This window comes from Clostridium beijerinckii HUN142, assembly GCF_000621745.1.
In the GTDB taxonomy this organism is placed as follows: Bacteria; Bacillota; Clostridia; order Clostridiales; family Clostridiaceae; genus Clostridium; species Clostridium beijerinckii_A.
Map to the genome: position 1 here is coordinate 1 of NZ_JHXK01000005.1, position 57671 is coordinate 57671.

Annotated in this window: 62 protein-coding genes and 3 pseudogenes (1 of these 65 running past the window's edge); 10 read left to right on the forward strand and 55 right to left on the reverse strand. The window is 29.5% G+C overall.

The features are described 5' to 3' along the window. The 17 genes from T483_RS0100005 to T483_RS0100085 all read right to left on the reverse strand — a co-directional run. Nucleotides 1-320, reverse strand: a 320-nt coding sequence (locus tag T483_RS0100005) for an AAA family ATPase (RefSeq protein ID WP_026884954.1), incomplete at its 3' end; no start/stop codon positions are given. Between the two features lie 180 nt (nt 321-500). Next, the gene (locus T483_RS0100010) at nt 501-1127 is read right to left on the reverse strand and encodes a hypothetical protein (protein WP_026884955.1); all 627 of its coding nucleotides are present in this window, start codon (nt 1125-1127) and stop codon (nt 501-503) included. A 257-nt stretch (nt 1128-1384) separates the two neighbouring features. Then, nucleotides 1385-2050 (reverse strand): AraC family transcriptional regulator, encoded by a 666-nt coding sequence (locus tag T483_RS28540; RefSeq protein WP_347460289.1) that lies wholly within the window; start codon nt 2048-2050, stop codon nt 1385-1387. Between the two features lie 114 nt (nt 2051-2164). After that, on the reverse strand, nt 2165-3328 hold the full coding sequence (locus T483_RS0100020) for a MerR family transcriptional regulator (protein ID WP_026884956.1): 1164 nt from the start codon (nt 3326-3328) through the stop codon (nt 2165-2167). Nucleotides 3329-3568: 240 nt separating this feature from the next. Next, complete coding sequence (locus T483_RS0100025) at nt 3569-3775, reverse strand: helix-turn-helix transcriptional regulator (protein ID WP_026884957.1); 207 nt, start codon at nt 3773-3775, stop codon at nt 3569-3571. Between the two features lie 24 nt (nt 3776-3799). After that, nucleotides 3800-4246, reverse strand: coding sequence for a DUF6442 family protein (locus T483_RS0100030; RefSeq protein ID WP_026884958.1), 447 nt, complete (start codon nt 4244-4246; stop codon nt 3800-3802). A 303-nt stretch (nt 4247-4549) separates the two neighbouring features. Next, nucleotides 4550-5182: a CatB-related O-acetyltransferase gene (locus T483_RS0100035; protein ID WP_026884959.1), complete on the reverse strand. Its 633-nt coding sequence runs from the start codon at nt 5180-5182 to the stop codon at nt 4550-4552. 111 nt (nt 5183-5293) lie between these two features. After that, entirely contained in the window at nt 5294-5791 is a 498-nt protein-coding gene (locus T483_RS0100040) for a DUF5673 domain-containing protein (protein WP_026884960.1), read from the reverse strand. 224 nt (nt 5792-6015) lie between these two features. Next, complete coding sequence (locus T483_RS0100045) at nt 6016-6912, reverse strand: GNAT family N-acetyltransferase (protein ID WP_026884961.1); 897 nt, start codon at nt 6910-6912, stop codon at nt 6016-6018. A gap of 82 nt (nt 6913-6994) precedes the next feature. Then, nucleotides 6995-7825 carry a 4Fe-4S binding protein gene (locus T483_RS0100050; RefSeq protein ID WP_026884962.1) on the reverse strand — a complete coding sequence of 277 codons (831 nt, stop codon included), beginning with the start codon at nt 7823-7825 and terminating at the stop codon, nt 6995-6997. Between the two features lie 57 nt (nt 7826-7882). Next, entirely contained in the window at nt 7883-8629 is a 747-nt protein-coding gene (locus T483_RS0100055) for an AAA family ATPase (protein WP_012059635.1), read from the reverse strand. A gap of 52 nt (nt 8630-8681) precedes the next feature. After that, nucleotides 8682-9113 carry a hypothetical protein gene (locus T483_RS0100060; protein ID WP_026884963.1) on the reverse strand — a complete coding sequence of 144 codons (432 nt, stop codon included), beginning with the start codon at nt 9111-9113 and terminating at the stop codon, nt 8682-8684. Between the two features lie 172 nt (nt 9114-9285). Further along, the gene (locus T483_RS0100065) at nt 9286-9897 is read right to left on the reverse strand and encodes a hypothetical protein (RefSeq protein ID WP_026884964.1); all 612 of its coding nucleotides are present in this window, start codon (nt 9895-9897) and stop codon (nt 9286-9288) included. 224 nt (nt 9898-10121) lie between these two features. Beyond that, nucleotides 10122-10928 carry a CPBP family intramembrane glutamic endopeptidase gene (locus T483_RS28545; RefSeq protein WP_155268438.1) on the reverse strand — a complete coding sequence of 269 codons (807 nt, stop codon included), beginning with the start codon at nt 10926-10928 and terminating at the stop codon, nt 10122-10124. Nucleotides 10929-11145: 217 nt separating this feature from the next. Then, the gene (locus T483_RS0100075; protein ID WP_026884965.1) at nt 11146-11718 is read right to left on the reverse strand and encodes a class I SAM-dependent methyltransferase; all 573 of its coding nucleotides are present in this window, start codon (nt 11716-11718) and stop codon (nt 11146-11148) included. Between the two features lie 321 nt (nt 11719-12039). Further along, on the reverse strand, nt 12040-13200 hold the full coding sequence (locus T483_RS0100080) for a hypothetical protein (protein ID WP_026884966.1): 1161 nt from the start codon (nt 13198-13200) through the stop codon (nt 12040-12042). Between the two features lie 211 nt (nt 13201-13411). Beyond that, nucleotides 13412-13960 carry a DUF4865 family protein gene (locus T483_RS0100085; protein ID WP_026884967.1) on the reverse strand — a complete coding sequence of 183 codons (549 nt, stop codon included), beginning with the start codon at nt 13958-13960 and terminating at the stop codon, nt 13412-13414. A gap of 170 nt (nt 13961-14130) precedes the next feature. On the opposite strand from T483_RS0100085, the gene T483_RS0100090 reads away from it, so the two are divergent. Further along, nucleotides 14131-15006, forward strand: coding sequence for a LysR family transcriptional regulator (locus tag T483_RS0100090; protein WP_242841774.1), 876 nt, complete (start codon nt 14131-14133; stop codon nt 15004-15006). Between the two features lie 134 nt (nt 15007-15140). On the opposite strand, the pseudogene T483_RS28550 reads toward T483_RS0100090, so the two are convergent. The 18 genes and pseudogenes from T483_RS28550 to T483_RS0100185 form a co-directional block, all read right to left on the reverse strand. Further along, nucleotides 15141-16185 (reverse strand): annotated as a pseudogene (locus T483_RS28550) (IS3 family transposase); the annotation flags it as partial. A 148-nt stretch (nt 16186-16333) separates the two neighbouring features. Next, nucleotides 16334-17080: a MerR family transcriptional regulator gene (locus T483_RS0100105; protein WP_026884969.1), complete on the reverse strand. Its 747-nt coding sequence runs from the start codon at nt 17078-17080 to the stop codon at nt 16334-16336. A gap of 220 nt (nt 17081-17300) precedes the next feature. Beyond that, complete coding sequence (locus T483_RS0100110; protein ID WP_026884970.1) at nt 17301-17768, reverse strand: flavodoxin; 468 nt, start codon at nt 17766-17768, stop codon at nt 17301-17303. A gap of 295 nt (nt 17769-18063) precedes the next feature. Further along, entirely contained in the window at nt 18064-19332 is a 1269-nt protein-coding gene (locus T483_RS0100115; RefSeq protein ID WP_026884971.1) for a ferredoxin reductase family protein, read from the reverse strand. A gap of 29 nt (nt 19333-19361) precedes the next feature. After that, nucleotides 19362-19934 carry a CDP-alcohol phosphatidyltransferase family protein gene (locus T483_RS0100120; RefSeq protein ID WP_026884972.1) on the reverse strand — a complete coding sequence of 191 codons (573 nt, stop codon included), beginning with the start codon at nt 19932-19934 and terminating at the stop codon, nt 19362-19364. 262 nt (nt 19935-20196) lie between these two features. Next, complete coding sequence (locus T483_RS0100125; protein ID WP_026884973.1) at nt 20197-20976, reverse strand: polysaccharide deacetylase family protein; 780 nt, start codon at nt 20974-20976, stop codon at nt 20197-20199. A 422-nt stretch (nt 20977-21398) separates the two neighbouring features. Further along, nucleotides 21399-23276: a MutS family DNA mismatch repair protein gene (locus T483_RS0100130; RefSeq protein WP_026884974.1), complete on the reverse strand. Its 1878-nt coding sequence runs from the start codon at nt 23274-23276 to the stop codon at nt 21399-21401. A 79-nt stretch (nt 23277-23355) separates the two neighbouring features. Next, on the reverse strand, nt 23356-24336 hold the full coding sequence (locus tag T483_RS0100135; RefSeq protein WP_026884975.1) for a ketopantoate reductase family protein: 981 nt from the start codon (nt 24334-24336) through the stop codon (nt 23356-23358). A 227-nt stretch (nt 24337-24563) separates the two neighbouring features. After that, nucleotides 24564-24920, reverse strand: coding sequence for an MmcQ/YjbR family DNA-binding protein (locus tag T483_RS0100140; protein WP_026884976.1), 357 nt, complete (start codon nt 24918-24920; stop codon nt 24564-24566). A 24-nt stretch (nt 24921-24944) separates the two neighbouring features. Further along, nucleotides 24945-25289, reverse strand: a complete 345-nt coding sequence (locus T483_RS0100145) for a DUF6483 family protein (RefSeq protein ID WP_026884977.1) — start codon at nt 25287-25289, stop codon at nt 24945-24947. 84 nt (nt 25290-25373) lie between these two features. Then, the gene (locus T483_RS0100150; RefSeq protein ID WP_026884978.1) at nt 25374-25817 is read right to left on the reverse strand and encodes a DUF6773 family protein; all 444 of its coding nucleotides are present in this window, start codon (nt 25815-25817) and stop codon (nt 25374-25376) included. Nucleotides 25818-25820: 3 nt separating this feature from the next. Then, nucleotides 25821-26027, reverse strand: coding sequence for a helix-turn-helix transcriptional regulator (locus tag T483_RS0100155; RefSeq protein ID WP_026884979.1), 207 nt, complete (start codon nt 26025-26027; stop codon nt 25821-25823). Nucleotides 26028-26427: 400 nt separating this feature from the next. Next, nucleotides 26428-26772, reverse strand: coding sequence for a DUF6054 family protein (locus T483_RS0100160; protein WP_026884980.1), 345 nt, complete (start codon nt 26770-26772; stop codon nt 26428-26430). A gap of 157 nt (nt 26773-26929) precedes the next feature. Continuing rightward, entirely contained in the window at nt 26930-27379 is a 450-nt protein-coding gene (locus T483_RS0100165; RefSeq protein WP_026884981.1) for a MarR family winged helix-turn-helix transcriptional regulator, read from the reverse strand. Between the two features lie 24 nt (nt 27380-27403). Next, nucleotides 27404-28033, reverse strand: a complete 630-nt coding sequence (locus T483_RS0100170) for a class I SAM-dependent methyltransferase (protein WP_026884982.1) — start codon at nt 28031-28033, stop codon at nt 27404-27406. 436 nt (nt 28034-28469) lie between these two features. Then, complete coding sequence (gene def, locus T483_RS0100175) at nt 28470-28922, reverse strand: peptide deformylase (protein ID WP_026884983.1); 453 nt, start codon at nt 28920-28922, stop codon at nt 28470-28472. After that, on the reverse strand, nt 28923-29159 hold the full coding sequence (locus T483_RS0100180) for a helix-turn-helix transcriptional regulator (RefSeq protein WP_026884984.1): 237 nt from the start codon (nt 29157-29159) through the stop codon (nt 28923-28925). Between the two features lie 157 nt (nt 29160-29316). Continuing rightward, nucleotides 29317-29451 (reverse strand): annotated as a pseudogene (locus tag T483_RS0100185) (flavodoxin family protein); the annotation flags it as partial. On the opposite strand from T483_RS0100185, the gene T483_RS28560 reads away from it, so the two are divergent. After that, entirely contained in the window at nt 29433-29720 is a 288-nt protein-coding gene (locus T483_RS28560) for a winged helix-turn-helix transcriptional regulator (protein ID WP_035789907.1), read from the forward strand. The pseudogene T483_RS0100185 and the gene T483_RS28560 overlap by 19 nt on opposite strands. 283 nt (nt 29721-30003) lie before the next feature. Here T483_RS28560 and T483_RS0100195 read toward each other — a convergent pair whose 3' ends face one another. From T483_RS0100195 to T483_RS0100230, 8 genes and pseudogenes are all read right to left on the reverse strand, one after another. Further along, on the reverse strand, nt 30004-30825 hold the full coding sequence (locus T483_RS0100195; protein ID WP_026884986.1) for a methyl-accepting chemotaxis protein: 822 nt from the start codon (nt 30823-30825) through the stop codon (nt 30004-30006). Nucleotides 30826-31052: 227 nt separating this feature from the next. Next, on the reverse strand, nt 31053-31916 hold the full coding sequence (locus tag T483_RS0100200; protein WP_026884987.1) for an immunoglobulin-like domain-containing protein: 864 nt from the start codon (nt 31914-31916) through the stop codon (nt 31053-31055). A gap of 208 nt (nt 31917-32124) precedes the next feature. Further along, nucleotides 32125-32343, reverse strand: a pseudogene (locus T483_RS0100205) (flavin reductase family protein); the annotation flags it as partial. Beyond that, the gene (locus T483_RS0100210; RefSeq protein WP_026884989.1) at nt 32344-32847 is read right to left on the reverse strand and encodes an HTH domain-containing protein; all 504 of its coding nucleotides are present in this window, start codon (nt 32845-32847) and stop codon (nt 32344-32346) included. Nucleotides 32848-32935: 88 nt separating this feature from the next. Next, entirely contained in the window at nt 32936-33241 is a 306-nt protein-coding gene (locus tag T483_RS0100215) for a hypothetical protein (protein ID WP_026884990.1), read from the reverse strand. 163 nt (nt 33242-33404) lie between these two features. Continuing rightward, complete coding sequence (locus tag T483_RS0100220; RefSeq protein WP_026884991.1) at nt 33405-34205, reverse strand: SDR family oxidoreductase; 801 nt, start codon at nt 34203-34205, stop codon at nt 33405-33407. Between the two features lie 64 nt (nt 34206-34269). Next, complete coding sequence (locus tag T483_RS0100225; protein ID WP_026884992.1) at nt 34270-34869, reverse strand: Crp/Fnr family transcriptional regulator; 600 nt, start codon at nt 34867-34869, stop codon at nt 34270-34272. Nucleotides 34870-34937: 68 nt separating this feature from the next. Next, entirely contained in the window at nt 34938-35849 is a 912-nt protein-coding gene (locus T483_RS0100230; RefSeq protein WP_026884993.1) for a PhzF family isomerase, read from the reverse strand. Nucleotides 35850-36135: 286 nt separating this feature from the next. Between T483_RS0100230 and T483_RS30035 the strand changes: the two genes are divergently transcribed. Then, nucleotides 36136-37209: an acyltransferase family protein gene (locus T483_RS30035; RefSeq protein ID WP_051560252.1), complete on the forward strand. Its 1074-nt coding sequence runs from the start codon at nt 36136-36138 to the stop codon at nt 37207-37209. A 130-nt stretch (nt 37210-37339) separates the two neighbouring features. After that, on the forward strand, nt 37340-38653 hold the full coding sequence (locus T483_RS0100240) for an FAD-dependent oxidoreductase (RefSeq protein ID WP_026884994.1): 1314 nt from the start codon (nt 37340-37342) through the stop codon (nt 38651-38653). Nucleotides 38654-38882: 229 nt separating this feature from the next. On the opposite strand, the gene T483_RS0100245 is transcribed toward T483_RS0100240, so the two are convergent. Beyond that, complete coding sequence (locus T483_RS0100245) at nt 38883-40112, reverse strand: MFS transporter (protein ID WP_035789910.1); 1230 nt, start codon at nt 40110-40112, stop codon at nt 38883-38885. A gap of 180 nt (nt 40113-40292) precedes the next feature. Further along, on the reverse strand, nt 40293-40718 hold the full coding sequence (locus tag T483_RS28570) for a MarR family winged helix-turn-helix transcriptional regulator (protein ID WP_035789912.1): 426 nt from the start codon (nt 40716-40718) through the stop codon (nt 40293-40295). Nucleotides 40719-41165: 447 nt separating this feature from the next. Between T483_RS28570 and T483_RS0100255 the strand changes: the two genes are divergently transcribed. The 3 genes from T483_RS0100255 (at nt 41166) to T483_RS0100265 (ending at nt 42686) form a co-directional block, all read left to right on the forward strand. Continuing rightward, nucleotides 41166-41624 carry a LytTR family DNA-binding domain-containing protein gene (locus tag T483_RS0100255; protein ID WP_026884996.1) on the forward strand — a complete coding sequence of 153 codons (459 nt, stop codon included), beginning with the start codon at nt 41166-41168 and terminating at the stop codon, nt 41622-41624. Further along, nucleotides 41621-42031: a hypothetical protein gene (locus T483_RS0100260; protein WP_026884997.1), complete on the forward strand. Its 411-nt coding sequence runs from the start codon at nt 41621-41623 to the stop codon at nt 42029-42031. The genes T483_RS0100255 and T483_RS0100260 overlap by 4 nt, the downstream gene beginning before the upstream one ends. A gap of 139 nt (nt 42032-42170) precedes the next feature. Then, entirely contained in the window at nt 42171-42686 is a 516-nt protein-coding gene (locus T483_RS0100265) for a hypothetical protein (RefSeq protein ID WP_026884998.1), read from the forward strand. 300 nt (nt 42687-42986) lie between these two features. On the opposite strand, the gene T483_RS0100270 is transcribed toward T483_RS0100265, so the two are convergent. Next, entirely contained in the window at nt 42987-43745 is a 759-nt protein-coding gene (locus T483_RS0100270; RefSeq protein ID WP_026884999.1) for an EFR1 family ferrodoxin, read from the reverse strand. A 116-nt stretch (nt 43746-43861) separates the two neighbouring features. Between T483_RS0100270 and T483_RS0100275 the strand changes: the two genes are divergently transcribed. Next, nucleotides 43862-44422, forward strand: coding sequence for a TetR/AcrR family transcriptional regulator (locus tag T483_RS0100275; protein WP_026885000.1), 561 nt, complete (start codon nt 43862-43864; stop codon nt 44420-44422). A 294-nt stretch (nt 44423-44716) separates the two neighbouring features. On the opposite strand, the gene T483_RS0100280 is transcribed toward T483_RS0100275, so the two are convergent. The 3 genes from T483_RS0100280 to T483_RS0100290 all read right to left on the reverse strand — a co-directional run bounded on the left by T483_RS0100280 (nt 44717) and on the right by T483_RS0100290 (nt 46235). Then, entirely contained in the window at nt 44717-45025 is a 309-nt protein-coding gene (locus T483_RS0100280; RefSeq protein ID WP_026885001.1) for an MGMT family protein, read from the reverse strand. An 82-nt stretch (nt 45026-45107) separates the two neighbouring features. Next, the gene (locus tag T483_RS0100285; protein ID WP_026885002.1) at nt 45108-45641 is read right to left on the reverse strand and encodes an RBBP9/YdeN family alpha/beta hydrolase; all 534 of its coding nucleotides are present in this window, start codon (nt 45639-45641) and stop codon (nt 45108-45110) included. A 183-nt stretch (nt 45642-45824) separates the two neighbouring features. Beyond that, a complete protein-coding gene (locus T483_RS0100290; protein ID WP_026885003.1) occupies nt 45825-46235 on the reverse strand; it encodes a peptide deformylase in 411 nt (136 codons plus the stop codon). A 1075-nt stretch (nt 46236-47310) separates the two neighbouring features. Between T483_RS0100290 and T483_RS31980 the strand changes: the two genes are divergently transcribed. Both T483_RS31980 and T483_RS31985 read left to right on the forward strand, forming a co-directional pair. Then, complete coding sequence (locus tag T483_RS31980) at nt 47311-47607, forward strand: hypothetical protein (RefSeq protein ID WP_242841777.1); 297 nt, start codon at nt 47311-47313, stop codon at nt 47605-47607. A 21-nt stretch (nt 47608-47628) separates the two neighbouring features. After that, complete coding sequence (locus tag T483_RS31985) at nt 47629-48069, forward strand: peptidase MA family metallohydrolase (protein ID WP_278247390.1); 441 nt, start codon at nt 47629-47631, stop codon at nt 48067-48069. 103 nt (nt 48070-48172) lie between these two features. On the opposite strand, the gene T483_RS0100300 is transcribed toward T483_RS31985, so the two are convergent. The 6 genes from T483_RS0100300 to tkt all read right to left on the reverse strand — a co-directional run. Then, nucleotides 48173-49039: a sialate O-acetylesterase gene (locus tag T483_RS0100300; protein ID WP_026885004.1), complete on the reverse strand. Its 867-nt coding sequence runs from the start codon at nt 49037-49039 to the stop codon at nt 48173-48175. Nucleotides 49040-49454: 415 nt separating this feature from the next. Then, nucleotides 49455-49712, reverse strand: coding sequence for a CD3324 family protein (locus tag T483_RS0100305; protein WP_026885005.1), 258 nt, complete (start codon nt 49710-49712; stop codon nt 49455-49457). 384 nt (nt 49713-50096) lie between these two features. After that, nucleotides 50097-50732: a Vat family streptogramin A O-acetyltransferase gene (locus T483_RS0100310; RefSeq protein ID WP_026885006.1), complete on the reverse strand. Its 636-nt coding sequence runs from the start codon at nt 50730-50732 to the stop codon at nt 50097-50099. Between the two features lie 151 nt (nt 50733-50883). After that, nucleotides 50884-53496, reverse strand: a complete 2613-nt coding sequence (gene ppsA / locus T483_RS0100320) for a phosphoenolpyruvate synthase (protein WP_026885007.1) — start codon at nt 53494-53496, stop codon at nt 50884-50886. A 930-nt stretch (nt 53497-54426) separates the two neighbouring features. Next, nucleotides 54427-55425 carry a LacI family DNA-binding transcriptional regulator gene (locus T483_RS0100330; protein WP_026885008.1) on the reverse strand — a complete coding sequence of 333 codons (999 nt, stop codon included), beginning with the start codon at nt 55423-55425 and terminating at the stop codon, nt 54427-54429. Between the two features lie 276 nt (nt 55426-55701). Next, a protein-coding gene (gene tkt / locus T483_RS0100335) for a transketolase (RefSeq protein ID WP_026885009.1) crosses the window boundary here: on the reverse strand, nt 55702-57671 show its 3' portion. The gene runs 22 nt beyond the window's last position; 1970 of the gene's 1992 nt are visible here — the last part of the coding sequence; the start codon falls outside the window, past its right edge; it ends in the stop codon at nt 55702-55704.

Below are 57671 nucleotides of genomic sequence, written 5' to 3' on the forward strand. Positions count from 1 at the left end.
TCTCTCTTATGAATTCGGGCAATTCTAGTATTAACAGATGCAGTAATATGTATAGCTAAATCAAATAATGGAACAAAGGGCTGATTAAAACTATCCATTGAACCTGCCATCACAAAATGAGTTCTTTTTGATATATCTGTCATTAATCTGTTAATCTTTTCTTCATGCGTATGCATAACAGTAAAAGGTTTATCTGTATCTTTTCTCCAAATATAATCATCTATATCAAAATACGGAAAGCCAAGCTTTTTTGCAGCCAATTTTCCTAATGTCGTTTTTCCAGAACCGGCTGAACCAAAAATAATAATTCCTCTTGACATTTCTTTTAACCTCCATAACTCAAATTTATTATTTGCATTTTAGTTAATTACAGGATATTTTGTAAATATTGCATTATTAAATTTTCAAAGAATACTACTATTAGTTAATTCGTTAAATCTACTTATTGTGCATAAAGAAATATGTAAATTTAACCTCCTTAATAAGGCGATTTTAGCATACTATCTAATATATATTTCTTCACTAACGCTACTATTTCTTATAGAAGCACATTTGCCACTTAATGTATCTTGATTACCAATCTTTAAAATAACTATTTCATACTCAAAATTTATTCCACCATATGCTAAAAACATATGTCTATCATATTTCATACCAATTCCTTGTAATTGAACTTCATTGTTTACAGACCAACTTAAGTCATACAAATCATCACTTTTCTCTTTCTTTATAATTTTTAGATCAAAAACAGGAGATTCATATTCTTTTATAAAGTACCTAACCTTATAATTACCTTCAAAACTTTCGCTTGTTTCATTCCTTAATGCAATCCCAGAACCTAATGTATCGAAATTCTGTGTTGAAGCCCAAAGAGCTGAATTTGACCGTAAATCACCGATTTGTTTATACATACCGATTCCAGCCATTGGAACCTGCTTTAAATATCTTGATACGATTAGCTTATCATCAAGTAACATTCCGATTCCAGAATACTCATAATTGGAATTTTCTTTATCGCTACTCCAAGTGCACTTATAGGTTTCACCTATCTTTTCAACACTAAGTTTTCCTTTTCCACCATTAGATTTCCATTCACCTAAAATACATTTTTCTTTATAACAGTTCATTATTTTTCCCTCACCATAATCATATTCACCATATCAATAGCAATTTAATACCATTATAGTAAATTATAGCATAGTATACATCAACTTATGGAACAACTTATAAAATTCATAGTTTATTAACTATTGTTAAATAGTTCTTCTATAAAATATAAATATCACACCATTCAATTTTCAAATTTCGGTATAATTAATCAGAAATGATAAGATTTGTAACCTATCTATAAATTGAGATTTGATGAACTTTTGTTGCATGTTCGTTATTGTATAGGGAAATAAATTTCAATCTGTGATTCTTCATCTTCAACTCCTAAAAATTTCTCTGTATAGCATTCTAAATCATCTCTGTCATCAGGTTGAAAACTACTATTAGGAAACCAGACACCCCAAATATAATGATATGTAGAAATCAAGTTTTTCACTGCGCCTTTGTGTATGAATTTAGCATACTTTCCACCACTAATTTCTTTTAATTCCATTCCTTCTGGAATATTATTGTCACCCGATGTTTCAATTCCTATAAATAAAGTGGTTTCACTATTTTTATTAAATGTATTTTGCAGGCATGTACCACTTGTTTCATAAATACTATATCTATTATTATTCATTGGAATATACTTTTGCTTCTCTAATTGAGCGTTCAACTTTTCCCACATTTCAATACTGTTATTTTTCCCAATACTCATGTAATATCTAAATCCAACAACACATTTAGGTTGAAATGTTACTATTTCTGGTTGAAGATTTGCATAATTGGATTCAGTGATTTTATCAATTTGCATTGGATTATGATTTCCAATCAACACATCAATACCATTTTTTCTATATTCCATCGGCGTAATTCCATATCTCTTCTTAAAGGCTCTTGTAAAACTTTCAGCAGACTCAAAATACAGTGAAATTGCTATATCTAAACTCCTAAGTATGTCTTTGTCTTTTTCATAAGAAACACCTCATCTTTCAAAAGAATTATAAGCTAAGATAAGGTAACATACTTGATATTTTCTGCGGATTTTTTATATAATCTTTTATCCAAATTACTATTTACTGTTTTCAGAGTAAAATTTCAAAGCTTCCCCAATAAATTTAGATGCTCCATTTCCATATTTCTCATCAATGACTTTTATATACGTAGCATTTGATAAATAAAGTTCTGCAGTATACCCCCAGTAATTTTCTCCATTATCTACTTTTAAATCTTGATGCTGCTTTTTTGTCTCATCTGCTATTTCATGTACAATTTCTTGAACTTCTTTTGAATAATGGTTTTTACTTAAATCGGATGTAAGCTTATTATATAGCTGTTCTATTTTAGGCAGCTTAGTACCAGGACATTTTTTTAGAACTTCTCCTATAAATTTAGATGCACCACTGCCATATTTCTTATCAACTACTTCTATCCAACCAGGATACATCGAGTAGAGATTCGCCATGTAATACCAATAATCATCTCCCCTATCACTTTTGAAAAATTCATAATCTTTTTTAGCTGTATTTACTATTTCTTTAGCAATTTCTTGAATCTCATTTGAAGAAGTGTTTTTACTCAAATCAGTTGTAAGCTTTTTAAATAATTCTTTTAATTTAGGATGTTTATCTTCTATACAATCTTTTTTAAACTTATCAAATTGCTCTTCTAAAGATGATGTAGTAATATTATTAAGATTATTTTTTACAGCTTTTGCATATCTCTCAATACTTCCATATTGCTTTATAGCAGCCTTAGCAATCTCATCTTCCTTCAGCTTGCATTTTTCAATAAATTCATTATATTTATCTATGCTTCCATATGTTTTAATTACTTTATCTTCATGCTCTGTTTTAAATTCTTCCAACACATTATAGTATTCACTCATATCAAATTCTCTAAAATCCATAGTTCCTTCTCCTTTTAATGTTTTATTTATAAGGTCTATTAAGCCATTCAATCTTTTTCGCTTTAAAATAAGCAGCTTTTTTTGGTTTTCTAGTGCCTGCATTTTATTAAAGTATGGACTTGACATTATATCTTTAATTTCCTTCAAAGGTATATCAAGCTCTTTAAAAAACAAAATCTGCTGTAAAGTTTTAAGAGCTTCATCATCATAAAGTCTGTAACCTGTTTCTGTTATTTCACTAGGCTTCAATAAGCCTATTTCATCATAATAATGCAGTGCGCGTATACTTATTCCTGTCAAATCTGAAACTTGTTTTACTGTTCTCATTGCTACACCTCAGAATTCAATTTTAGAGCCTTAAATATTATTTAGTAATCTGCCGGCAAAAAGTTTAAGTAATATATCTAATCTCTATTTTTATATTACACTATGACGCAGTGTTAGGGTCAATACTGTAAAAAAATATCGCAAATTCATTCTTATTTATGAATAATGCGATATCCTAATTTACTATTGAATTTTCATATATAATAACATCTATAATCAAATCTTCTAAATTAAACTTTATCAATCAAAATAAAATAATTCTTCAAATTTTTTATCTAACGCGACGCAAAGAACAAGCGCTAATTTTGCAGTAGGATTAAATTGCCCTGTCTCAATAGAGCTAATTGTATTTCTTGATACACCAACCATTTCTGCCAATTGAGATTGAGATAATTTTTGTTCTGTTCTGACTTTCTTTAAATTATTATGTAATACCAGTTCTTCCATCTGTCCCTTTTTAAATGCTGACAATTAAAACCACCCCATGCCACTTCCAACAATTGAAGCCATACCAGCAATTGCCCCAATAATTCCTAAAATAGTACATACTAAATACACTTTCTTATCTCTATTATAATAATAAACTGTTCCGCTTTGCCCAATCATTGCGATCAACAAAGCTAACGAAAACACTCTGTAATCTGCAAAAGCTCCGCCTGTTATAAGTTTTTGTATAAAAAGAATTATTGAGAAAATAGCAAATATAATAATCACTGCAAAATAAGAATTCTGATTTGCTGATTTTTGAATACATCGCTCACGTTCATCATTTAATAAGTTTTCTTTTTTGCTTCTTGCTAAAATTTCATCTCTATTCATATATATTCCACCTTTCAGTTCCTTGACAAGTACACTTGGTATTTTTATTATATCATGCCAAGTTTTATTGTCAATATTTTTACCAAGTTTTCTTTGCATTATATAGGCTCTCTAGATTACTCTACACTTACAAATTTCACATAAAAAAACGCAAATTCAAACTCTCGAATAATGCCATTTTAAAATTGTTTATTTATTTTTTTATTGATTCGTGATATAGGAAAGTTGTGTATCTCGAACTACAATATCTATGCTCTTACCATATAAACGGAAATAAGCAATAAGTATTCTCACAGTAATTCTTAAATTTTTGTTTGAACTTTTCTATTTATATAATTTACTGTGTAAAAAAAGACATATCAACCGTTGATATGTCTTTTAAGAATTTTTAGCCACAACATGTTACATTAATTTATCAATATCCCCTGACTGAATGTATTTAATATTTGCTTTGATCTTTTCATATGGCCAATCCCACCACTTAATTTTCAGCAACTTTAAAATTATGTCATCTCTAAATCTTTTCTTTATAACTTTTGCAGGTATGCCTCCAACAATAGTATAAGGCGGAACATCATTAGTAACTATTGCTCTAGTACCAATAATTGCACCATCACCTATTTTCACACCTGACATAATTATAGCGTCATAACCTATCCATACATCATTTCCAATTACAATATCGCCTTTATTATCCCAAGCATTTGTTATAAGGCTGACATCTAAACCCCATTCCTCATAAAATATTGGAAATGTATAAGTAGATAGTGATATCATTGTGTGATTCCCACTAGTCATGAGAAACTTTGCTTTACATGCAATTGAACAAAACTTGCCAATTATTAATTTATCATTGTTTATAGGATACTGATATAGTACATTATTCTTTTCAAACTCTCTTGGATCATTATAAAAATCATTATATATTGTATAATCTCCAACTTTTATATTAGACCTTGTAATTACATTTTTAAGATATATGGTTTGGTAATCATTACTTCTTGGATATATTTTATTTGCATTTGGAATAGTCATTTTTAGTTCTCTCCTTTATATTAAGTTGCTTTTGACTATTCCATTACTACAATGCATTTCCTCATTAAACCACTCCCAGTACGATAATCTTCATTTTTTATTTATGATTAATTATAACGCGATATTTCTTTGGATTACTTCGTCCACTTTGGGCTTAGCTTCTTCATCTATAGTAAATTCAAATCTCGAGTTACCTTTAAAAAAAGTGCTAATTTTAAATTCGATTGTATTTGGTGATGTCCAATTATAACTTTTAATTTTATCCCATTTATAAAAATATCCAGATTTATAAATTCCATTTTCTCTTATTCCTAAACTTCTTAATGATCGTATTATATTAGATATTGAAATCTCTATACTAAGTATACTAGTAAAGATGTTATTAATTATATTATTCCTATAGCTAAGATAAAGTTTTATATTAACCCATGATAATATACACCAGAATATTAATGATATTCCCCAGAAAATGATTGATCCTGTATCTTTTTTTGCTTTTACAATATTTCTTCCATGGGTATATGATGTATATATATCCTTTAGAAAAATCCATATTCCAAGAATAATCATTACTATATTAATAAATGAAAATACTGAAAATTTATTCAAGTTATACACCCCATCATTTCAAATTAAACATTATTAATCTATTATAGCATAAATTGTAAATATATATTTCTGGAGTTCTATCATTCGCTTTATGGTATAATTTCATAAAAAGAACTTTCATACGTATACTTGTCCAATATTAATATAATTTTTGAAATGCTTATAAATGTATTTTCTATTTTCCTAAGTTTAATCACTTGTATATTACACTCATCCTTTATATATTAAGTATGAGATAACTCTGAAAACATAAACTGATTATTTTTAAGTAATATTGTATCTTTTCCAAGGGCAAATAAGGTATCTTCTCCTTCTAATGGCGTTTTTATATACGAATCTGTTTCTTTGGGCGTAAAATAAAGTTTTACTCTTTTTATATTTTCATTAGCTAAATAATTAAGTATTTCATCTATAGAAACATTCTCTTCACAAAAAACATCTAATAATTCTATTGTATCATCAATAAAATTTGCAATTACAACAGCGTCATGATCTTTTATGTAATAAACACTATCACTCATAAACAAATTACAATAAAACATAATTAATTCTGCATTACTACGCATAGAAATTTTAGAAAATGAAGATATAACATTTGCTTTATCATAGACTAAGGATCTATCACGTTCATCAGACATATCCAATTTTTCCGCCAATTTTCCTTTACCCTTTTTACTTATTAATTTTGTGTACTGGTATTGATTTAATTTAGCAAAACCAAATTTAGGATAGAAATCAAGAACAGAGTTATTGGCAAATAAATAAAGTAAATCTCCTTTATCCGTCCAGTCCATAATGACTTTTTCCATAATCGCCCGAAGCAGTCCCTGGTTTCTATAACCAACATCAGTCATAACCGTTCCTAACTGAATATATCGTCTAACCTTTCCAAAAACCTCAAAATTCATTATATTAACTGATACATTGGAAACAACCACATCTCCATCCATGAGCGAATATGGTATGTATTGGTTCTTCCAGTATCCGTCTTGATACCATTTTTCAAAATTAAATCCAAATGTTTTCTCAGTTAAAGCATTAAAACTCGTTCTATATGCACCATCATCACCAGCTCCAATAATGAATCTATAATCTTTGCCATTAACATTTATATATTCCATAATCTTATTTCCTCTCATTTTATAAACTATACTTGTTTCTCAAAATAAGAAAGATGCGCACTAATTAATATAAATATAATATTCATTTTACATTATGCTTTTTAGGCATTCTAGATTCACAAGGTACATCTATCTGACACTTTCCACAGCCATATCTAGGCTTATGTTTTTCCATTGTTTTGTCCAAAAATTCAGAGCATATAATATGATTCTTCCCATTTTCTATGGATATTGCATTAGCTGGACAATTTTTTACGCATTTACCACACATTGAACAGTACTCATATATATTTTCGTATTCTCTCTTATCAGGTGATAAGTATAATTCTGTGATGATGCTGCCAAGTCTTCCAGATATGCCTTTCTTTGTTATAAGTCCTTTAGAAAGTCCGAATGTTCCAAGTCCGCATACAAAAGCAGCATGTCTTTCAGACCAGTTGCTTGTAAATTTTTCTTCATGCTTTGGATGATTAGCATTTGACCAGAATCTTTCATCTAAAGTAGGTACGACACTGTTATATCCTGCATTAATCAATTCAGACTTTAAATGCATACACAACTTATTTAACAAACTCTGACCTTCAATACGTCCATGAAGCCATTCTTCAGAAGGCCATGACATATTACTTCTATTTCCCCTTTTAACCGCTTCGCTAAATGGTAAGAAAAATGATATCACAGTTTTTGATTGCGGTAACCACTCTTTTGGAAGCATGAAGTGTTTCCCAATTGCTGATGGTTGTTTCAATGATGTAAAGTACTCATCATCCACAGAACCAAATGCCAAAATTGGAGCATCAAAAATTCTCATCCCTACAACATTTTCCGAAATAGCTATTTCCTTTGTTATATAGTTATCTTGTGAATTCTCAACAAAGTCCTCTGCAGTTTTTATAAAATATTGTTTATCCATCTTTCCTATCCCCCTAATTTATATTACCAATACGCGATTTAGTTTTACTATAATAATCTATTCAAATAAATAACCCATCATCTTTTCAGGATTTTCTAAAAACTTTCTTGTTATCATATAGTTATCAGTCTTTTTATAAGGAGTTTTCGTAATTCCATCATCATCAATAACAAATATATCTGCACCTGGGTATGCCATTAATATTGGTGAATGAGTTGCTATGATAAACTGTGATCTTTTCTTTACTAGCTCATTAATAATAGTAAGCATAGCCATTTGTTTTAGAGGTGATAATGCCGCTTCTGGTTCATCCAAGATATATAATCCATTTCCACTAAAACGATTGGTCATTAGTGTAATAAAACTTTCACCATGTGACATCTTATGTAATGATGTACCTCCATAACTCTTTATGACAGGAACTCCCCCAGAGCTTTCTAAATCAAGTTTCTCTATTTCTGTAGCTACATTATAAAAACTTTCTGCCCTTAGAAAGAAACCATCGCGAGGCCTCTGCACACCTTTAACTACAGTAATATATTTATATAAATCTGAATGTGTTTCTCTTGATGAAAAACAAAAGTTTTTAGTTCCTCCTTCTGCATTAAATCCACTATTAACAGCAATAGCTTCTAATAATGTTGATTTTCCGCTACCATTTTCACCAACAAAAAATGTTACATTTCTTGATATGTCTAAGCTGGTTAAGTTATTAACTACAGGTAACTCTTTAATATAGCTATCATCTTTATGAATTTCTTTCTTGAGACGTATTTCCTTTATATACATATTATCATATAGCACTCATATATCACCTCATTGTTCCTTTTTCCATTGAAACTTATTTCTTATCCCATTAATTCATAAGTTTTTTTAGAGTAATATAGTGAAGAAATTCTTCCTTTTTATCTGAATAAGGATTACTTTCATTAAACTCAAATTCAATTGAAGTCTTTTGCTCCTTGTCAATATATGTAACATCATATCCATCACCGCTACCCATAAAATCTGAATAAGTTTTTTTGACATAATTATCACCATAAGCATTTAATACATCTGAAAATGTAGATTCTGAGCTTATATCTCTGCCTGTTGTAAACTTTATATTATCTGACTTATTGGAATATCCAACAGATATCCAAATAACCTTATTATCTTTATCCATTTGAACATATACAGAATAAGATGTATTATCAAATTCTAAACCCCTTAATCCATTTTTATTAATATTATCATTTGTCAATTTTCCGAATTTCTCTTCTAAATCTGATATATCAACTTGTTCCATCAAACAAACTCCAGTCAAACTATCATCTTTCAAATTTGTACTTTTTACAAAAAGATATTTCTCTGGAAATAAAATATATGCTATACCAGTTAGAACAGCTAGTATACTTGCTATAATTAAATATTTCCTCTTAATTGCATTTCCCCCTTTCGGGTTATTTTCCCAATTAAATTTAGTTCTTTATATAATCTGATGCATTCTTATGCTCAGATGGGTTTGAATGTTTAGAGTTATATATATCTACAAGCTGTTTAATCCCATCAGCAGACATATGTGGTATGTATTTTTCAATATATCCCCAATTACCTGTTTTCTGAATGGTATCTATAGCTTTTGCATCTGCTTCATTTGCTGAAATGCCACTTATAGCTTCTGCGTTTTGTTGATTATCTTGGCCCATAGTTAAATACACAGCATTATCTTTGTTATTGAATTCAACTTTAAAATGCATATATTCTAACAATTCATCCATTGGCATGTATAATTGAGGTTCTGACTCTCCATCCTTTTCAATGGTAACCAAAGGTTTCTTTAAATCAATTTCTTTACCATTAAAATATACCTTATCATTATTGATAACAGCTGATTTTACCGCTTCTCCTGAAGACATATTACCAGTTTCACCACTAGCAGATTCTGATGCTTTTCCTTCAGATGAAACCACAACAGTCTTTTTCGCATTAGTAGTTGCTGATATTCTTCCTATTGCTGCAAAAACTACAGAAACTCCTATTGCTCCAATCACAAAACCTATAGTTATACTTTTAATATCAAGTTTTTTCATTTTTCTTCTCCTTATCTGTGATTTTATAATATAGATTAGCTAATTTAAATATTTGACTTATTAAATAAACACATTTGCCAATTTTCTAAAACTTTAAGTTCCTATACTCCAAGGGAATTATAAGTATTTTCGAAATCAAAATATTTATTATTTCGGTAAGTTACCACATAAATATAGCTTTAAAGTTGTATATCTATATAACCTATAAATACTGATATTTCTCTTTATATATCTTTTCTAAATTGCTTTACAAAATATAAAATCATCATTGCACCTAAAATACATCCAAGTACACCCTCTCCATTTATTTTTATTATATCTCCACTTATCAATCCAGATGTGTTTGTATAAATATCACCGAGCATCAAAGGATTAACCACATTCCACACCGAGTGCAGAAATAGCACTGGTAATAAACTCCTCGAAGAATAGTAACAATAAGATGAAGGAAAACTATATGTAAAGGCAGCAAATGCTTGGATAACACATAAGAATAATGGATTACCTATTCCGGTTGCTTTTGCCAAAAGAAAAACAGCAGGAATGTGATACAATCCCCATACTACACCTACAATTATAGTTGCTTTCGTTTTACCATACTCTTTTGTTAATCTAGGAAGTAGATATACCCTCCATCCATATTCTTCTCCCAAAGCTAAGAATAAACCGGCAACTACAGACACTATTAGAATTATAATACTTTTGAATGTGAATTCCTTGTTTATACTGATATTTCCAACACCAGTAAGTTGAGCTATAAATGAGCAAATCACTATAAAAACAATAGGATAAAAAATTCCAAACAATACTGATTTCAAAGTTGTATATTTAAATAAATTTACTTGATGATCATTTGTAATCTTATTAAAGATAATAGCTAATATTGCTGGAATGAACATGATTAAAGCAAAATCCTTTTTACCTATATTAGGATTAATAAACAACATAATTGTAATAATCCATGTAATTAAAAGCACAGTAATAATATATACTTTTCCAGGATCTTTTCTTATAAAATTCTTAACAGTCATAGTTACCTCTTTTCTACAAAGGATAATCTTAATATTATTGCTATCAATTTACCGATAATTAGAACAAATTCCCTATATTATTTTTACATTTCAATTTTAAATTCAAAATATAAAGTATTATATAAACATATATCATTCAACTTTCCAGAAAACATCTTCATAATTTACTGCATCAAATTGTTTAGATAATGATTTAGCTCTATTTATATATTGTGCCTTACGCTGACCTTTTACGGAAAATATAAATAACAAAAAAGCCTCTATCATCTTCATTTTCTATATTTTCAATTAACTCAAAGGATTTCTTTAAATTTTCAAAATCTGCTGGTTGAATAAGATCCTCTTTTCTAATTTTAGAATCAACCTTATGCTTATGCCCAAAACCACAAACAAATAAAATCCCATTATCAGTTATATGATTTTCTAAGTCTCCAATCTGCTCTTTACTTAACCTGTAATGATTGATTAAGATATTATCAAATATTCCAATATCCTTTAAATAATTAGATATACTTAAGTCAACTTGCTTTGTATTAACTAAATAATTATTTCTTTTAGCAAATGTCTTAAGCCTATCAAGAGCTTTATTACTAAAATCAACGCCTGTTACTTCGAATCCATTTTCAAGTAGAAACAAAGTATTTCTACCATCTCCACATGCTATATCAAGAACAGATCCTTTTTTGAAATATGTAATATTTTCAGTTACAGATTTTTCTGGATTTAATGGATTACCACTTCTATTAGCAAATTTATTATCCCAGTATTCTCTATTTCCCATATACTCCATCTTGTTTCCTCCAACAATACATTACGCAATTATTTGCCATCCTTTATTAATTATAGTATATTTTGTAAGTATTTAGTATTTAATTTTCAAAGAAATATTTCTACTTTCATATAAAAACTTCATTCTTTTTATATAGAACCTTCTAGCAAAATTTTCATAGTCATATGGAACAAATACGTATTCATTTCGGTGAGGTATACGCATAAGTATAGATTGTAGTTGAGTTATCTATAGTATTTATTAAACAAAAAATATTACAAATTCATTATTGATAACGAATTTGTGATATTGTGATCTGTAGTTTATTTAATTTAACAACTATTATCTTTTCAACTGTTCAGCAAACGACTTTCCTACTGGATCAGCGTCAGCTAAACATTCTGGATCTCCTGCAATCAGTCCTGCCTTCTCATGCCAGAACTCGCTAAACATTATATATAGTGATTTAAGCCTATCTATATCGCCACCTTCTGCTAATGTTTTTGCAAGGAAATCAATGGCGAAATACATAGTCTTACTTTCATAATATAGATGCGGATGCGGACCTGGGGCATCTATTACCCATATAATTAAGTTTCCTACCTTTTGCAAACCATAATGAGGGGTTATACCAAGTTGCTTACAGAATGGAATGAGCTGATCATTAAAGTCTATCTTTGAGCGACAATTTATAATAACTAGGTATTTAGAAAGGCTATTTGTAGATAAAACATGAGCAAAATCCACACGCCCTGCATCTCCATATTCCTTTTCATAGGCAAGATCAATACCAGTATATTCTTTAAAATTAGCAAGTGCACTTGGAAGAAAACGCGTAAGATCAAGTTGTGGATTCGATGCTATTGCAACGCTGCCAGAGATTTTTTCAGCAGTGAATAAACCCGATGTTCCCCCTGATGAGACTGAATAAAAAATGATATGCTCATTAGCGACGCCTAGGCGCTTTGCCACTCTCATAACAAGCTTTGCCGTAGCATCGCGGTAATCTCGTTCTTTCGTCCCATAAAACCACCCAACAGAGATGTCAGATTCAAAGTACATGGGGTCTTCAATACTTAACAAATGTCCTTTAAGAAACGTAGACCATGACCACTTATGAAAACGTGGAAGTGGACCTTGTGCAATTGTCTTATCGTCGCGCATTGTATCGAGCACAACGTAGAGATAATCATATTCGCTTGCTTGATAAAAGCATTCAAAATGTGCACCATCAACCTCTGTATTGAACCTGCCTTCTGGAACTCTATCTAATTTTTCAGGATCAATATGCACACTTTCACCTGTGATGGCTGATACATCAGCAGATCTGTATTTCTCACGTCTGCATGCCTCCAGCTTTTCAGCAAAGTTTCTCTCGGTGCCATCACTGTTGTACTCGCAGGCTATATTTTCAAGAAATTCTATTGATGGTAGGATGTCACTATCATCCATGTTCTTATTATGCTTAGCAAAGTATTCTGGATTTTCTTCATCTTTTTTCATAACAATCAGTCCTTTATTTTCTAATCTTAGAGTTTATTAATTTTCTTAATTATAAAGTGAACTATAAAAATATTTTATCAGAACACTTGTTCTAAAACAATAAATTTATAAAAAATGAAGGTTTCTTCTGAAACATGACTTTCATACAGCTCCATATACCTTATTGAAAAGAAAGAAGATTCCCGACTGATTATTCTAAATGAATTTGCATTTATATTTTTTCTTGTGATATGTGAAGTATATCATAAGTTGTTCCTTCTACTGATTTTATCTTGCTTAAATCATCTATGAAGAAAAACACATGATATTTCCATTTATCAGGATTGTAAATAACTATGAACTCACTTTCTTTAATCCTTGGAATATTTTTTTCTATTTCATCTTTAAAATTATTAAGACTTCCCTGAGGTTTTATTTCTCTTTCTATCTCAAATACATATTTACTATCTTTGATTTTATATGTTGTTGTATCAATTAAGGGTATTCCTATATTTACTTTCTGCCATCCAAAAGAAGTTATTATATTGTCATAAAAGCCATTAAACAAAAATTTATTTAACCCATTACTATCTTTCCAAACATATAAAGGACAATAACTATTTTGCGAATTCTCATTTTTTCCTTTTTCTGTTGTTAGATATAATTTAAACTTTAAATCTTCAAATCCATCTGTTTTATATCCGTTGTTTTTTACTCTAACCTTTATTATGCTCATATCATAATCGCTAGGTAATATAATCTTATATTGAGTTGCTATCATCTCTTTTTATCCTCCCTTTTAATTTTATTTTTAATTCTTAAGCAAAATTATTGCTCAACTCACGCCTTTCCTTTTACACTTACAGTTTAACTCCCGTTATAAAAATTGTATAATACTTATAAATAATCTTTAATATCACTAATAGTGATGGCACATATAAATTAATTTTAATGAAAGGTTTCTATACTATGGAAATTAATGATCTAAGAATATTTCAGATAGTTGCTTATGAAAAATCTATATCAAAAGCTGCTTTAAGACTTGGTTATGCCCAATCAAATATAACTGCACGAATTAAATTACTGGAGAATAAATTAAACACTACTTTATTTATAAGAAACAATAAAGGAACTGTAATTACACCTAATGGAGAAAAATTGCTTAAGTATGCAGATAAAATTCTTGAATTAATTGATGAAATTAATAGCGAGTTCCTTACTCCCAAAATTTCTTCTACTATTAAAATAGGTGCTACTCAGACTATTTCTGCATCTGTTTTGCCTAAATTATTTTATTTATTCCATGAGAAAAATCCCGAAGTATCTTTAACCTTAAAAACAGGAACTCAGAAAAATCTTCTAGATATGATTTTAAAGAATGAATTAGATGGGGCTTTTATATCTGATGAAATTACATCCTCAAAAATAAAAAAAGTTATTGCATTTAAAGAAAAGCTTGCACTAGTATCTTCTATAAGCATTGATTCCATTAATGATTTACAAGCACCTATAATAGTAAATTCAGATGCTGATTGCCCTTATCGTAAGCTCTTACAAAAATGGTTGAGTTATAATAACTCTAAAGGAGCTGCTATTATTGAATTTGATTCACTAGAATCTATCCTTAGGGGCATAGATGAAGGTCTTGGCATATCACTTTTACCAAAAAGTATTTTGCATAAAAATCATAATTTTTTCATTTATGATTTAAAAGATAACTTTGCTGAATTAGAAATTAAGTTTGTAGTCAACAAGAATTTAAAAATAAATCCTTTACTTAAAAGTTTTATTAATGTAACAAATGATCATCTTTTAAATTCTCAGTAATTAATTTTTAACAGTATGGCTTATAGGTCGTAATTATTTTTTATACCATTAGATTTATGGCTAATTATACAATTGAAATAAAAATACTATGAAGGTATAGCTGGATCTAGGTCAATAATTTGGACACATTTTTATTGAACATTGTTCACTTGTTCTTTTTTCAAAATTGAATGAAAAGACTCAATACAGGCATTATCATAAGGGCACCCTTTTCTGCTATTAGAGCTTTTCATTTTGTATTTTTTTAATCTATTAAGAAAGTCTGTGCTCGTATATTGTACTCCAAGGTCAGAGTGAAAAATAACGGAGCCGACAGGCTGTTGAAATGTATGCGCATTATCTAAAGCAGCTATCGCTACGGAAGCATCCATTGTTTTTGAAAATGAATATCCAATTATCTTTCTTGTGTATAAATCCATAACAGATGCTAAATAGCACCATCCATCTTTTAAGGTATAAATATAAGTTATGTCTCCAACCCATTTCTCGTTTATTTTATTAGTAGTAAAATCTTGCTTAAGGAGATTTTTACGTTCTATAACTTTTCTATTAGCTTTTGCAGGTCTAAATTTCTTAATTACTATCGAATGTATATTTAACTGCTTCATAAAACGTTGAACTCTCTTAATACTAATTTTATGTCCTGATTGTTCAAGAATTTTTTGAATTTTGGGCGCACCATACCTACGATTACTTTCAGTATAAATTTTAAGTATTTGATCTTTTAAAGTTTCACTTTCCAGCGTCCTTTGGGACGGAGTATAGTGATGAGAGTGATAATAGGTTCTTTTTGGCATGTGTAGGACCTTACACATCAATCTTACTGGATAGATCCATTTATTATCATCAATGAATTTAATTATATCTCTTGGTCCTTTGAGAATATGGCTATAGCTTTTTTAAGATTTCAAGTTCCATTCTAATTTTTTCATTTTCTTTTTTTAACTTAAAAATCACTTCAACATCTTTTTCGTCTTTTATTTCATTATTTCTGATCTTATTGTTAGTTATTATTGGTTTCTTAGATATTTTCTCTTTTGGCTGAACTTGATTGATCCAGTTATTAAGTGATGTTGTTGAAACGCCATATTCTTTGCAGATTTCTTTAATCGGTTTTCCAGTGTTGTAGACCTCGATTATCATTTTCTTAAAATCTTCTGTATAACTTTTCCTTCTCATTCGGACACACCTCTCTTACTTTAATTATAATTTATTTCAAGAATGTGTCCATAAAACTATACTAGCATCATATAAAATTCTATTCAAAATAAATTTACCTACTATAAAATATTTGTGTTGCTTTAAATATACCACCTATAAGTATTTACTAATTTAAAGAAGCATACATTTCTGCTGCTGTATAAAGGTAGTAAGAAAGTCCAGTTAATTGATTTTCAAGCATGCTCCTATGAAAATCATCATCTAAAAAGAACTTTGTTTGAGCTACAAATGATTTTGCATCCACCCTATGACCATGATCATTTAAAAATTCAATATGATTTTTTAATGTCTCCTGTACACTTGTATCATTAGCCTTTACACCATTTTTTAGAGCATCTTTTATATAGTTCATAAACTGCTGTGCTTCCATAGCTGCCTCATTCATATTATTAACTTGAGCTTCATCCACCTCAGGCATATCATATCCATACTTACCTTTAAGGTAGTTTTTCTGATTTGAAAGTGCATCCTTCCATTCCTCTTTATTGAATCCATTAAACATTGCTGACTTATCCATAATTTCTCCTCTCTTACCAAGGACAATTGATTCATTTATAGTCTTTAGCAAACCATCAGTCCTCTGCTTGCGCGCAATTAGCAGTTCCTGTTGTTTAGCTAAACACTCTAACCGATTTGGCTCGTCCTCAAGTGCTTTTTTAATATCACTAAGAGAAAAATCAAGCTCACGATAAAATAATATTTGCTGAAGTCGCTCAAGTTCTTTTTCACCATAAAGACGGTAGCCGGCTTCATTTACCTCATGTGGAAATAGTAATCCTATTTTATGATAATGATGTAGTGCTTTTACAGTAACTCCCGTAAATTTTGCAACTTCTTTAACCGTGTATAGCATAATTCTTCACCTCGTTTATAATAATAAGACCTCCTGTAAGGTGAGGGTCAAGATTATTTCTAAGCTTTTATTTATTAATATATAATTTTCAATGCTACAAATAATTTGTGATACATTTTACTAATGAAATATTATTCAATTATTAAGATGATTCTTTTGATTTATTGCATCAACACTATATCTCACGCAGATATGTAAATAACTATAAGTTCTCTTTATTCTATAAACCAATTTGCTCAATCCAATTTTTAACCTGTTGTTCACTAAAATTACTCATAGCTTCAAACCCAGGAAGTATTGTTGATTTCGGGCATTCTTTTGCAATATTAATTTGAATTTGCCCAAAACCTCCCCCACCATGAGTGCAAAAGGGAATAACAGTCTTTCCCTGCAAATCCACGTTTCTTAAAAAACTTAGTATTGGTGGAGCAAACGATTTAAACCAATTGGGAGTACCTAAAAAAATGTAATCGTAAGACTTGACTGGTTCTTCTCCAGACAATAATTTGGGGCAATATCCATTTTCAATTTCATTCCTTACTTCCTTTGCTGCTGTATTATAATTGAAAGCGTAGGACTTTTCAGGAACTAACTCCCTGATATCTCCTCCCGTTTGTTTTGCTATTTCTTCTGCTAACATTCTTGTTGTATTTGAAAAAGAATAAAATACTACTAATATTTTGCTCATTTTTACCTCCGTAAAGCCTCTAAGCCTTTATACGATATTTTTTATATTTCCCTCAATATTTTCACATAATTCAAGAAGATTTTGCAACTTATCTATATACTTTATCTAGCATATACACATTACTATTTTATGTATTTCAGCATTGCATTTTATTTCATATCAAATTACATTATTACTCCATGTTTTTTGCTAATACAGAAAGTTTACTCAATGGTCAAATCTGCATATTATACAATTAAAAATGTCACACTTTTACCTCTGATTAGTGTGACATTTCAATAAATCTATATCTTATCTATTTAAATTGAAAATGCTCATAATTAAAATTTATAATATTAAAATCACTATCTTTAAACTGCTTTTTTAAATTTTCTCTCATTGGGGCTGGACCGCAAAAATAAACATCAATCCTATCTTTTGTATTCACAAATTTAGATATTTCGTTTACTGATAAAAATCCCTTTTCTTTTGAATTAAATAAGTGCACTCTTAAATTATTACTGTTTAATAGTTGCAATTCTTCTTTATATGCTCCCTCAGCTTCATTATTGTATGCATAAAAAAGATCTACCGAAAATTCTTCCCCTACACCTGATTGAGCAAAGCTCCTAAAAGGTGTTATTCCAATTCCTCCTGCAATCCATATTTGATTCTTGACACCAGTTTTATAATTAAATTTACCATGAGGTCCTGAGACAACAAATTCATCTCCAACCTTAAGTGTATTTAACAAATCCGTTGTATGATCTCCTAATGCTTTAATAGTGAATTGTAATTCTCTGCTCTTAGGTGCATCACTTATTGTAAGTGGATGTGAAACGAATCCATTTTCATTATCTAAAATTTTCAAAAAGGCAAATTGTCCTGGTTTGAATTTTATTTCTTTTCCAGTAGAATCACCTGTAATCTCAAAGGTTCCATTAGCTACAATATCTAGTTTTTTTACTATATATTTATACTTAAACGAAATTTTTTCATAAAGGAATACGCTATAAATTGCAGATATTATACCTATTATGTTTATAAGATTTAGCCATATACAGAAAGGTTCCAATGAAAAGACAGCATAAGTTGCACTTCCATAATAGTGATAAATTCCAAATGCATAAGGAATAATCATAAATTTATGAATTGTTTTCCACTTCTCATAATTTAATTTTTTAGCCACAAGGGCGATTAATATAAGTATTATAAATATATACATACTAAAAGTCCCATACATAGCATAAGGATCTTTAGGAATTTTTATTCCATTCGCCCTTTCAATTTTTTTCCCCATACTTATTGTTATATTATGAATAACAACCAAAATTAACGCACAAATACTTAAATACTTATGATAAATATATGATTTATCTAGTCCGTCAAATAAGCTATCTAAAATTCTGTGTCTAGTTGAAATGAAATTAATAAATGCAAATGCTACCAATGCAAATGCAGCTATTAACTGAGAATATCCACTCATTGTAGATATTTCTCTTATAGGTTCAACAAATAACCATAATACCCATGTTATTATCATACTCATAAATATAACTAATTTTCCTGATATACTTCTCCTCATCCTCATCATCCTTTCATAACTCTATATATTTATACAAGTTCATTTCTGATAAAGCAAAGTTTTATTCTTGAATAAGAAGAATAAACTCCAATTGTAAATGTTATATAGATAATATAATTTATTGTAATTACTGCATTATGAGCCCCAATATATCCATATATACATACAATGCCTGGAATTACTAGAAATGTAGCCGAGACTAATCTACCTGCTCTATCGAAAATAAAAGACTTGTCCGACTTTTTAATATTTTTGATATACTTTGATGTTATTATAAATTCAATGAATTTCAAGCATACGAATCCCAAATACCATATGGGCAAAATTTTTATGTTTATTAACGCTATATATGAAATCAGAATATAAAACAAATCTGAAAATACATCTAGTTTGGCTCCTATTATCGAAGTTGAATTAGTTTTTCTTGCAATTTTCCCATCTAACAAATCTGAAATACATATTGATAAAAATAAAACGCTCAAATTCACATTTCTTTCCTTAGCATATATAAATTGCTCGATTATATTTTGAACAAATAATACTGATAGTATTATTCTTGTTATTGTAATTAAATTAGGTACATATCTGACTATAATCTTCAAAGAACCCCTCCCAATTCTTCCTTGTTTTAATAAATCATTTTAAGATAATTAAACAAAAACCTCTAATTTTCTCCTATATATTACAAGTTTACAACAAAAACACCTATATTTCTATAGGTGTTCTTAGAATTTACATTTCAGGTTTAATTTATATAATTTTCCTCATTTAGCATTCGCTATTTTTTAAATTTCTCATGTTTTATCCTCATAAAAAGTATGCCACTTTAGTTTCAAATATTATATTGTTTAGGCAAATATATTTTTACTTAAATAATTTTCCTCTCATATGAAAATATAATTCCGGAGTATCTTCTGTAATAACTTTAAATTCATATCCTTTAGATTTATAGTATTTTATTATTTGTGGAAGAGCCTTGCATGTGTTCTTATGCATGTCTGTACAATGCAAAAGTAATATTATGTTTTGGCGATTTTCACTTCCTTTTATTGCTTTTCTATATAAAGTATCTGGTGAGAGCTTTGAATTTAATCCATCCGTATTATCTAAATCCCAATCATATATTTTAAATCCTTCATCATGCAGTTTTTTTAAGTATTTTTTGTTCAATCTTTTGTTACTTCCGCATGGAAATCTAATTATATTAGGTGAAATTCCAATAGCCTTATTTATTTCATCACGACATTTAATCATTTCTTTTATAAATGCGTCTTCACTGCTATAAATTTTCCTTATTTTATGGGTATATGTATGAAGTCCTATTCCGTTTCCTTCATCATAAATTCTTTTTACCACATCTTCTTTTCCTTCAATTTGATTTCCGATTAGAAAAAAAGTTGCATGCACTTTATTTTCCTTTAATACGTCCAAAACATCATTTGTTACTTTGCTACTAGGTCCGTCATCAAAAGTTAAATAAATTGTTTTTTTCTTATGCTCACATATTTTTTCATTTAAAGTAACATCTTCATTGAATACTAAATCACATAAATCAGAATTAATATTTATATTGTTTATAAATATAGTTAGAATAAAAAATATACTTGCCAAAAAAAATAAGATATGTTTTGATTTAATTCTCAATTTGTTTTCCTCCTTTGTAACTTGCCTCATAAATCTAAAGCTTATTTCACTTTATTATTAGCTTCTTGAATCTTTTTATTTATAGCAATTTTATACATATGTTAATTCTTATATAAATTTATTTAAATAAAAAGATTCTTTGCTTAGAAGCAGCTATAAATCAAAGCTATAGTAGATTTTCATTACATCGGAGAATTAATTTTCAAATAACTTAATTCATTCTTTATAAAATTGTAGAGACTTGAAAAGAGGAAGCATTAAGCCATATAAGGCAATAATACGAACCAAATATAAAACAGCCCACAGACGTTACTGTATTTAAATATGAAAACTCAAAGAGCTAAAGTGATATGTTAGTCTTAAACGACAGATCTATTATTGTATATATACTTGGACATCATTCTAATAACAATTATATATATTCATTTTTTCTCTGATTCTATATCAATGCCTGCTAATTTCATCAAGTATATAGCATTTCTTGTAGGTGAGATTCCTTCCTTCAGCTTATAATCAAAGTGAATTTCATTATCTGTATAATATTCAGAAAAATGATAGTTTTTAATCTTTGAATTCTTATGATTCTCCATTTTTCCTAATTCTAAATCATGAGTAGATACAAATCCTAAATTTCCAGTTCTGCATAATTGTTTTATTAAAATTGCTGCTCCAGCAAGCCTATCTTTTGAATTAGTTCCTTTAAAAATTTCATCCAATAAAAATAAAACTTGCTTGCCTTCTTTTGAAGCTTTAACAATATTCTTAATTTTTAGTATCTCAGCATAAAATGAAGATATACTTTGTCCTAGATTATCGCTTATCTTCATGCAGGTATATAGATCCATAATATTACAATAAAATTGATCTGCGCATACTGGAGCACCAGCATATGCTAATACAATATTAATACCAACAGTCCTCATAAATGTACTTTTACCAGACATATTAGAACCTGTTATAAGTATAACTTGATATGGATCTTCTACAATTAAGTTATTGCATACACGTTTATCCCCTAAAAGAGGATGGCCAATATTTTTAGCTAGAATCTTTGATGATCCATTTATAATTTTGGGCATGCTCCAATAAGGATTATCATATTTAATGCCAGCAATACTGCTTAGCGCTTCTAACTCTCCTATTATATCTAGCCACTTTTGAAAATCATCCCCTGATTTTATCCTCCACAATTCAAGTGAAATAGACAGATGATATTCTATCATAAGAATTGGATTTAAAATAAGATATATAATATTACGTCTATTAGCTATTAATTCGCAGATTTTAGAAAATGAGTCAATTTGCTTAGATGCACTTTCTCCATCAGTATTATAAAGTTTTTCACATAAATTCATAATATGCTTTGAATTAAATTTATGCCCTTCTATACACTTAATCATATTTTTATATGTTACTATGCTATTTTTATATTTCTCAGCAATAATTAAATTTTTTCTTCTATCATCTTTTTTTATCATTAAAATGACACATTGAATAAAAATCAAAAAAGTAGGAATGTAAAATGGAACTAAATTAAATATTTTTGGCACAAATATATGAATATCTAACAGAAACGTTAGTAAAAAATCCATTATTTTAAGTATCAATGTTAAGGTAGTTATTGTAGTTATTATTGAAAGAATCCTTAATCCCCAAATCACTTCTTTTTTTATTACATAGTTACTTCTTTCTTTCATCCATAAAAAAAGTTCATCTGGATTTTGTTTATTGTTTGAAATTATTTCTCCCTCTACCTCAAGCCTTTGCCTAAAATTTATTTTTGGGGCCAGTTCTTTGACGGCAGATTGCCTGTTGTATATATTTTGCTCATTTCTAGTTTTTTCTGTTAAGATTTCTTTGAGTTTTTGTCTTCCAATATAAGTATGCGATGCATTCATCCATTGGAATAATGACCCTTTCCCAAAAACATCAAGATCGTATGAATAATTATGGTTTTTATCTATAAAATCTTCACCAGTATCCTCAAAAGATTTCCACTCCCCAGTTAATCTTTTTATAGATGTATCATTTACATCATATAATGCATTGATATACAGCTTCTTATTTTTAATTACTTGATACAAAGCACCTAAATAACAAAATAAAAGAACTGTTATTAAAATTCCAAAATAAAATAAGTAACAGTTGTTCTTTATATATGATATTATTAAAATTGCAAATCCAAGTAGAAACATACAAAATCGTAATATACTTATATTATTAAGATTCTTTTGCTGCCTTTTGAGTAATAGAAAATATCGAGATTTTCTTTTTTCATATTTTTCTTTTTGTGATATCACTCCTACTCCCCCTTTAGGATTAAACACTTTTTAATGACTATTCTTCTTTAATAATTTTGATATGCTTCTTCATATTGAATTAATTGGGTATAGAATTTAACAATCTATCTTCTTTTTCTAGTAAATTGTATTTTCTTGAAAACAGCGGCGCATCTATTTGATTATTTTTACCGCAGTCATATACATTCTTGCATACATATAATAAATCATTTATATTATTATGAAGTGTCATAATTCTACGAGTTAGCTGATTATTTTTAAACATTCTTTTCATAACTATTCCTGCTAATTTTGAAGGCATTTTATAAGCAAATAATTCATTATTATAATTCTTTAGATTTACATTTCTAGATGAAATTATTTTTACAGTTTCCCTTATAGTTAATATTGTTTCTGATAAAATTTTAGAGGAATCCATCAACTTTTCTGCTGCCTCAGTTGTGTTTTTTATATCCCCATATTCTCCAGCGTTTGTTATAACAGCTGCATTTATCGCCATGTGAATCCAAATCCATTCAAGCATATCAAAAGGTATTTCAGCTTTAATATGACAATCAGATAATAATTCCAATAACTTATCATAATTTTTAATATTTGTTTTTTCTTTGCTTTCAAGCATAATATGATCAAATATACAGCAATTTAGTTCATGATCACTTATATTCCCTCCTGCTACTGGATAACCAAGTATGTACTCCCATCCTTTAAATAAATTTTCAATATAATTTTTATCTTCCCATATTCCATTGAAAATTATCAAAGTACCATTAATGTCATTCTCTTTTAATGTTCTTATTACTCCTTCAATTTTTCCAGCTGGAACACTTACTAATATAAAATCATAAGAACTGTTTTTATTTGGGATATGGATCTTATAATTATCATTTTTTTCTTCGCCTTTATTGTTAAATCTTCCATCTAATAACTTGACATTTATATTTTCAGGTACAAATGCTTTTTTGCTGTCTCTTATTAAATGCTCTACCTTGTGTCCCTCTTTTTGAAAAACATATCCATAAGTTGTCCCAATTACTCCAAGCCCGATTATTAAAACTTTCATTTTCACACCTCTAAATCTCCATTTATCTTCCAATTAATTGTAACATATTTTGTAAATACTATCCTGTTGTGTTTTGAAAAAATATTATTTCAATTCCATAAAGCCTTATGAAATTACATATTCAGCGTTCAATAAATCTATAATTTACTGTACAAAAAAAATCGCAAATTCAATTTTCTTGAATAATGCGATTTTAGAATCATTGCATTACTTTTGATAACTAATTTCTATTTTGTCAAATCATAACTTAAGCTAATTAAATTATATATTTCCTCCTTGGAAAAATCGCTATCCAAAACGATTGTGATCCAGTATTTTTTGTTCATGTGGTATGCGGGTAAAATCCCTTCTTGGCTTTTTAATAAGCTATTTAGGACTGGGTCACACTTTAAGTTTAATATCTCAGCATTTCCTTTTCCACTTAGGCCTAATTTAATTCTTGGTATATTCATAATTAACCCATACCATTTGCCATTCACTTCATGTCTAAGTACAGCATACTCTGGATATTTAGGCCAAGGATAATCAGGATCAGTATTAAATTTTTCTTTTGCATAAGCAAGAATTTCTTTTCTTTCTACCATAAAAATTCCTCCTAAAACACATACCTATTTAACTTTAAATCTTTCTATATCTTTTAATCCCTGATAAACCTCTCCTCTTGAAAAATTGCTTTGTTTCAATAGATTATCACTCTTTTTAAGGAGCGAATTATAAAAGTCAATTGCAATTTCATAAACTTCTTGTGAATTATTTTTTTCTAGTTCATCAAAGATTAAATCTTCCGCTTTATTATAATCCCCTTCATGAACAACTTTGGTAAGAATTATTTTAAATATATCTATAGAACTCATTTGCTCTATATTAATTTTCTCACTATTTTCTTCTTTTTTATTACAAATAATCTTTCCAATGGATTTCCCAAGTTCCTTAATAAGTTTTTCGATATCCATATATTTTACCTTCATTCAATATTAAGTGCAGTATCATATAAGAACTCAAATATATATTTTATTCAAATCCTAAAAAAGTATCACTTAAATATCCTTATATTTATTTTCTATTTTCTTTTTTGTATTCTTTGATACCTGTCCTAGTAATGTTAAAACAATAAATCCAAGAATGAAAATTCCACCAAAGAATCCCCCAATTATAATAGGGGTTATCACTTTGATTCCTGCCCTTGTATAAATTATAATTGCAAACAATAACGTAGCTACAACTGAGCATATCATACTATAAATTAAATTACTTTTTACAGAAGGTTCATTGTTATTGTAGCTCCATAGACCACTTTTTAAACAACTCCAAATCGTCGAAATGCCTCCACATGCAAGTATGACTGTTTCACCAACAACTTCCTTAAAAGCAGCTTTCATAAATAACATTTGTATTATAATCACTATCACTGACACACTAAACATAATTCGAAATGCAATATGCTCACATTTATAAAATTCTTGCTCTTGACGCTCATCAATTTTTTATTCATTATCATCATCCTCCCAAAAAATATCATTTAATGTTTTCCCAAGTGCTTTACAAATAGCGATGCATAATTGCAATGATGGATTAAATTTTCCAGCTTCTATCATCCCTATTGTTTGCCTTGTTACGCCTACTCTATCTGCTAACTGTTCTTGAGATAAGTCCATCGAGACCCTTGCTGATTTCATTTTAAGATTTTTCATCTGCATTCCTCCTTATATTATTGTTGTAACATATACAATTCATAATGTCAAATATATATTGCATTATAATTAGTATATAATACAATAATTCACTAATGAGATTGATCGAAAAACAAGGAACTTAATTGTAAAGCGAAATGCTATCTTATAAGTCTAAATGCAGTTTTCTAAATTAAAATCCACCTGTAATACAAAGAAAATACAGCCTTACTCATTTGAATAATACAATGTTAAAAACAGCTATGCTTTCCACAAGACAATGGATATATTTAGGAATACTCTTTTTGATTTTTAGTATTGTGTACAAAAAATATCGCAAATTCAGATGAATAATACGATATTTCAATCTGCTATTTATTTTTACTAATTCACATAAGTACGAGGTTTGTGATCGAATAGCTTAATAAGTATTTACAATTCGTTTTACACTTTTCTCTACTATCGCCACCATATCACTTTCAGCACCGAGACTGAAGTTAAAAATAACACCTTGTCCTCCACCAGAACCAATTGCAGAAATAAAAATGTTACTACCATTGCCTACTACTGTAAGGCTTAAGCTTGCTCTATTGCCATTTCTCATAAAATATTTATCATATACCCTAACTGCTACATTGGTATCTCCAGAAGTGTAGTTGCTTTTATCTACTAAATTCATAGTCATTCCACTGCCAGCAATATCGTTTTCTAAACTATAAAGTACTTTCTCAAATTGACCGCTAATAGTATTTTCATACTTTGCCATAATGAATCCTCCATAATATTTAGTTTCCTATTTTACTATCACAATCAATTATAGCATATTTTGTAAACATCGCATTATTCAATTTTCAAAGAGTACTTTTTTAATTTACTGTCTCAAATCTACATATTACTCAATTACAATATTTTATTAACTTTCATTATCTACTAGAAATATTGTAAACAATCTTTCTCATAATATTTAATAAATTTTCTCTTTCTTCATAAGTATCTAAAGAAATCATTACTTTTCCATAAATCTCTTCTTCAAATTTTATATGCTCCTCTTGCGCTTTTTTCCCTTCTTCCGTAAGCTCTAGTTTATAAGATCTTCTATCTCTTTTACTAATAGATCTACTTATAAGATTACGCTTTTCTAATCTATCGATCATGTTAGTCAATGTACTTTTAGGAATATTCAATATTTCTAAAATATCTCTAATAATAACTTCTTCTTTCTCGGAAATAATTCTAATTATGGATATTTCATTATCACTAAGTCCTTTTATTCTAGTATACTTAGCTTCAATATCTTTATAGCTTGATTCAAATAACATACGATGCCATAATATATTAAATTCATCTATTTGCTTTTTACATTCTTTATCCATATTGTCACTCCAATCTATTAATGATTATTTTCTTATCTTAGCGCTAATTGCAAAACTCTTATAATTAATCTTTTTAAAATCAAATGGCTCAAATCCGTATTTTACTAAAAGTGCCTTAACTTCTTTTTCAGAATATATTTTATAATCACCACTATTAGATATTTTACAATATAAATTTATAAATTGTCTACAAATTACTGGTGCCGTTGGATCCCCTATAATTAATAATCCACAATTCTTTAATACTCTCTTCATCTCTAATAAAACTTTTTCTGGATTTGGATAATGATGAAATGATGCATTACATACAATTACATCAAAAGAATTATCTTCCCAAGGCATATATTCTGAATCACCAACTTTCAATTCAGCTTTATCCCCAAGATTTTTCTTAGCTATCGCAATCATATTTTCTGATATATCTAATCCATATAAACCAAACTTATAGTTTGTGCTAAGTTTTATCAATACATTACCGGTCCCACATCCAACATCTAATATTTTTTTAGGATTTTCGCTTATTACCCTACTAACAATTTCCTCATACATTGGAGCTACAAACTTGCCATCACTGCTTTCATCATAAACTTCAGCAGTGCTATTAAAGTTTATTTTCGAATTTTCCTTAAAAATGTTTTTATTATTACCTTCCACATAAATCACTCCCCATAATAATAGTTCAATCTTAGTATAGTTCCATATACGTACTATAATTAAATACTACCACTATTAAAAGTAAAATTCAACCATTTTTTATATATTTTTCTGAAAATACAGATATATTTATATATATTGCAATTTACAATATATATTTCACAATTTACAATTGCCTCTAAAATTCTTGCAATATTTTTAGAATTATTTTTGTAACGTATTATATAAGAACTTTATTAATTTTTTAGTTAAATTTCATTACTTTTCCTGCATATTACTAGAGCAATAATTTGCCTTGTATTAGTTATAAAAAAAATCACTAGAAATTATCTAGTGATTTTTTGATTATATAAAATATTGTATTAAATTGTACTTAATATTTTCATTTAATAATGCACGATATATTAAATAATACAGTAACAGAAAGTTTATTATACTATTTTAAATATTCAGTAACAAAATCAGTAAAAAGAATACCTTCTAAATGGTCAATTTCATGACAAAAACATTTTGCTAAATCTCCTGTACCCGTTAGTATTATTTCTTTACCATTTTCATCTAATGCTTGAACTGTCACTTTTTCTGGCCTTAATAATTTTCCAAATACATGTGGATTACTTAAACATCCTTCTATAACTTCTTGGCTACCCTCTTGTTTAATTATTATTGGGTTGACTAATTTTATTAGTCCTTGTCCCATATCTATTACAACTAACCTTTTAAGTATTCCTATCTGCGGTGCCGCTAATCCCCCACCATTTTCTGTATTATACATTGTCTCCACCATATCATCTAGAATTTGTCTAATCTTTTCATCTACCACTTCAACTTCTCTACTTTTCTTTCTTAAAACTTCATCACCAAATAATCTAATTTTCCTTAATGCCATTTAAACTACACCTCTACTTAATTGCGCTCTTGATTTTCTTTCACTTTGTTCGAAAAGAAAAACTTCCTCTATTGCACAATGAAATATTTGAGAAATATCATAAGCTAGCCATATAGATGGCTCATATTTTTCTGTTTCAATAGAATTTATTGCCTGCCTTGATACTCCTACAAGAGCTCCCAATTGTTCCTGTGTTAATCCAATAGCTTCACGAAATTTTCTTAGTTTATTCTTCATTAACAATCACTCCTGTCATGTTTACCTTACATAAAAGTATATTCCAATTCAAATTTCATGTCAAGTTAACATTACATGATGTGTGTCTTTAATTTCCAACTTTTCAAATTCAGTACTATTCGTCATACTATCCAAGTGGTATTGTACTATAAATTTATTAAGCTAGATTTTCTCCATCCTTAAATGTTCTTAAAGATAACTCATCAAACATTGCTAAATCAGGATTATGACTAGTTCCGCAATAGTGAATGCTATCCTCTAACTTCCAGCCTAATTCTTCTAGAAAACTGTTCCATAGAATATGCTTTAACAATTCTAAACGGAAAATGGAAACTATTAACAATTTGGATTATGTCTCAAAACGGAATTCTTCGCTTTAATGAACTACAACGAAAAGTTGATGGCATATCCAGTCTTATGCTCTCAAAAAACTTAAAAGAACTTGAAGAAGATGCTCTGATTATTCGTCGTCAATACAATGAAATTCCACCAAGAGTAGAATATGAATTATCAGAACTTAGTCAAAAACTCATAGTTGCTTTACAACATCTTGGAGAATAGGGCGAAGAAGTTCATAAATATAAAGAAACATCTTTGTGATGAATAATCAAAAGTTTTCTTCAACCATGAATAATATACTTATACTACTTCATAGCTACATGCTTTTTTAAAATTGCGCAGAAAAAAATCGCATATTCATATTTTATTGAACAATGCGATCTTCTGCCTATTTTATACTATTAACTTATTGAATTTTCCTGATAAATTTTATGAAGGTTGTTAAATAATTTAATAAGATAATTGCTAAAATTATATGTATCTGAAGTAAATGCTATAATCATCTTTACCATACTACCTTTGACATATCCACTAGCTCTTTGGAGTTTGAGGTAATCTCTTCTAAAGTAGCCGTTATCTCTTCAGTAGCTGCTGCTTGTGATTCTGCTATCATGTTTGTATTGCTAATCTCCTTAATAACTTCATCAATAGAATTTCTCATTTCAAGAAGCAATTGTGATACTTTTTTTGACGATTCACTGCTCATCTGTGAAAGTTTTCTCATCTCACCTGCAACAACTGAAAACCCTCTTCCTGCCTCGCCTGCTCTTGCAGCTTCAATAGCTGCATTTAAAGCTAGAAGATTAGATTGAGAAGAAACACTGGCAATAAGATTTAATATTGTATCCGTTTCTTTTATTTTTTCTTCTGTTTTTTGTGTTGCATTTACAATACTATTCATTGAAGATGAAAGTCTTTGAGAATCAGTAGCCACTTCCTCAATACTTGAGCTTGTCTGTTGCAGTGAACTAAAAATGTTCTCTGCTACTTCTTCTACTTTAAACTGTTTATTTAAGCTTTTCCCTATTGCAACTCCACCAATAATATTTCCACTTGAATCCTTAATAGGGTAAGAAATCCCCTTAAATGATACTCCAAATAATTCTTTTGGCACTATCACACTTAGTACCTTACCTCCTTTTATACTTTTATATAATGGTTCCTCAGGATTTAACTCTTGTCCAACTTTGATAGGTAAGTTAATGGAATCACCATCACGATAATATATAAATTTCTTAGTATCTGCTACAGCAACTGCTATATCGTCTTGTAATATTTCCTTTAATTCAGGAATAACCTCCAAAAATGCCTCAAGTCTATTTTCCATATATATACCCTCCAATAAATTCAATCTATAATAGGTATATATTCGATAAATCTTTCTATATTCCTTGTTTTTTTGCGTTTATTTTAGAAATATATTATTTTATTTTTTAGTATTATTCAATTTTAAGTTAATAATTCTTTTAATAAAATTATATAACATTTTAAATATAAAAATACCGTACATTCAACTGAATAATACGGTACTTAAAATCTTATATTTACTTCTCTTTATTGCAGTTCAAATTCTGCAGTTACATGGGAATAACCCTTTGAGTTTTCAATTTCTGCTAATATTCTATATTTTCCTGCTGTAAGCTTGTTAAAGTCTTTCAGTGTACTTAATCTACAAATATCCATACCTGTTCCTTTTGCTGGCAAAATTGCTTCTAAATCATTAAAAGCAGTATGTTTTGCAAACTCTAAATTATGCCATTCATTATTTTCAAACTTATCTATTTTATAATATTCTCCACCATGTCCACTTTCTAAATCCGTATTATTTGTTATATCAACCCTGATCTCTTCTGTACCGACAGGATACACACTTTTTTCAGTCTTCATAGTAATATCTTGTAATTGTGATTTACCTTTAGTTGTATCTAAAGTTCCATCTGCCCCCAAATAATATCCGTCGACAGTTTCATTCTTTGCGAGAACCCCTTCAAAGCTAAAGTAATAATACTTTCCATTAACTAATTTCCATCCCCTAGATACACTATTTTCCTTATACAATGTATTTCTCACTTCTACAGGATAACCATCTATTCTTAAAGTATTTTTAAATTCATCCATATCAAAACTTTTATCCTTGTTAGTTGTAACATTATTGGGCGCAGCCTGAATCCACGCCCCATCAGATCCTATTGTATATCCATCAATGGTTGTATCATGTACCATATATCCATCTTGTTTAAAATAATACCACTTTCCATCAATCTCTTTCCAACCTACTGACCATGAACTTCCTTCTGTATTCCACCAACCGTTTGAATCCTGTTTCCATTCTGCATTCGCTCCACTTGAATTAAATACATATGCAACACTTGCTACTAATAGAGCCACTATCACTCTTAGTTTTTTTACTTTTTTCATGATTTCTCCTCCAATTATATCCAATTCCACTTTCACTCACATAATACAAATATTTCATATTTTTTCGGTACTATTATATCAAATTTCAAGCAATACATTCTTGTTTATTAATACTCCAAACCTACAGATTACGATATTAATGTGCATAAAGTTAAGATAACTTTGATACAAAGTAAGTATTCTTTATTTCATGTTACTTTAAAATTTCTCATAAATATGCTTTCCTATTACCTTCAAATGATTTAAATATTGATCCAACTATATTATTTAAATCAAAATAACCTGTATCCATTAATATTCTTGGTTTAACTTTTAGGGCATTTGGTCTTCCATTTTCCAAACACTCTTCCTCTGCATATGTCGCCACAATCTCACCATGAAACATTGTAAAATCAAATATGGGAATAGTTTGTATTACTTTACACAACTAATTTGCTGATTTCTTGCCATTAATCAAAAAGTGTAAAGACAAGCTTGCTACCGCTAACTTATATTTATTTTCATATGTAATAGAATTAGTATCCTTCATAAAATTCTTAACATCTTCTAAGCTGATACCTGCATACATAGCTAAAGTATCGTATCTAATTCCAACGTCAATTATCAATACATCTATTATTCCTTTGACTCTGTCATCTTCATTTATACTACGTATCCCTTCAGATAGAATATAAATCTTATTTGATAATGATGAAGGCTCAGGACACTTTGAATTCCACACAAATTCTTTATTGTTTTTAATAGAGTCCATTGCATTAGCATAAAACTCATGCAAATTTCTTTTTCCATCCATATAATCTTTTAGCCAGTTATAATCCACATTTATCATTCTACTCAAAACTTCAAGTTCAATTTTATAATCTCCAATCAATTTTTTTATACTTTCTCTTGTTTTGTCTATAGGATTTGAATCTCCATTTATTAATTCCATATTTCCCCACCTCATTCGTATAATATATTTTAATATTTTCTTAAATAAATATTTGTAAAAATTAGTTATTCAACACTCTAAGTTAATACTAATCAATTTTACAACAATGCCCTTCAATTCTCTTATAAGGTATTAATATATCTTCAGTCTGAACTCTATTTAGAAAATCTTTTAAACTTTCTTGATTATCGTCAGGCGCAAAATATTTTTTCCCCATCCATTGTATTATCCAACCAGTAATTCCTGCTGGAATAATATTGTTGAACTCTCTATAACCTATCCCTGAATTATTGAGAGTATAATTAAAATTCAATGTTTTCTGTAATATATTTTTGTTGTCGCAAAGCTCAGTAATTTTTACTCTATAGAGCTTTACTTGTTTTAAAAATGTCATTATTGATTTATCCCCTTCCCTCAGTTGTTGATATTCTGCTACTATAAATATAAATTATTGCATGCATTATAAATATTATATTGCTCAATTTGTTCCACTATACAAATTTTAACACAAACACAAAATGTTACATAATAAAGAGATAATATAATTATTCATTAATCTAGCGCTTTTTCATAAAGTATTCTCTTACAAAGTCAGGAAAGTGTATAGCTATATTATATGACAGCGGAACGGCAACCTTATAGCGAGGTTTAAGCCTCCTTTTGGAAATTATATTAACAATAGTTTTCGCTGCTTCTTTAGGATCAGTTAAATTTTGATTATTTCGATATTTAGCATCTGCTTCATAAAAAGTTGAATAATAAGAATCTTGATTAGTCATAAGATTATTTGAATTATTAATCATAGTTTTAAAGAAATTTGTTTTTATTGGTCCAGGCTCTATTACAGTTGCTTGAATATTATAGTTGTGCAGTTCTAAACGCAATGTATCATTTATTGCCTCAACTGCATATTTAGATGCACAATATACACCATTAATAGGTTGAACAAATTTCCCCGAAATTGAGCCAATATTTATAATTTTGCCAAATTGTTTCTTACGCATTTCCGGAACAACTGCCTGAATCATATTAATTATTCCAAATACATTTACATCAAACATGCTTTTTGCACTATTTATATTGATTTCCTCTAAAGCACCTCTAGTTGAGTATCCCGCATTATTTACAAGAATATCAATTTTCTTAAATCGTGCTATCACTTCCTTCATCGCAACTGAAATAGATTCTTTTTGGGTAACATCTAGCGATAGCTTTAATGATACAGGTAAATCTTTTAAAGATTCTACCTTTCTAGCTGTTGCCACAACTATATATCCTCTCTCAGATAATATGCTGCAAAGTTCTCGTCCTATCCCCGTTGAGCATCCTGTAATTAAAACAACTGTTTCGTTTTTCATAAAAATTAACCCCCATTAATAAAATTTATATACATCATAAATCACATGGAGGTTAGCTGCATTATCATTTGTTAATATTAAAATTTTTTCTTAATCTACTAAGTGACACAGGGGTTATTCCTAAATAAGAAGCAATATGATATTGTTTAATACGCTTTTCTAATCCTGGATATGCATTAAGGAACTGCTTATAACGTTCAATGCTATCTAATACTTTAAAACTAATTGCATGCTCTTCTTTCATAATAAGAACACTATCAATCATCTTTTTGTAAAACAAAAGTAGCTCATAGTTTTCCTCAACTATTTTTTCAAAATCAGAAATTTGAGCTACAATAATTTCGCTATCTTCTAATGCTTGTATATAATACATAGATTCCTTTTGCGATAGATGTGCTACATATGAGAATAGTACCCCACCCTCTTTGTAAAAATATTTTGTTGTATCTTTACCTGTTTTATCAATATAATAAGAACGAAAAACTCCCTTAACAACAACTCCTATTTCAGTAGACTTCTCACCTTCCTGTAAAAAGAACGTATCTTTTTTTAACAGCTTTGGCTTAAAAATCTTCTTTAATAAAGTTATGTTTTTTTCACTAAGGAAAATCTCATTATTTTTCAAAATATCTATCCATAAATCATCGTATACATTTGTACTCATTCAAAGCCTCGTTCCTTTGGTTAGAATTAATTCTAATTACCTACTATTTCATGTGTCTTGTATTAGTTTTAATCATTTAATAATAATTCTGATTTAAATATTATAACGGCGTTTCCTGAAACTTTGGCCTCTATTGGTTCATTGTCTTCTATCTTTACCTCAACTTCGATAATACCAGGCCTATTTATAGCCTCTCCTTGCTTAGCTTTAAATCTAAATGAAGAATTATTATGATTAACAAGATTATGGTGAACAAGATATGCACCTAATGGACCATTTGCATTACCAGTAACAGGATCTTCATTGATACCTATTGAAGGTGCAAACATTCTTCCATGTATTAAAATATCACTTTCTTTTGAATCAGTAGTAAAAATATAATATCCATTACATTTAATTACCTCGCTTAACTTAGAAAGTGCACTATAATCTGGCTGCAATATATTTAATGTTTCAATACTTTTAATACCTATCATAACTTTAGAATGACCTGTTGACACTATCTGAATTTTATAATCATCAAGTAAATCACTTTCTTTAATTTTAAGTGCTTTTAAAAGTTCTTCTTTATTTATACCATCAATAATTTCACCAAACTCAATTTTTCCCTGTATCATAATAATTTTGTAATCATTATTTTCTTTTATTATATCAACAGGTAAAATTCCTGCTCCTGTCTTATGATAAATCCTTGAAGTTTCCAGTTCATTTTCGATAGCACGTACATAATGAGCTGCAATAGTCGCATGTCCACAAATAGGAACTTCGCTTATAGGTGTGAAAAAGCGCACTTGGACATCATATTCATTACTATTTGAAGAGAAAATAAATGCTGTCTCAGAATTGTTAAGCTCTCTAGCAATTTTCTGCATTTCATAATCAGTTAATCCATCTGCATTCGATATCACCCCTGCTGGATTTCCTGTAAATTTTTCCTTTGTAAATGAATCAACTTGATATAAATTATATTTTCTTGCCATGTTACCTCCAAATATACTTTAATTTATAGGCTAAAACCATTTGTTTAATTCATGGGAATTAATACCTATCTGTAATATAATTAATTATAGTTTTACTTTAATTCACTTACAAGTGCACATTTAAAAGTGGGATTTATATTTGTTTGAAATATATACTCCATTTCAACTTTTGTTATAATAAGAATCTGGAAAATTTATACTTCAAAATGTAGTTATTATTTATTATGTATGTATTTATTATAATTGTTGTTTACAATAATGAATTTAGCTGAAAGAGGGATGTTATTTGAGAGAACATTATATTGACAATATACGAACCTTTGGAATTTTATTGCTATTCCCATTTCATACCTCTCGTATATTTAACTCATTTGAAAACTTTTATGTGGTTGGAAAACCAAGCATTATTTGTGATAATTTTATAAGAATCTCCTCAGATTGGTTTATGCCATTACTGTTTGCTATTGCAGGAATTAGTGCCTCATTAGCTATGGAGAAACATTCAATTAAGCAGTTTATTAAAGAACGTTTTTTTAAGCTCTATATACCATTTATGTTTGGAGTTATTTTAACAGTTCCTATCCAAACATTTTTTGCAGAGAAACAACATAATGGGTATACAGGAAGTTATTTTAATCAATACGTATTATTTTTTACTAAGAAAACTGACTTAACTGGATATACTGGCGGTTTTACTCCTGCGCATTTATGGTTTCTGCTCTTTTTGTTTGTTATTTCATTGGTATCATTACCTCTAATAATTCTCTACAAAAAATCCAATAAAAAAATCAATGAAAGCAAACTTAATTTATGGACAATAATACCATTATTCTTATTTAACTTTCTTTTAAGCATTATTAAAATTGGTGGACAAGGTTTTGGCGAATATCTATCATTGTTCCTACTAGGTTCCCTAATTTTAAGCACCAATGGAGCTATAAAGCTACTAGAAAACAAACGCTTAATTTTAACTACTTTTGCAATTATACTTTCTATAATACGTATGGTTATGATTTATACTGTAGATTTTGAGAATGTTTCATTTGAAATTAAATTTCTATGTTCAGCATTTAATCATTTAACCACATGGACTATAATTTTAGCCATTTTAGGCTTAGGAAAATGCTATTTTGATTTTTCTAATAGAATTTTAGATTACTTTTCTAAGTCATCTTTTACTATTTACATTTTTCATCAAACTTGGTTAGTAGCAATTGGTTATTATGTTATAAGATTTTTTAGCAATAGATTAGTACAATTTAGTATTATTATGATTTCAACCTTTATAGCAAGTGTTTTCACCTATAAAATTGTACGTTCAGTCCCAATTGCAAGATTTATGTTCGGATTGAAAAAATAATTATCATTAACTTTCTTCTTATACAAAATAATGATGATAATTAGTATTTTTCGAGTTTCTACATATCACTTCTATGATATTAGCAACATAAAATAAAGAAAAATACGTTTTTTAACAAAGGAGAAAGAAAATGAGATTAAATGGATTAACAGGAAGGGTAATAACACCCTCAGATAAAGAGTATCCAACTTTGAGACTTGAATATAATCTATCTATTAATAAATTTCCATTAGCTATCGTTTATTGTTATACACCAACGGATGTATCCAACTCTATTAAATGGTGTAGAAAACATCATGTGGGGCTTCGCATTCGTACAGGTAAGCATAATTATGAAGGATATTCAACAGATAATGGCGTAATAGTAATAGATACAACTCTTATGGACAAGATTGAAGTTAATACTAAAAATGATACTGTAAAAATTCAAGCTGGCGCAAGACTTGGAGATATATACTCAGTAACTTCTGAAAAAGGATATGCCTTTAATGGCGGAACTTGCCCAACAGTTGGAATTTCTGGTTTGGTACTAGGTGGTGGAATAGGTTTATCCTGTAGAAATTTTGGCTTAGTATCGGACAATCTTATAGAGCTGCAATTGGTTAATGCCAAAGGTGATCTAATAACTGCCAATAATCATATAAATCCTGATTTATTCTGGGCCTGTCGAGGCGCAGGTGGAGGAAACTTTGGAGTTGTAACTAGCTATACTTTTAGACTTCATAAGGTAAATTATATTACTCTTATACAGCTTAAGTGGAATAATATTTCCAGGGAAAACTTTATTAAACTATGGCAATGCTGGCTGAAAACTGCAGACAAGAGGATTAGTTGTTTTGCTGGTTTAAGTAAAAAAGGCATATATTTAAATGGATTTTTCTATGGACCTAAGTCTGAAGCTGAAAAGATTTTAAAAGAATTTTTACTGCTCCCAGGTTTACTAGATAGCTCTTTAATAGAATATGTACCTTTTATAGATGCCGTTAAAGCTATTGGTGCTTTTTATGGGCCTCCTGATAGATTTAAAGCTACTGGAAGGTTCGTTTATTGTCACTTAAGTAAAACAAATATCAAAAACTTAATTAAGTATATAGATTGTAGCCCAGGAGATGGTTGTTTTATCAGACTTTATACTTTAGGCGGTAAGATAAAAGATTTCTCCAGTGATTATTCAGCTTACTACTATAGAGATGCCAGCTATATTATGGGAATAACAGCAGATTGGGAAGAATATGAAGATGGCAATGTATTTAAAAACTGGGTATCACAAGTTTTCAAATATGTGGAAACCATAACAAATGGCTCTTATGTGAACTTCCCTTATGCTCAGCTTAAATATTATGGCTATGAATACTATGGTGAGAATTATGGAACCCTTAGAATAATAAAAAAGATTTATGATCCCGAAAATGTTTTTAGATTCCCACAATCAATAGAACCTTAAAACCATTCAAAAAAATAATCTGCTGATTTCATTATTATAACCAGCAGATTATTCTTTAAAAGTTTATGATTATTTTAGATATTATCATATTCGACAATCTATTTTGCCGCTCTCTTGTAGTTAACAAACATACAATATATCTGAATCTAAATTATATTTTTTTCAACTACTTATGATAAGGTTTGCCGTATCAGTAGAAAGTGACATTAATTTTACAAGAATTTATACTCTATAAATCTCCATTAATTATAACCTTCCCCTCAGATTCTTCTGATGTAGGTTTTATTACATAGCAAATGATAATCATCGCTATAAATGCAGAGATTCCATTTACAAAACCAAGTCCAGCATATCCAAATTTATTAATTGCATCCCCGCCAACAATAACTCCAATTGTAGTCCCAATATACATAAAAGAACTATTTAAACTCATCACAGTTCCACGTAATGATGGTACAAGTTCACTTATTATTGAATTAAGAGAAGCTAATGAAGCACCTGCACTCACTAACCATACGAAAATACAAGGAATTGCAAAATTGATATTAGTCGAGGTATATGGCAAAGCAGAAAGAGCTATTGCTAAAATTGTTAAACCTGTAATAACTACTCGCCCTTTACCAAAATAGTCACCTAATAATCCACCTGAAAGATTCCCTATCAGATTTCCAAATCCAACCACAACAATAATGGTACCTATCGCACTAACGCTCATATTAAATGAATTAGAAAGCCATGCTCCTAGGAAAGAATACATTCCAAAGCTTGCAAACATCATAAAGAAAGTAACAAGTAATCCGGATACAGCTCTTTTATTTGTTACAACAAGCTTTAAAGAGTAAATAGGATTTGAAGGTGCCGCAGGCTTAGTTACTTGTGCAGTAGTATTTTTAATTACAGGGAATGCAAACATTATTAATAAAGTAATAACGACACCTAAGATACCAAGTGCATAGAAAGAAAAACGCCATCCAGCAGCACCAGCTGCAAAAGCACCAAGTGGAACTCCCAGAATTTGGCTAATCGAAAGTGCGGCTGTTACCACTCCAACAACACGTCCACGTTTTTCAAAAGGAACAAGGTCTCCTATTGATGCCCAAACCTGTGGTGAAGTTGCTGCTGCAATACCTGATAAAGCCCTAAAGACAAATAAAGACCAAAAATTCCAAGCAAATCCGCATAACAATGTAAAAACAGTAAAAGCCAATATTCCCCATTTAAGCATTGCTCTTCTTCCTACTTTATCTGATAATGGACCAAAAGCGAAACCACAGATTGCATAAGGAAGAGAGTATGCAATTACTAAAAGTCCAGATTGAGATACTGTAACATTAAAATCTCTGCTTAAAGTTGGTATTAGTGGAGAAACCAAAAATGTATCAGCGCCGATTAAAAAAATAATCATAAATAGAATGAGAATAATTCCATTTAAATTTCTCACATTTTCTTTATTATTCATAATAAAATATCATCCTTTCAAAATCTTTTTACTTCATATATGAAATATCTTGTTAAAATGAAAACCTCATTGATATTGAGGCTACCTTTTATTAATAGAAATAAACTCTTTTGTATTTTCTATTACATACATTAAAGGAATACTTCATATATGAAATATTCCTTTAAAAGAAAAACCTTATTAATTAAGGTTATCTTCTATTTTTGCAAGTAACTTATATAATGTTTGCTGTTCTTCTTCACTTAAAACACCATACATATCCAATAAGAAATTTTGATACGCAATGTCCATTTTAGAACGCACCTGAATTCCTTTTTCAGTTATAGAAACCAATGTTTGGCGCTTATCAGAAGAATTTTTAAAGGTTACTACAAGTTCTTGTTTTTCCATTCTTCTTATTATTGTTGTCATATTACTTGCAGCACATTGTACTTTATCTGTTAATTCAGACATAGTAATTGTGCCTTCTAATGGTATATTTCTTAATACTCCAAATTGAACTCCTGTAGCTTCATATCCAGAAGTTGAATCAACAAAGTTATTAACAGAAACATCATTAATATGACGAATTTTCATGTAAATATTACGTAATAAACCTTTTGACATATTCTTACCCCTCAAATATTTCATATATGAACTATTTTTATAATAAGACTTATTTAATTCTTTGTCAATACTGTTATATTTATGTATACTATACAATTATTTATATATAAATCAATACTTGGCTAATAGATTTCCTCATGGTTATAGAAATAAATGCGCTCTTTTAATTCATAATTAATTTAGAAACTAATGCATAAATTGTTTGTATATTCTCCATATAATCAGCATTATTATATACATATTTTTATATTAATCAGCCTCCTGTTCTTCTCTTATTTTACTTATTTTAGTCTATATGATATTTTATATATAAATAAGTATGTACTTTATGGAAAATGATTATCATATTTTGTTTAGAAGAATATTTAAATAGAAATAATGATTATTTATGAAACTGTACTATATGATTTTATATATTAACAGTATTTAATTTGTAGGAGTGTGAAAATGAAGGTTAGCATAAACATTATCTCTTCTGAATTAGAGGAAGAAGTTATTTTTAACGTACACAATGTTCAAGAAAAAGTTACTGAGGCCATAGAATTACTGACATCATCAAATGAAGTTATTAAACACTTACTTGGAAGAAAAGAAGAAAAATATTACAAAGTAAACGTGGATGAAATTTTTTATATAGAGTCAATAGATAGAAAAGTATTCATCTATACAAAAGCTCAAACCTATGAAATTTCTGAGAAATTGTATGTTCTTGAGGAACAATTAGCTGGTATGAATTTTATTAGAATTTCTAAATCCTTGCTACTCAATATTGATAAGATACACTCTTTTTATCCAAAGTTAAGCGGAAATCTGGAGGCCCTTTTAACTAATAATGAAAAAGTAATAATTTCAAGAAGATATGTTGCAAATTTAAAAAACAAATTGGGAATGAGGGATAGCAAATGACCTTTAAATATTTAAAAAAAATATTAAAATTAACCTCAGTAGTTTTTACAGTAATAACAATATTTCAGCTTATTACAAAACAATCTTTAGATAATGAAAAGATTTGTGAATTATTAGATTTATCATTATTCTTTTCATTAATAAAGATAGTTATCAATAAATATATTATTTCTAAGGACTCAATATTTAACCCATTATTATATATAGTTATAATTTGGTTAATGATTGCTGCATCAAATTATCTTTTTAACTGGAATATGTCCTTATCATTAATGCTCTCAACGTTTATTGAAGTTATATTAATTTACATATGCGTAAGACTTATTAATTATCAATATGAGAAAATAGACGTAAAGAAAATGAATGAGATTTTAGATAGAAATAGAAAAAATAAAAAACAACAGTAGGTTTCTGTTTATTTTTATATTAGTTTTAATACCGCTTAGTTATATAAATATACCGCTTACGTAAATACGTATTGTCCTTATTTAATTTATATTGTACTCTTACAACATGATATGAATTAAGAAAGAAGGTTATATTATTATGATGATTATTAATATTATTTCGGAAGTATTTAGCCAAACTCCTTTTTATGTTTGGGTTATATTTATTTATCTTTTAAAGCGTGGAATTAAAGCTAGTAAAGATGGTGAGTTATCACTTTCTAAGATGTTCATTATGCCATCCATTTTTATTATTTGGGGCTTAGAAAAGTTACTAACAAATTTTAGCTACTTAGGTATTTCTATGATTTTCTATACCATTTGTATGTGCTTTGGTACTTTAATATCTTATTATTTATATTCTCGATATAGAAAAATATATATAAAAGATGGCTCTCTATATAAAACCGGCTCATATTTACCAATAACTATTATGATGACTAATTTTTTTGCTAAATATCTATTAAATGTTGCTATGGCTGTTAATCCGTTGTTATACAGTACACTTTTCTTTAATATTTTATATTCATTATTATCTGGCTTTTCCGTTGGATTATTTATTGGAGGTATCCTACAAGCATATAAGTCTTACTCAAACTTAAAAGCATTAGCTTAGGTATATGATCAACACATCTAAATTAAAACTTCACATGTATTTTATCAGTTAAATCCCCTACTAAATTGATATGCTCCCCTTATAGTAGACAGTAAAAATAAAAAACTGTTTCTATAAAAGGAGCATATCAATTTCTAACTTAGTTGGTTTCATTGTTGATTTAAACTATCCCCGCTGATACGTATTATCCAATTTCAGTAGACTTATCACTCACTATTATATTTATCAGTAGCAAGTGATATAGTTTTTGGTGTATCCCTTGTATATTATGAATTAAAATCAGTAATGTCTAAATAATGATCAATTATTTGACTCTATTATTTCCTTCAATTTAACATTTTGATTAATAAATCTAGTTTTACTTTTTTCCTGCTTAAGTCGTATAGCATTCTGCGGACAATGATTAATACAAGCTAAACACTGCTCACACTTTCCTTTATACACAGGTTTAGTATCTACATTAATATTATTTACTGGGCAAACTTTCTCACAAACTTTGCAGCTATTACAGGTATCTTCTACATAGAAATTCTTATCATATTGAGCGTTAGCCTTATTCTTAGAATGAACCTTTTTTAATATTGCTTCAATAAATCTTATAACTGCAGCATGTCTCTTGATATATACTTTTTTAACCTGGATATCATTAATTATTTGCGCAAGATTCTCTTCTATATTTTTCTTTGGCTCTTTTTTCATCTCTTTATCCATATCAAACACTGGAAGGTAATTGTCAACCATAAGTATTTCATTAATGTATGAAAACTGGATTTGATTTCTTTTCCCAATTTCTAAAAGCTCAGGTATGACTGCTCCTGAAAGTGATCCAAAAGACACTACGGCAAAAATATATTTACTTTTTAGTTTAACTTTATTTAGAAACTCCTCGACAATTTTAGGAACCCCTCCATAATAACTTGGAAATACAATACCAATCTTTTCATCTTCAAACTCAAACTGTCCTAGTTTCATTAACTTAGGAATAGAGTAACTTTCCCCTCCAATTCTCTTTGCCACATATAAATTATTGCCAGTTGCTGTAAAGTATAATATTTTCATAACGCTCTCCTTTCAGACGTTTCACTTGTAACCTCTTATGGATTATAGTATAATTTGATAAAGTAAATAATTCAAGTGAATATAGGCTAGCTGTTACAAAAGGAGGAAAATTGTTTATGACTAATAAATATAACTCTGAACAGAATAAGATTACAAAAGAGAGTATTTTGGGTGCTCTTATGTCTTTAATGGAGAAAAAGGACTTTAAGAATATTTCTATTACCGAAGTATCACAAAAAGCTGGTGTATCACGGATGGCTTTTTATCGTAATTACAGCATAATGGAGGATATCCTTATTGATCATCTTGATAACATGTTTAAAGAGTACTCAGCTCTTTTAAATAATAAAGAAATCAGTAATTATGAAATGACACGATTATATTTTTATTATTTTAGACAACATCAAAAATTTATTGAGAACCTACTCCGATCTAAATTAACCCACTTGATACTTGAACGATCTGTTAAATTTCTTAATATCTTATCCGCTGCTATAACATGCACCATGGACTGCTCTCCTGAATTTGAAAAATATAATATTGACTTCATTGCTGGGGGGCTTTTTAATGTATTGATATCATGGTGTAAAAATGGCATGGCAGAGAGTGATGAGAAGATGGCTGATATGGTTTATGAGCGGCTTTCAACTCATATTGCTGGAATCTCATTGATATAAAAGAGCTACCTATTCTAAAAGTGGATTGTTTATCTATACTTAATACACATCCTTAACTCATAAAAATTAAAACTTAAACCAATGATATTATAAATACCATTGGTTTAAGTCTTAAAAGTAAAAGAATCGCTGACGCTTGCAGGCGATAATCTATAAGATATTTATAAGGTGCGTTCTGCAACGTCTGCTCAAAACAACGCAAACACTCTGATTTGCTAACACTTGCCCTTTGGACCAGATTTTCTAACGACAGATCATCTGCATAATGTTGTTTATTCACCTTTCATCTCAATCCTAGCATTCCCACTGATTTCTCTTCATGTCAACATGATTCTCATCTTTAAAGGATACACCTTCTTCTAATAACAGAAATCGTTGTTCCCGCCACCCCGGCGCCAATCTTCCAGCATGATTTACCACACGATGGCATGGATATCTCCCATAAAATTCTGCTTGGCTAAGAACCTTCCCGACAAGCCGTGCATTTTTTTCTCTGCCAATAAGGCTGGCAATTTGTCCATATGTAGCTACTTTCCCTTCAGGGATTTCTTCTACAACGGAAAGTATTTCATAAATTAATTGTTCATTCATAATCTTTTTCATATATTCACCTGTAATACTAATCCTTACTTGAAGATATCGTACTTTAAGACTTGGAAAAGTAAATATTATTGGGTTTATTATTTCATTGAATTCTTTCCAATAGTTTCTGAAATAAATTAAAGCCTTCACTCCAATCATCTATATTGGATTCACTATTTATATGACCCTTTCTGCCAACAGACATTGTTTCAAGGCCCCACTGTTTACCTTTTTCTATACAAAACAGAGATGAGGAATATTGATCATTCTCACTATAAACCAGCATTCCAGGTAGCTGCAGGTTATCTTCTGGCAAATGCTCAAAGGAATCTAAAAAATTTGGAAATTGTTCCTTGTTTGAATCTGGTGGAGCCACTAAGAAGACTGCTTTCAAGTACTTTCGTATCTTAGGCATGGCTTTTACAGTAAGCAAGCAGCCGAGGCTATGTGCAATCAATACTACATCACAGCGATTTTCTCTTGAAAGATTTTCTATTAAATTCTTTTCCCATTCTTTATATTCAGGATAATCCCATTCTTCTTGGATTATTCTTTTAAATCCATATTTTTTCTCCCAAATAGTCTGCCAATGCTCTGGCCCAGAGTTATTAAGGCCAGGAACTACCTTTATATTCATTATTAACACCTCAAATCTATCTAACTTTTTCGAAAAGATTTCATTTTTTTATTCACGTTTAACATGCGTATATGCAAGTGTAAAGGCAGTTATTACAATCAAATATAACGGGAATATTGTGCTTTGCCTTTGCATTTCAACATTTATTTTTAGTACACTCAAACTAAGTTTTTAACTTGGTAATTAGATTATTATACCTTCAAAATGATCCATTTCATGTTGAATTATTTGTGCTGTAAATCCAGTAAACACTTGTTTCTGCTTCTTAAAATTTCTATCAAGATACGTAACCTCTATCATTTCATATCTCTTTGTTTTTCTAAATCCAATTAAAGATAAACAACTTTCTTCTGTTTCATAAAGCTTTTCCTTTTTTAATATAACGGGATTTATCATAGGTACAATAAGGTCGCCTACGCTAAATACCAATATACGCTTTTTTACTCCAATCATATTACCAGCCAATCCAACACAATGGTCTAAGTTTGCTCTTAATGTATCTATTAAATCATCAATTACTACTATATCATTTTTAGTTGCCTCTTCTGACTTTTGTCCTAAAAACAATATATCTTTTACTATTGGTTTTATCATAATTTATACCTCTTTTTCAGTTATATTTTTTATAAAGAATAGGATGTATTTTTAAAATACATCTTATAACCTAATCCTACTAAATAAATTTGCGTAACTATGTCCTTTTGTATAATTAATTATAAGTTCTTTATTTAATACACATCTCTGACTAAAAAAATTATAACATAAACCAATGGCACTTTTAATATCATTGGTTTATGTTTTAATACTTAATCATACTCTATCTATTTTGATTATCCCTATATCTGGTTCACTGTAACAGGTATGACGCATACCTTTCTAAGTTATATATTACGGTAGAATATCAATCGCTAATTTTAGATAGATCCAGAATTTATTTAAGGAAAATTCTCATCAGTTTATTATAAAGTGGATTAATCTTTTAATCCATAATAGCAATGCATAATTGTTTTATCAACATCGGAAAAGTAAATCGAGACGAATATCTTATTGAGTTATTAATTATAGTAGAGTTTTTAACTTCTAGATTTTTCATTTCTAGTAGCCTGTAAAGTTATTTGTTTTATTATCAGATCAAAATTTTTCTCTCCCAATATGAAAATCTGTTTTCCCATCTTAAATTACGTGAAAATCCAGGTTTTTTTTAACCCCACGGCCTTCAAATCCGCATTATTAAAGCATATTCTGAAGAATATATATTCTAATATTCTTCAGAATAAATATTGTTCAGAATATATATTCTTCACCATATTTATGGTAAAAATACCAGAAGTATTTATTTATAGCCTTTTTTATTATACGGGCACATAAAATCATTCTTATTTAGAAGAAGCTTATATTACCTCAAACAAATTAGGATTCGATTTCAAAAAATTATTTATTATGTAGATCATTAGCAAATTTATTAAAAGACTAATCAAGAAATTTAATGTAATGGTGTGTGTCCTTCACACTTATTGAAAAGCTTATTTCAAATTACATTTAGGAAATATATGTTTAATCATGTAAATTATATTTAAATAAGTGCTATAATTACATATGAACATGTTTGATTTATCACATAATTATAAATCATTCTATCCAAATAACATATTGAAAGGTGAAGACTGAAATGACGGAAAAAATAGAAGAAATTTCAGATAACATTGAACTTGTAAATTCAGATATAGAGAAAGACTATAAATTAAATTTAAGAAAAGAAACTCAACATTTTATAATCCATTACACTGAATTTGATAAGAGCTGTATAGATAAAGTTTCTGATATTCTTGAAAATAGCTATAATAGAATTACTAGTACTTTCAATCAACAACTTGAAGAAAAATTGATTATTGAGATTCATCCAGACCATAATCAGCTTCATATAGCTTTGGGATTTCCAAATGCACCCGGGTGGGTAAGAGGATGACTTGGAATAGGTAAAATTGTAATAGCGTCACCTTTAAACCCACCACCAGGTTCAGAATTTCATAATGTATTAAATACAGCTGTTCACGAATTAGTTCATATCATGGTAAATAAAATAAATAAGAATACACCAAGGTGGTTGAATGAAGGAATTGCATGTTATGAAGCAAAAGACAATAATGAAAACTGGATAGTAAAAACTGTTAAAAATGGACTAGCAAATGATATTGTTCCTACATTTAAAGTTTTAGATACAGGCGATGATTTTGAAACTTTCTTCAAATATGATGGATATCAATACTCATATACTATAGTAGAATCAATAATCAAATTATTTGGCTATGACAAGCTGTGCAATTTGATAAAAGCACCCAATAGTTTTGTAGATATTTTCGGAATAACCGAAGATGAGCTTCATAACAAATGGATTGATTATATAAAAATGAACTACTCACTAAATTAGACTATCAGACATTTTTGAACTTACTTACTAATTAGAAAATCTTTTAATATTATGTATTAAATGAGGAAAATAAACTTCCTCATTTAACTTTCTACCATACTTTTTAGCTTAAAAAAACCTTATTATCATTATTGATATTTGACATTTTTAACTTGTAGTCTTCTAATGATATATGGCCTCCAGCAAATTCATTTTCTAATATTGTCATCTTTTCAGCTTTCGTTAAAACTCTTTCACTGTCTATGTTAATAGCATTTTCTTCACCTTCTAGAGGAGTTAATATATGCTTTAGTTTATCATAGGCTTCAAAATATCTAAGCCCAAATATTCTCTGTGAAACTGCATTTATGTGAATACCATCGGGATTAGCTGTTAATCCTGACGCTGTTACAAAATAACAATTCTTATGTTCTTTGGCAAACTTTATAAGCTCCTCATTTACTTTAGGGTATTCTGGAAAATATGCACCCATAAACCCACTTCCTAAGTAATCTCCAATTTCACCTATAATAATAGGAATATCCGGTTCACCAAGCTCTCTTCGAAATGCATCAACAATTTCCGAAAACTTTTTATTATAAAGCTTGTAAAGTGCTGAAAGAGAGTCACTTTCACCTTGATGCCATAGAATTCCCTTAAGCTTACTACTTTCTTTAGCAAGTTTTGCTTGTAATATAGCATGTTTAAATAACGGACCATCTACTGACCAATCATCTAAACTTGTACCACCATCAGCACAAGGTATTAAACCTATTTCTTCATCTTTATTTTTTCTACACCATGCAGCTGCGAAAGAAGCTGCTGGACCAATTCCAGAGTAAGGCCTATCATAGTTTATAGGCTCCGTCATTATTTGCCATATTCCATTACGCATTACCTTTATACGTTCATTGCAAATTAGTGGAACGTCTTTTAAAAATCCACGACCGGCCATATTTGATTGACCAACCATTAAAAACGAGTTTATCATAAATATCTTTTCCTCCTTGTTTATCAATCCACTTTTTAGATTACACTTTAATTTTATTAATCGACTTATGTAGCAACTGATAAATCTTCCAAATTCCTTAAAATCGAGGTTTATTAATTATCATAGTAGATTTATTATTTGAACAAGCCTAGGTTATTATTTAAAATGTATGTGGATTTTGTTATTGATATTATCTATTCTAAATAAAAATATCACTCTTAGTATTTGCTTAATTACTACTAAAGCATGCTTTTATTTTATAATTTTCTGCTCTATCTTAATAGCCTTAAGAATAGTTATAATTATTCTTTCCCATAATTTATAGCTACAAGGGAACACTGTTCACAAATTTGACTTGACTATAATCCTGGAGAATAAAAAGAGACCATACCAAAGTGGTAAGATCTCTCTTGTTTTATTTATTCACTATTTTTCTTACTGAATCATATGATAAACAATATTTCTCGGCAATATTAGTTATTGTCGCTCCATTTTTATATTGATTGATTATTTCACTATTACGTTTCTTATAATATTCTCTTGAACCACTATTTTCTCCCCACTTTCGTTTTTTTCTAGAAGCAGGAATATATAACAATTCTCCATCTACATAATTTAAAATTTCATTCAATAATTCTTTTGGAAGCACATCTGCTGCATTGATATATTTCATGCTCCTACCCCTTTACTTAATTAATTAAATAAAGTGCAGAATCAGCAGCTAATGCAACTTTTTATCCCACGCAGTTTGTTGCATTTCTACTATTCTGCATGGGCATAAGCACTCTGTAAGTTATTTTCATTTTTTAAATTTATAAACATACCTACCACCTCCAAAGTCCTCTAATTGATATATATGCGTATAACATAGTTAATCTTTAAATCCAATGCCTGAACACTTCAATTTTTAGAAGGCTATCTCGTCAAGATTAATCCTAATAGTCAAAGTTTGGTAGAAATGATGAGAATTAGTTAATAACTGCAATTTCTTAATCAATTTGAATATATGAAATTTTGTTGGCCTATATTATTATTCAAGCTATGCAGAGCTTATGATTTATATATATTCTTTCATTAATTGATCTAAACCAACTTCTGATGTTAACTTTTCAAGATTATTAAATATCTTCTCTTCGTCCCAATTCCACCATTGAAGCTTCAGTAAAAATTCAATTTTTTCATCACTAAAACGCTTTTTAATAAACTTGGCTGGATTACCGCCATAAATAGTATACGGCTCAACATCTTTCACTACAGTTGAATTTGTGGAAATAATCGCGCCATCACCAATCTTAACCCCTGGCATAATAGTTACATTTTGGCCTATCCATACATCATTACCAATCACTGTATCTCCCTTAAAAGGCAACTGTTCTACTGTTGGAGTGACCTTTTCCCAACCACCTCCAAAGATATTGAAGGGATAAGTTGTAACTCCATCCATTCTGTGGTTTGCTCCATTCATGATAAACTTAATCCCCTCTGCAATTGCACAAAACTTGCCTATTATAAGTTTATCTCCCAAGAATTCATAATGATGCTCTATATTATCATAAAATTTCTCAGGAGATTTTTTATTATCACTATAATAAGTATATTCTCCAATCTCAACATTAGATTTTTTAGGTAGATTACTTATATAACAAACCGTCTTTGTATTTGGATATAGCTTTTTCTTGTCTGGCCCTGTCATAGAGTACTCACTCCTTTCAGTTCTTTTATTTGTTCATTTCTGACTTCTTTAGAATCAATGTTATAGTCAAATGAATATTGATCCTCAGTAATTATTTTTATCAAGTTTCCACCCGTCTGCCTGGTAATTTCAATTTACAATATCTACATCACTATAAAATTTCTATATATCCTTCAGTTCCATTTACTCGGATTCTCTGCCCGTCTTTTATCAATTTGGTAGCATTCTCAACTCCCACAACTGCTGGCAAACCATATTCACGCGCGATAACGGCTCCATGAGTCATGAGTCCCCCAATTTCAGTCACTAGACCTTTTATTGATACAAATAATGGTGTCCAGCTAGGGTCTGTAAAGGAGGTGACTAATATATCTCCTGCTTCTAACACAGCATCTTCCATGTTTAAGATGACACGTGCTCTTCCCTCGATTACTCCAGAAGAAACAGCTAGACCTGCAATCGCACCATCTGGAAGATTTTCTCGTTTATATTTACCTGTAATGATTTCACCATCAGAGGTCATAACACGTGGTGGTGTTAGTTTTTCATTTAATTTGTGCTCGTCTTTTCGCTTTATTATAATATCATAATCAAGTTTATTTGTGTGTACTACTTCGCGAAGTTCCTCAAGAGTAAGGTAGTAAATATCTTCTTTTTCATGAATAACACCATCTTGTACGAGTCGTTTCGCTTCTTTCATTAAGGCCTGCTTATAAACAAAATAGCGGCTAATCATACCGTATTTTGGGTATTCGCGGTAACCTATAAAATTCCTGATCAAGTCGATATTTCGTTTTGTTTCTTTGACTTTTTGTTCACCATCCAGTAACTCTCTTAACCGACTTAATAACTCTTGCTCTTTATCTAAAGCTTCCTGTCGCCCTTGCTCAAATTTCATTTTGCCAGCATTAGGCTCAAAGTTCTTAATGTTGCTTAAAATCATAGGGACAAGTGTAATTGGCTTTTCGCTGAATCTAGTTCTAGTAATATCGATTTCTCCGCTGCAGCGCATTCCGAATTTCCTAAGATAAGACAAGATTGCATCCTGGGCTTCCTTTCCACCATGAAACTTAATAATTTCCTCCAAAAAGTTATCATCTTTTACATTTTGTAAAAAATCAACTATTTCTGGATAAGGACGTATCATATCTGCCACATCCATTAATTCTAGACCCATTTCCGAAGTAATGTTGTTTGGTACAGATTGAGAAATAGTATCGGCTGCATTTTTTTCACCTAACCACTCGTTCATCTTTTCATTAATCCAAAGCGAAGCATTTATAGCAGACATAAATACAGCTGTACTTTGTGGGTCAAATAAAATTCTCTTTAACTCATTTATATCTTCCAGAATAAAATCAATTAAATCTACCCCTAATGGCCTTTGGATTTTTTGTTTTAACTCTTCTATTGATGATTGACTCTTCTTAATGAGTTCAGAAACGATTGTTGGATCCAATTCCTTTTGTGGCTCTGAACCTGCAGTGGAACCACGTTTATTACTTTTAAGATCACTCTGTTCCTCTTTATCATTTGGTAAGCATTTTATGAAATCTCGCTCTATTATGGTCATAATTGCGTCTTCTGTGAGAGGTTCGAGTTGTTTCATATTATTTAATAAGTTTTTTCTGCCATCTGGTGAAGCCAGCATTGGTGCCACATCAACAAACAGCCTTCCACCAGCTTTAAACCATCGGCCAAAAGATATTAACTCCTTTAAAGACATTCCGAGTGGCTTCAAAGGATCGGTCATCATTTGTTGATGACCCACAGATAAATAGACATGTTTTTTTTCATCATTAGCTTCAGGAATTGGATATAAAGTAGTGATTGGTCGGCTCTGAACAATATAAAATGTATCGTGAGTCAAACACCATTCTATATCTTGTGGACAGCCAAAATGCTCTTCAATCTTTCTCCCCATATGCGCAAGTCTCAAAATCTGTTCATCTGTCAACACTTGACTATTTTGCCTCTCAGGCTCAATCTCCAACTCTTCGGTACCACCATCTTTTAAAGCATAAATACCTAGCTTCTTAGTAGATATTTTCTTATCTACTATTTTATCGTTGCGAACTCTATAATTATCAGCATTCACCAATCCAGAAACCAAAGCCTCTCCTAGCCCGAAGCTTGCATCAATGGATACCACTTTTCTATTACAAGTAACAGGATCAGCAGTGAACAAAATTCCTGCTGTCTTAGGGAATACCATCCTTTGAACAACCACAGAAAGGTGGACTTTATTGTGGTTAAATCCGTTTTGAATACGATAAATTACTGCTCTCTCTGTAAACAGTGATGCCAAGCACTTTCTGATATGCTTTAAGATTGATTCCTTTCCAATAATATTTAAATACGTATCCTGCTGACCTGCAAAAGAAGCTGTCGGCAAATCCTCTGCAGTTGCACTAGAACGTACAGCATATGAATCTTTTTCACCAAGTCTTAATATGAATCTGGCAATCTCTTCGCTAATAACCTCAGGTATAGTTATTCCTTCGATTACCTTGCGAATTTTACTGCTAATTTCTCTTATTTTTTCTATGTCTTCTACTCCAAAATGCGATAATTCATCTAATAAACCTTTAAGTTCTTCATTATTTTCAGTTATTTTTTTATATGCTTCTGTCGTAACACAAAAACCTTCTGGTACTAAAATTTCAGTAATTCTAGATAATTCTCCTAGATTAGCGCCTTTCCCTCCAACCATGGAAATCCTTGTTTTATCAATTTCCTGAAAGCTAAGTACATATGAATTCATACACATTCCCCTTCCTCTTTTAAGTCGGAACCCTGAGTAGTTTAATTCACTTGCTCGCACGCTTATACTGCTCGTTAAAAACCATTTAGACTTTTAATTACTTTTCTAGATACGAGTGAAGCAATTTCTACGAAGTGATTCTGTTCCTATGATACACAGAATAAGCACATATTATAAGCCTGTTATTTAAAAATTTCATATGGTATAATAAAGTTGAGGGGAATAGTTGATTCATTTAATAAAATTATCAATGCTGTTTCCGGTAAATTCCACTCTTATGTGTTCCTGGCCCTAAACATTTCTAGATTAACATCATTTGCTTGCACCTTCGTAGTTTTCAAATGCCAATGCAAGGCTTATCTCAATAATTGACTCTGTATTTCCTTGGTGATTCTTATATAAATTCTCCAATAGCTTGCCACTTTAGAGCTCTTGTAAGCATTATAGTGATTAGTTAAGTAATAAATAGGATTGTACATATTTTGATGGTATTACTAAACTTATCAAGAGCTTTTAGTTAGTTCTCATATTAATCTATTGCTGAAAGATTCCAATTACTATATTTAGAATACTTATCTTTATTTTTTCTATAATAAATCAGTCACAACACTATAAAAATGCAGTGACTGATTGTCGTTATTTCCAAATACATTGTTTCCACTTATTTATGGTTTAAATCATAAAATGCGCCTACATCTTTGCTTACATTCTTATAACGCTTAATAAATACTTCGGTAATTGTAATTTTAAAAGTATTGGTACTTACATTATATTAAATCCATTTTTCATCAAAACTTAATGAATTGATATAATCTTGATAAGTGTTATATGTCTTAGAAGAAGTTTCTTTAATTCAGTAGTATGTACTATTTCCACAGTATCATGTGCATAATAGATCACAGCTTCATTCTCATTACAACACTTTTTGTGCTAGGCTGTTCCGCCAACTATAATATTAGGTGTAAAATATACTTTTTTATTTTTTATTGGCTGTTCTGTTATAATATCTATTATTAATTTAGATGCTTGTTGTCCCATACTATAAATAGGTTGTTGAATTGTTGTAAGTTCTGGTTCGATCATTTTAGATAGTGTTATTCCATCAAAACCCATTATCAGAATATCTTCCGGAACTCTATATTCTCTTCTTTTAAGAGTTTTTATCCCACCTATAGCCATTATATCATTAGAATAAAAGATAGCATCAAAACATCCACATTGATCAATTATCTGATTAGTTACTTCAATACCACCTTCTAAAGAAAATGTACTTTCAAAAATTAATGACTTATTATAAATTCCATACTTAGTCATAATCTCCTTATACCCATCTATTCTCTCTTGGTTTACATTTATTTTTTTGGGTCCAGAAACAAATACTATATTTCGCTTACCTTTACTATATAAATACTCTATACCACATTTTATTCCTTGTTTATTATCAAAATAAACCCCTGGATAATCTTCAAAACCTTTAATATATCTATCCATAACCACAAATGGTATGCCATTCAATTTCAAAATATTCGCATTATTCTCACTTTCTTGTCCCGGAATTAAAATTATTCCATCAATTAATTTGCTTATTAAAAGCTCTACATATTTCTTTTCTTTATCTGGATTATTATCAGAATTACACAAAATCACATTGTACCCTAACTTATTTGCAACATCTTCTATAGCTCTTGATAACTCTGAGAAAAATGGATTTGATATATCTGGAATAATCATTCCAATGCTTCCAGATTTTTTTGTATTTAACCCTCTAGCCACATTATTAGGAATATATCCTGTTTCTTTTATAACACTATAAATTTTATTTTTTGTTTCTTCGCTTATATTGCTATCTTTCTTATTAACAACCATAGATACTGTCGTTTTTGAAACTCCTACTTTTTCTGCAATATCTTTCATTGTTATCTTATTCATATATTTAACTACCTCAATCCTTCATAAAATATTTAACTGTATGTTCTTAATATTTCTAATCTACTGTTTATCATTACTAATGTAACTTATCTATTAATGTACACATTTTTTGAGTCAATCTACTAGAACAGCCATATAAAATAGAAATAATTTATCTTTTTATATGGCTTTAATATTATTATATAATTATAAACACTTTTTTGGAATTTATAAATAATCAGCTTTTTATCTTCATAGTTTATTTTTATCTACACATACTAATAAGTAAAATATAATTTACTTATTCGAAACATAACTAACCTTATCCACAACATTTTCTACTGTAAATCCAAATTTTTCAAATAGAATTTCTGCTTTACCTGATGCTCCAAAAGTATCTAAAGATATAACATCTCCATCAAGACCTACGTATTTGTGCCATCCAAAGCTTGTTAATGCTTCTACTGCAACTCTAGCACGAACTTTATTTGGCATTACTGATTCTTTATATGCTTCATCTTGAGCATCAAATAACTCAAAACTTGGCATACTTATAACTCTTGCGTCTATTCCCTTTGCCGCTAATTCATCTGCTGCTTTGTAGATTAATTCTACTTCTGAGCCTGAAGCCATTAAAAGTACATCTGGAGTTTCTTTCTTCGAATCTTTTAAGATATATCCTCCCTTTAATGCTCTCTTAGGACATCCATCATATAGTGGTAACTTTTGTCTTGTTAATACTAATGATGTTGGCGTAGTTCCATTAGTTACTGCATAATACCATGCTGCTGCTGTTTCCTTAGAATCCGCTGGTCTAAATACTGTCATGTTTGGCATACTTCTAAGAGCCGCTAATTGTTCTATTGGTTCATGAGTTGGTCCATCTTCCCCTACTCCAATACTATCATGTGTTAATACATAAGCTACTGGAAGATTCATAAGCGCTGATAATCTCATAGCACCTTTCATGTAATCACTAAATACAAAGAAAGTTGCACAGAATACTTTAAGTCCACCATGAGCATACATTCCGTTAGCGATAGCTGCCATAGCATGTTCTCTAACTCCAAAGTGAAGGTTTGATCCACCTCTATCTTCTGCTGAGAAATCTCCTCTATCGTTCATATGAGTTTTGTTAGATGGAGCTAAATCTGCTGATCCTCCAATAAAGTTTGGAATTAGCTTAGCCAATCTATTTATCATTATTCCTGAAGATTCTCTTGTAGCCATTTCTTTATCAAAGCTCCAAAGTTCTTCATTGTTTAATAAAGCTTCTTTATCAATTTCATTACTCATCCACTTAGTATATTCTGCTGCAAGTTCTGGATAAGCTTTTTCATATCCACTGAATAATTCTTTCCATGCTGTTTCTTTAGCTTCACCTTTTTCGATGAGTTCATTCATATTTGTGTACACTTCGTCTGGTACGTAGAATGCTGGCTCTGTCTTCCATCCTAAGTTTTCCTTCATAGTAGTTACATTGTCTGCTCCTAACGGTTCACCATGTGCTGAAGCTTTTCCTTGTTTTGCTGGACATCCAAAACCAATTTGATTTTTAACTATTATAATAGATGGTTTTGTTATTTCTGCTTTAGCTGCTTCTAGAGCCGCTTCTATTGCATCTATATCATTTCCATCTGCTACATTTAGTACTTGCCATCCATAAGCTTCATATCTCTTTGCTACATCTTCTCTAAATGCTATGTCTGTATTTCCTTCAATCGAAATATTGTTTGAATCATACAATACAACTAATTTTCCAAGGCCTAAAGTTCCAGCAAGAGATGACGCTTCTCCTGAGATACCTTCCATAAGACATCCGTCTCCAACTATAGCATATGTATAGTGATCAACTACACTATAATCTGGTTTATTGAATTTTTCTGCAAGATGTGATTCTGCTATAGCAAAACCTACTGCATTACAAATGCCTTGTCCAAGTGGTCCTGTTGTTATTTCAACACCTTTTGTATGACCGTACTCTGGATGTCCTGGTGTTAAACTTCCGAATTGTCTAAAGTTTTTAATATCTTCAACTGTAAGTCCATATCCAAATAAATGTAGCAATGAATATTCAAGCATTGAACCATGTCCTGCTGATAATACAAATCTATCTCTGTTATCCCATTCAGGATTTTTTCCGTTATGATTCATCTTAGACCATAATGTATAAGCCATTGCAGCTGATCCAAGTGGAAAACCTGGATGTCCTGATTTTGATTTTTCAATAGCATCTGCTGATAATACTCTTATTGCATTAATAGATA

What these genes read in the sequence shown, in the direction of transcription:
- T483_RS0100155 (WP_026884979.1), bottom strand. Translation starts at nt 26,027, where the DNA reads ATGAAAAATCTTAAAATGAAATCAGCAAGGGTCTCGATGGACTTATCT.
- T483_RS0100105 (WP_026884969.1), bottom strand. Translation starts at nt 17,080, where the DNA reads ATGCTATACACGGTTAAAGAAGTTGCAAAATTTACGGGAGTTACTGTA.
- T483_RS0100240 (WP_026884994.1), top strand. Translation starts at nt 37,340, where the DNA reads ATGAGATTAAATGGATTAACAGGAAGGGTAATAACACCCTCAGATAAA.
- T483_RS0100045 (WP_026884961.1), bottom strand. Translation starts at nt 6,912, where the DNA reads ATGGAATATATAAATGTTAATGGCAAAGATTATAGATTCATTATTGGA.
- T483_RS0100275 (WP_026885000.1), top strand. Translation starts at nt 43,862, where the DNA reads ATGACTAATAAATATAACTCTGAACAGAATAAGATTACAAAAGAGAGT.
- T483_RS0100115 (WP_026884971.1), bottom strand. Translation starts at nt 19,332, where the DNA reads ATGAGGAGAAGTATATCAGGAAAATTAGTTATATTTATGAGTATGATA.
- T483_RS0100180 (WP_026884984.1), bottom strand. Translation starts at nt 29,159, where the DNA reads ATGAAGAATAAACTAAGAAAATTTCGTGAAGCTATTGGATTAACACAG.
- T483_RS0100265 (WP_026884998.1), top strand. Translation starts at nt 42,171, where the DNA reads ATGATGATTATTAATATTATTTCGGAAGTATTTAGCCAAACTCCTTTT.
- T483_RS0100245 (WP_035789910.1), bottom strand. Translation starts at nt 40,112, where the DNA reads ATGAATAATAAAGAAAATGTGAGAAATTTAAATGGAATTATTCTCATT.
- T483_RS0100065 (WP_026884964.1), bottom strand. Translation starts at nt 9,897, where the DNA reads ATGAAAAAACTTGATATTAAAAGTATAACTATAGGTTTTGTGATTGGA.
- T483_RS0100260 (WP_026884997.1), top strand. Translation starts at nt 41,621, where the DNA reads ATGACCTTTAAATATTTAAAAAAAATATTAAAATTAACCTCAGTAGTT.
- T483_RS0100050 (WP_026884962.1), bottom strand. Translation starts at nt 7,825, where the DNA reads ATGGATAAACAATATTTTATAAAAACTGCAGAGGACTTTGTTGAGAAT.
- T483_RS28545 (WP_155268438.1), bottom strand. Translation starts at nt 10,928, where the DNA reads ATGACTGTTAAGAATTTTATAAGAAAAGATCCTGGAAAAGTATATATT.
- T483_RS0100135 (WP_026884975.1), bottom strand. Translation starts at nt 24,336, where the DNA reads ATGAAAGTTTTAATAATCGGGCTTGGAGTAATTGGGACAACTTATGGA.
- T483_RS0100090 (WP_242841774.1), top strand. Translation starts at nt 14,131, where the DNA reads ATGAAAGGTTTCTATACTATGGAAATTAATGATCTAAGAATATTTCAG.
- T483_RS0100200 (WP_026884987.1), bottom strand. Translation starts at nt 31,916, where the DNA reads ATGAAAAAAGTAAAAAAACTAAGAGTGATAGTGGCTCTATTAGTAGCA.
- T483_RS31980 (WP_242841777.1), top strand. Translation starts at nt 47,311, where the DNA reads ATGACGGAAAAAATAGAAGAAATTTCAGATAACATTGAACTTGTAAAT.
- def (WP_026884983.1), bottom strand. Translation starts at nt 28,922, where the DNA reads ATGGCATTAAGGAAAATTAGATTATTTGGTGATGAAGTTTTAAGAAAG.
- T483_RS0100160 (WP_026884980.1), bottom strand. Translation starts at nt 26,772, where the DNA reads ATGGCAAAGTATGAAAATACTATTAGCGGTCAATTTGAGAAAGTACTT.
- T483_RS0100310 (WP_026885006.1), bottom strand. Translation starts at nt 50,732, where the DNA reads ATGACAGGGCCAGACAAGAAAAAGCTATATCCAAATACAAAGACGGTT.
- T483_RS0100195 (WP_026884986.1), bottom strand. Translation starts at nt 30,825, where the DNA reads ATGGAAAATAGACTTGAGGCATTTTTGGAGGTTATTCCTGAATTAAAG.
- T483_RS0100080 (WP_026884966.1), bottom strand. Translation starts at nt 13,200, where the DNA reads ATGAAAAAAGATGAAGAAAATCCAGAATACTTTGCTAAGCATAATAAG.
- T483_RS0100230 (WP_026884993.1), bottom strand. Translation starts at nt 35,849, where the DNA reads ATGGCAAGAAAATATAATTTATATCAAGTTGATTCATTTACAAAGGAA.
- T483_RS0100030 (WP_026884958.1), bottom strand. Translation starts at nt 4,246, where the DNA reads ATGCAAAGAAAACTTGGTAAAAATATTGACAATAAAACTTGGCATGAT.
- T483_RS0100330 (WP_026885008.1), bottom strand. Translation starts at nt 55,425, where the DNA reads ATGAATAAGATAACAATGAAAGATATTGCAGAAAAAGTAGGAGTTTCA.
- T483_RS0100220 (WP_026884991.1), bottom strand. Translation starts at nt 34,205, where the DNA reads ATGAAAAACGAAACAGTTGTTTTAATTACAGGATGCTCAACGGGGATA.
- T483_RS0100165 (WP_026884981.1), bottom strand. Translation starts at nt 27,379, where the DNA reads ATGGATAAAGAATGTAAAAAGCAAATAGATGAATTTAATATATTATGG.
- T483_RS0100145 (WP_026884977.1), bottom strand. Translation starts at nt 25,289, where the DNA reads ATGGATATCGAAAAACTTATTAAGGAACTTGGGAAATCCATTGGAAAG.
- T483_RS0100060 (WP_026884963.1), bottom strand. Translation starts at nt 9,113, where the DNA reads ATGGAACAAGTTGATATATCAGATTTAGAAGAGAAATTCGGAAAATTG.
- T483_RS0100020 (WP_026884956.1), bottom strand. Translation starts at nt 3,328, where the DNA reads ATGAGAACAGTAAAACAAGTTTCAGATTTGACAGGAATAAGTATACGC.
- T483_RS0100210 (WP_026884989.1), bottom strand. Translation starts at nt 32,847, where the DNA reads ATGGAATTAATAAATGGAGATTCAAATCCTATAGACAAAACAAGAGAA.
- T483_RS0100270 (WP_026884999.1), bottom strand. Translation starts at nt 43,745, where the DNA reads ATGAAAATATTATACTTTACAGCAACTGGCAATAATTTATATGTGGCA.
- T483_RS28570 (WP_035789912.1), bottom strand. Translation starts at nt 40,718, where the DNA reads ATGTCAAAAGGTTTATTACGTAATATTTACATGAAAATTCGTCATATT.
- T483_RS0100140 (WP_026884976.1), bottom strand. Translation starts at nt 24,920, where the DNA reads ATGGTAGAAAGAAAAGAAATTCTTGCTTATGCAAAAGAAAAATTTAAT.
- T483_RS0100215 (WP_026884990.1), bottom strand. Translation starts at nt 33,241, where the DNA reads ATGACATTTTTAAAACAAGTAAAGCTCTATAGAGTAAAAATTACTGAG.
- T483_RS0100225 (WP_026884992.1), bottom strand. Translation starts at nt 34,869, where the DNA reads ATGAGTACAAATGTATACGATGATTTATGGATAGATATTTTGAAAAAT.
- ppsA (WP_026885007.1), bottom strand. Translation starts at nt 53,496, where the DNA reads ATGAATTCATATGTACTTAGCTTTCAGGAAATTGATAAAACAAGGATT.
- T483_RS0100075 (WP_026884965.1), bottom strand. Translation starts at nt 11,718, where the DNA reads ATGGAGTATATGGGAAATAGAGAATACTGGGATAATAAATTTGCTAAT.
- T483_RS0100305 (WP_026885005.1), bottom strand. Translation starts at nt 49,712, where the DNA reads ATGAAATATATCAATGCAGCAGATGTGCTTCCAAAAGAATTATTGAAT.
- T483_RS0100280 (WP_026885001.1), bottom strand. Translation starts at nt 45,025, where the DNA reads ATGAAAAAGATTATGAATGAACAATTAATTTATGAAATACTTTCCGTT.
- T483_RS0100110 (WP_026884970.1), bottom strand. Translation starts at nt 17,768, where the DNA reads ATGAGCAAAATATTAGTAGTATTTTATTCTTTTTCAAATACAACAAGA.
- T483_RS0100010 (WP_026884955.1), bottom strand. Translation starts at nt 1,127, where the DNA reads ATGAACTGTTATAAAGAAAAATGTATTTTAGGTGAATGGAAATCTAAT.
- T483_RS0100285 (WP_026885002.1), bottom strand. Translation starts at nt 45,641, where the DNA reads ATGAATATAAAGGTAGTTCCTGGCCTTAATAACTCTGGGCCAGAGCAT.
- T483_RS0100025 (WP_026884957.1), bottom strand. Translation starts at nt 3,775, where the DNA reads ATGGAAGAACTGGTATTACATAATAATTTAAAGAAAGTCAGAACAGAA.
- T483_RS0100035 (WP_026884959.1), bottom strand. Translation starts at nt 5,182, where the DNA reads ATGACTATTCCAAATGCAAATAAAATATATCCAAGAAGTAATGATTAC.
- T483_RS0100085 (WP_026884967.1), bottom strand. Translation starts at nt 13,960, where the DNA reads ATGATAGCAACTCAATATAAGATTATATTACCTAGCGATTATGATATG.
- T483_RS0100300 (WP_026885004.1), bottom strand. Translation starts at nt 49,039, where the DNA reads ATGATAAACTCGTTTTTAATGGTTGGTCAATCAAATATGGCCGGTCGT.
- T483_RS0100290 (WP_026885003.1), bottom strand. Translation starts at nt 46,235, where the DNA reads ATGATAAAACCAATAGTAAAAGATATATTGTTTTTAGGACAAAAGTCA.
- T483_RS0100255 (WP_026884996.1), top strand. Translation starts at nt 41,166, where the DNA reads ATGAAGGTTAGCATAAACATTATCTCTTCTGAATTAGAGGAAGAAGTT.